The 57,671-nt window shown below is 47.0% G+C and carries 55 protein-coding genes and 1 pseudogene (1 of these 56 only partly in view); 39 read left to right on the top strand and 17 right to left on the bottom strand.

Features of this window, described 5'->3' with window-relative positions:
* From GPL15_RS18955 to GPL15_RS18880, 16 genes are all read left to right on the top strand, one after another.
* On the top strand, positions 1–290 hold the final stretch of the coding sequence (locus tag GPL15_RS18955) for a dynamin family protein (protein WP_215700258.1). Its footprint begins 1,867 nt before the window's first position; only the last 290 of its 2,157 coding nucleotides appear in the window; the start codon falls outside the window, past its left edge; the stop codon is at positions 288–290.
* On the top strand, positions 283–1,023 hold the full coding sequence (locus GPL15_RS18950) for a hypothetical protein (protein WP_215700257.1): 741 nt from the start codon (positions 283–285) through the stop codon (positions 1,021–1,023). The genes GPL15_RS18955 and GPL15_RS18950 overlap by 8 nt, the downstream gene beginning before the upstream one ends.
* A 36-nt stretch (positions 1,024–1,059) precedes the next feature.
* Entirely contained in the window at positions 1,060–1,902 is an 843-nt protein-coding gene (locus GPL15_RS18945) for a hypothetical protein (protein WP_215700256.1), read from the top strand.
* A gap of 47 nt (positions 1,903–1,949) precedes the next feature.
* Positions 1,950–2,726, top strand: a complete 777-nt coding sequence (locus GPL15_RS18940) for a hypothetical protein (protein WP_215700255.1) — start codon at positions 1,950–1,952, stop codon at positions 2,724–2,726.
* An 8-nt stretch (positions 2,727–2,734) separates the two neighbouring features.
* The gene (locus GPL15_RS18935) at positions 2,735–3,934 is read left to right on the top strand and encodes a metallophosphoesterase (RefSeq protein WP_215700254.1); all 1,200 of its coding nucleotides are present in this window, start codon (positions 2,735–2,737) and stop codon (positions 3,932–3,934) included.
* A gap of 288 nt (positions 3,935–4,222) precedes the next feature.
* Positions 4,223–4,726 carry a PD-(D/E)XK nuclease domain-containing protein gene (locus GPL15_RS18930; protein WP_346345004.1) on the top strand — a complete coding sequence of 168 codons (504 nt, stop codon included), beginning with the start codon at positions 4,223–4,225 and terminating at the stop codon, positions 4,724–4,726.
* A 156-nt stretch (positions 4,727–4,882) separates the two neighbouring features.
* Positions 4,883–5,518: an RNA polymerase sigma factor gene (locus GPL15_RS18925; RefSeq protein WP_215700252.1), complete on the top strand. Its 636-nt coding sequence runs from the start codon at positions 4,883–4,885 to the stop codon at positions 5,516–5,518.
* Positions 5,515–6,345: a hypothetical protein gene (locus GPL15_RS18920; RefSeq protein WP_215700251.1), complete on the top strand. Its 831-nt coding sequence runs from the start codon at positions 5,515–5,517 to the stop codon at positions 6,343–6,345. The genes GPL15_RS18925 and GPL15_RS18920 overlap by 4 nt, the downstream gene beginning before the upstream one ends.
* A 241-nt stretch (positions 6,346–6,586) precedes the next feature.
* Positions 6,587–7,768, top strand: coding sequence for a serine hydrolase domain-containing protein (locus GPL15_RS18915; RefSeq protein ID WP_215700250.1), 1,182 nt, complete (start codon positions 6,587–6,589; stop codon positions 7,766–7,768).
* A 6-nt stretch (positions 7,769–7,774) separates the two neighbouring features.
* Positions 7,775–9,655 (top strand): sensor histidine kinase, encoded by a 1,881-nt coding sequence (locus GPL15_RS18910; RefSeq protein WP_215700249.1) that lies wholly within the window; start codon positions 7,775–7,777, stop codon positions 9,653–9,655.
* Positions 9,643–10,398 (top strand): response regulator, encoded by a 756-nt coding sequence (locus GPL15_RS18905; RefSeq protein ID WP_215700248.1) that lies wholly within the window; start codon positions 9,643–9,645, stop codon positions 10,396–10,398. The genes GPL15_RS18910 and GPL15_RS18905 overlap by 13 nt, the downstream gene beginning before the upstream one ends.
* Before the next feature lie 195 nt (positions 10,399–10,593).
* Positions 10,594–11,952, top strand: coding sequence for an extracellular solute-binding protein (locus GPL15_RS18900; RefSeq protein ID WP_215700247.1), 1,359 nt, complete (start codon positions 10,594–10,596; stop codon positions 11,950–11,952).
* A 92-nt stretch (positions 11,953–12,044) separates the two neighbouring features.
* Positions 12,045–13,022: a sugar ABC transporter permease gene (locus GPL15_RS18895; RefSeq protein WP_215700246.1), complete on the top strand. Its 978-nt coding sequence runs from the start codon at positions 12,045–12,047 to the stop codon at positions 13,020–13,022.
* Positions 13,019–13,882: a carbohydrate ABC transporter permease gene (locus GPL15_RS18890; RefSeq protein WP_252198502.1), complete on the top strand. Its 864-nt coding sequence runs from the start codon at positions 13,019–13,021 to the stop codon at positions 13,880–13,882. The genes GPL15_RS18895 and GPL15_RS18890 overlap by 4 nt, the downstream gene beginning before the upstream one ends.
* A 21-nt stretch (positions 13,883–13,903) precedes the next feature.
* Entirely contained in the window at positions 13,904–15,946 is a 2,043-nt protein-coding gene (locus tag GPL15_RS18885) for a hypothetical protein (protein ID WP_215700245.1), read from the top strand.
* On the top strand, positions 15,946–17,343 hold the full coding sequence (locus GPL15_RS18880) for an alpha-glucosidase/alpha-galactosidase (protein WP_215700244.1): 1,398 nt from the start codon (positions 15,946–15,948) through the stop codon (positions 17,341–17,343). Before GPL15_RS18885 ends, GPL15_RS18880 begins: the two co-directional genes overlap by 1 nt.
* A gap of 57 nt (positions 17,344–17,400) precedes the next feature.
* Here the strand turns inward: GPL15_RS18880 and GPL15_RS18875 are convergent, their stop codons facing one another.
* From GPL15_RS18875 to GPL15_RS18850, 6 genes are all read right to left on the bottom strand, one after another.
* Positions 17,401–17,835 (bottom strand): Uma2 family endonuclease, encoded by a 435-nt coding sequence (locus tag GPL15_RS18875; protein ID WP_252198501.1) that lies wholly within the window; start codon positions 17,833–17,835, stop codon positions 17,401–17,403.
* Between the two features lie 106 nt (positions 17,836–17,941).
* Positions 17,942–19,453 (bottom strand): recombinase family protein, encoded by a 1,512-nt coding sequence (locus tag GPL15_RS18870; RefSeq protein ID WP_002575864.1) that lies wholly within the window; start codon positions 19,451–19,453, stop codon positions 17,942–17,944.
* Positions 19,454–19,547: 94 nt separating this feature from the next.
* A complete protein-coding gene (locus GPL15_RS18865; protein WP_002584948.1) occupies positions 19,548–19,760 on the bottom strand; it encodes a hypothetical protein in 213 nt (70 codons plus the stop codon).
* Positions 19,744–20,688 carry a MobV family relaxase gene (gene mobV, locus GPL15_RS18860; RefSeq protein WP_002575862.1) on the bottom strand — a complete coding sequence of 315 codons (945 nt, stop codon included), beginning with the start codon at positions 20,686–20,688 and terminating at the stop codon, positions 19,744–19,746. Before mobV ends, GPL15_RS18865 begins: the two co-directional genes overlap by 17 nt.
* Positions 20,689–20,861: 173 nt before the next feature.
* On the bottom strand, positions 20,862–21,257 hold the full coding sequence (locus GPL15_RS18855; protein ID WP_002575861.1) for a replication initiator protein A: 396 nt from the start codon (positions 21,255–21,257) through the stop codon (positions 20,862–20,864).
* 111 nt (positions 21,258–21,368) lie between these two features.
* Positions 21,369–21,782: a cysteine-rich VLP domain-containing protein gene (locus tag GPL15_RS18850; protein WP_002575860.1), complete on the bottom strand. Its 414-nt coding sequence runs from the start codon at positions 21,780–21,782 to the stop codon at positions 21,369–21,371.
* Between the two features lie 228 nt (positions 21,783–22,010).
* Here GPL15_RS18850 and GPL15_RS18845 point away from each other — a divergent pair, with 228 nt between their 5' ends.
* Both GPL15_RS18845 and GPL15_RS18840 read left to right on the top strand, forming a co-directional pair.
* Positions 22,011–22,274, top strand: coding sequence for a hypothetical protein (locus tag GPL15_RS18845; protein WP_002575859.1), 264 nt, complete (start codon positions 22,011–22,013; stop codon positions 22,272–22,274).
* Positions 22,275–22,352: 78 nt separating this feature from the next.
* Positions 22,353–23,153, top strand: a complete 801-nt coding sequence (locus GPL15_RS18840) for a helix-turn-helix transcriptional regulator (RefSeq protein ID WP_002575858.1) — start codon at positions 22,353–22,355, stop codon at positions 23,151–23,153.
* An 80-nt stretch (positions 23,154–23,233) separates the two neighbouring features.
* Here GPL15_RS18840 and GPL15_RS18835 read toward each other — a convergent pair whose 3' ends face one another.
* Positions 23,234–24,454, bottom strand: a complete 1,221-nt coding sequence (locus GPL15_RS18835) for an MFS transporter (protein ID WP_002584949.1) — start codon at positions 24,452–24,454, stop codon at positions 23,234–23,236.
* 1,207 nt (positions 24,455–25,661) lie between these two features.
* Between GPL15_RS18835 and GPL15_RS18830 the strand changes: the two genes are divergently transcribed.
* The 5 genes from GPL15_RS18830 (at position 25,662) to GPL15_RS18810 (ending at position 31,467) form a co-directional block, all read left to right on the top strand.
* Positions 25,662–26,861, top strand: coding sequence for a hypothetical protein (locus tag GPL15_RS18830; protein ID WP_215700243.1), 1,200 nt, complete (start codon positions 25,662–25,664; stop codon positions 26,859–26,861).
* Positions 26,862–26,973: 112 nt separating this feature from the next.
* On the top strand, positions 26,974–27,885 hold the full coding sequence (locus GPL15_RS18825; protein WP_215700242.1) for a LysR family transcriptional regulator: 912 nt from the start codon (positions 26,974–26,976) through the stop codon (positions 27,883–27,885).
* 123 nt (positions 27,886–28,008) lie between these two features.
* On the top strand, positions 28,009–29,280 hold the full coding sequence (locus GPL15_RS18820; RefSeq protein WP_215700241.1) for an SLC13 family permease: 1,272 nt from the start codon (positions 28,009–28,011) through the stop codon (positions 29,278–29,280).
* Between the two features lie 111 nt (positions 29,281–29,391).
* A complete protein-coding gene (locus GPL15_RS18815; protein ID WP_215700240.1) occupies positions 29,392–30,570 on the top strand; it encodes an enolase C-terminal domain-like protein in 1,179 nt (392 codons plus the stop codon).
* A gap of 57 nt (positions 30,571–30,627) precedes the next feature.
* Positions 30,628–31,467: an MBL fold metallo-hydrolase gene (locus GPL15_RS18810; RefSeq protein WP_215700239.1), complete on the top strand. Its 840-nt coding sequence runs from the start codon at positions 30,628–30,630 to the stop codon at positions 31,465–31,467.
* Between the two features lie 61 nt (positions 31,468–31,528).
* On the opposite strand, the gene GPL15_RS18805 is transcribed toward GPL15_RS18810, so the two are convergent.
* The 3 genes and pseudogenes from GPL15_RS18805 to GPL15_RS28110 form a co-directional block, all read right to left on the bottom strand.
* A complete protein-coding gene (locus tag GPL15_RS18805; protein WP_215700238.1) occupies positions 31,529–32,989 on the bottom strand; it encodes a glycoside hydrolase family 32 protein in 1,461 nt (486 codons plus the stop codon).
* Between the two features lie 31 nt (positions 32,990–33,020).
* Positions 33,021–35,075, bottom strand: coding sequence for a sucrose-specific PTS transporter subunit IIBC (locus tag GPL15_RS18800; protein ID WP_215700237.1), 2,055 nt, complete (start codon positions 35,073–35,075; stop codon positions 33,021–33,023).
* A gap of 194 nt (positions 35,076–35,269) precedes the next feature.
* A pseudogene (locus GPL15_RS28110) lies at positions 35,270–35,458 on the bottom strand (DUF6783 domain-containing protein).
* On the opposite strand from GPL15_RS28110, the gene GPL15_RS28105 reads away from it, so the two are divergent.
* Positions 35,434–35,490, top strand: a complete 57-nt coding sequence (locus GPL15_RS28105; protein WP_346345003.1) for a hypothetical protein — start codon at positions 35,434–35,436, stop codon at positions 35,488–35,490. The pseudogene GPL15_RS28110 and the gene GPL15_RS28105 sit on opposite strands and share 25 nt — an antisense overlap.
* Before the next feature lie 118 nt (positions 35,491–35,608).
* On the opposite strand, the gene GPL15_RS18795 is transcribed toward GPL15_RS28105, so the two are convergent.
* Positions 35,609–36,595, bottom strand: a complete 987-nt coding sequence (locus tag GPL15_RS18795; RefSeq protein WP_215700236.1) for a LacI family DNA-binding transcriptional regulator — start codon at positions 36,593–36,595, stop codon at positions 35,609–35,611.
* Positions 36,596–36,964: 369 nt separating this feature from the next.
* Between GPL15_RS18795 and GPL15_RS18790 the strand changes: the two genes are divergently transcribed.
* The 10 genes from GPL15_RS18790 (at position 36,965) to GPL15_RS18745 (ending at position 47,000) form a co-directional block, all read left to right on the top strand.
* On the top strand, positions 36,965–37,981 hold the full coding sequence (locus tag GPL15_RS18790) for a LacI family DNA-binding transcriptional regulator (protein WP_215700235.1): 1,017 nt from the start codon (positions 36,965–36,967) through the stop codon (positions 37,979–37,981).
* 370 nt (positions 37,982–38,351) lie between these two features.
* A complete protein-coding gene (locus GPL15_RS18785) occupies positions 38,352–39,515 on the top strand; it encodes an ABC transporter substrate-binding protein (RefSeq protein WP_215700234.1) in 1,164 nt (387 codons plus the stop codon).
* Between the two features lie 263 nt (positions 39,516–39,778).
* Positions 39,779–40,567: an ABC transporter permease gene (locus GPL15_RS18780; protein ID WP_215700233.1), complete on the top strand. Its 789-nt coding sequence runs from the start codon at positions 39,779–39,781 to the stop codon at positions 40,565–40,567.
* A complete protein-coding gene (locus GPL15_RS18775; RefSeq protein ID WP_252198500.1) occupies positions 40,564–41,355 on the top strand; it encodes an ABC transporter permease in 792 nt (263 codons plus the stop codon). Before GPL15_RS18780 ends, GPL15_RS18775 begins: the two co-directional genes overlap by 4 nt.
* Positions 41,328–42,104, top strand: a complete 777-nt coding sequence (locus tag GPL15_RS18770) for an ABC transporter ATP-binding protein (RefSeq protein WP_215700232.1) — start codon at positions 41,328–41,330, stop codon at positions 42,102–42,104. The genes GPL15_RS18775 and GPL15_RS18770 overlap by 28 nt, the downstream gene beginning before the upstream one ends.
* A 12-nt stretch (positions 42,105–42,116) precedes the next feature.
* Complete coding sequence (locus GPL15_RS18765) at positions 42,117–42,860, top strand: ABC transporter ATP-binding protein (RefSeq protein ID WP_215700231.1); 744 nt, start codon at positions 42,117–42,119, stop codon at positions 42,858–42,860.
* A 69-nt stretch (positions 42,861–42,929) separates the two neighbouring features.
* Positions 42,930–44,396, top strand: coding sequence for a sulfatase (locus GPL15_RS18760; RefSeq protein WP_215700230.1), 1,467 nt, complete (start codon positions 42,930–42,932; stop codon positions 44,394–44,396).
* A 1-nt stretch (position 44,397) separates the two neighbouring features.
* Positions 44,398–45,894: a sulfatase-like hydrolase/transferase gene (locus GPL15_RS18755; protein ID WP_215700229.1), complete on the top strand. Its 1,497-nt coding sequence runs from the start codon at positions 44,398–44,400 to the stop codon at positions 45,892–45,894.
* A 533-nt stretch (positions 45,895–46,427) separates the two neighbouring features.
* On the top strand, positions 46,428–46,784 hold the full coding sequence (locus tag GPL15_RS18750; RefSeq protein ID WP_215700228.1) for a DUF3796 domain-containing protein: 357 nt from the start codon (positions 46,428–46,430) through the stop codon (positions 46,782–46,784).
* Between the two features lie 12 nt (positions 46,785–46,796).
* Positions 46,797–47,000, top strand: a complete 204-nt coding sequence (locus tag GPL15_RS18745) for a helix-turn-helix transcriptional regulator (RefSeq protein ID WP_215700227.1) — start codon at positions 46,797–46,799, stop codon at positions 46,998–47,000.
* 15 nt (positions 47,001–47,015) lie between these two features.
* Here the strand turns inward: GPL15_RS18745 and GPL15_RS18740 are convergent, their stop codons facing one another.
* Complete coding sequence (locus GPL15_RS18740) at positions 47,016–47,606, bottom strand: nitroreductase family protein (protein WP_215700226.1); 591 nt, start codon at positions 47,604–47,606, stop codon at positions 47,016–47,018.
* Between the two features lie 69 nt (positions 47,607–47,675).
* Complete coding sequence (locus GPL15_RS18735; RefSeq protein ID WP_215700225.1) at positions 47,676–48,581, bottom strand: LysR family transcriptional regulator; 906 nt, start codon at positions 48,579–48,581, stop codon at positions 47,676–47,678.
* A 148-nt stretch (positions 48,582–48,729) separates the two neighbouring features.
* Between GPL15_RS18735 and GPL15_RS18730 the strand changes: the two genes are divergently transcribed.
* The 4 genes from GPL15_RS18730 to GPL15_RS18715 all read left to right on the top strand — a co-directional run bounded on the left by GPL15_RS18730 (position 48,730) and on the right by GPL15_RS18715 (position 51,826).
* Complete coding sequence (locus tag GPL15_RS18730) at positions 48,730–49,875, top strand: amidohydrolase family protein (RefSeq protein ID WP_215700224.1); 1,146 nt, start codon at positions 48,730–48,732, stop codon at positions 49,873–49,875.
* Between the two features lie 39 nt (positions 49,876–49,914).
* The gene (locus GPL15_RS18725; RefSeq protein WP_215700223.1) at positions 49,915–51,081 is read left to right on the top strand and encodes a tripartite tricarboxylate transporter substrate binding protein; all 1,167 of its coding nucleotides are present in this window, start codon (positions 49,915–49,917) and stop codon (positions 51,079–51,081) included.
* A 204-nt stretch (positions 51,082–51,285) separates the two neighbouring features.
* Complete coding sequence (locus tag GPL15_RS18720; protein WP_215700222.1) at positions 51,286–51,555, top strand: hypothetical protein; 270 nt, start codon at positions 51,286–51,288, stop codon at positions 51,553–51,555.
* The gene (locus GPL15_RS18715) at positions 51,548–51,826 is read left to right on the top strand and encodes a DUF4160 domain-containing protein (protein ID WP_215700221.1); all 279 of its coding nucleotides are present in this window, start codon (positions 51,548–51,550) and stop codon (positions 51,824–51,826) included. The genes GPL15_RS18720 and GPL15_RS18715 overlap by 8 nt, the downstream gene beginning before the upstream one ends.
* A gap of 172 nt (positions 51,827–51,998) precedes the next feature.
* On the opposite strand, the gene GPL15_RS18710 is transcribed toward GPL15_RS18715, so the two are convergent.
* The 3 genes from GPL15_RS18710 to GPL15_RS18700 are packed head-to-tail and all read right to left on the bottom strand — an operon-like array spanning position 51,999 to position 55,412.
* Positions 51,999–53,147 carry a mandelate racemase/muconate lactonizing enzyme family protein gene (locus GPL15_RS18710; protein WP_215700220.1) on the bottom strand — a complete coding sequence of 383 codons (1,149 nt, stop codon included), beginning with the start codon at positions 53,145–53,147 and terminating at the stop codon, positions 51,999–52,001.
* A gap of 50 nt (positions 53,148–53,197) precedes the next feature.
* Positions 53,198–54,094 carry an alpha/beta hydrolase gene (locus GPL15_RS18705; RefSeq protein WP_215700219.1) on the bottom strand — a complete coding sequence of 299 codons (897 nt, stop codon included), beginning with the start codon at positions 54,092–54,094 and terminating at the stop codon, positions 53,198–53,200.
* Between the two features lie 22 nt (positions 54,095–54,116).
* Complete coding sequence (locus GPL15_RS18700) at positions 54,117–55,412, bottom strand: SLC13 family permease (protein ID WP_215700218.1); 1,296 nt, start codon at positions 55,410–55,412, stop codon at positions 54,117–54,119.
* A gap of 350 nt (positions 55,413–55,762) precedes the next feature.
* Here GPL15_RS18700 and GPL15_RS18695 point away from each other — a divergent pair, with 350 nt between their 5' ends.
* Entirely contained in the window at positions 55,763–56,707 is a 945-nt protein-coding gene (locus GPL15_RS18695) for an AraC family transcriptional regulator (RefSeq protein WP_215700217.1), read from the top strand.
* Here GPL15_RS18695 and GPL15_RS18690 read toward each other — a convergent pair.
* Positions 56,704–57,552 carry a YitT family protein gene (locus GPL15_RS18690; protein WP_215700216.1) on the bottom strand — a complete coding sequence of 283 codons (849 nt, stop codon included), beginning with the start codon at positions 57,550–57,552 and terminating at the stop codon, positions 56,704–56,706. The genes GPL15_RS18695 and GPL15_RS18690 overlap by 4 nt on opposite strands.
* Positions 57,553–57,671: the final 119 nt, after the last annotated feature.

Here is a 57,671-nt window from a genome sequence, read left to right as displayed (position 1 = left end):
TCAGAGAGAAAACCATGAGAGAACTGTATGTTTTAAAAGACGAGCTAGAAACAGGATATTTGAACAGCTTGAATGAGCAGGCAGACCAGATTTTAACCGGAGCAGGTTCGCTGTTGGAGTGCTATCAGAAAGAATATAAATCCTTTTTCGATGGGAAATGGAAGGAATTTAAGAAACGGAAAGAAGCTGTAGGAGAGAAAATTAAAAGAAATGAGCAGAATCTCCATGATATGGAATTAATAGAAAATATGATAGCCGGTAAGAGAGAAGGGAAGATGGCGGATGGATGAATTAGGGATGCAGGAACTTATGGAATCGGAAGGGCTGGAACCTGAAGACGTAAGGGAAAACGGAGAGATTGAGACAATTGAACAGATTCTGCCCATGGAGATAACCGATCAGGTGCCCGGTTTTGACCGGGCAGTGGTCTGCGGAGATCCAATTGCGCTGGGAGATAAACTGGATTTTCAGCAGGGATTTGACAATCCTTATGGAGCTTTTGGAACATGCGGCCTGACTTCTATCGCAAACTTGTGCTATATGGGAGGAAAAGAAATTACGGAACCGGAAGTAGTGGAGTATGCCATGGAAAACGGCCTGTGTGAACAGGTGGAACCTGGCGTCTGGGGAGGCGGAACCACCATTTCCGACCAGATTAAGATTCTGGAACACTATGGATTTTCCTCCCACTGCGAATTTCCCGATGTGGCGGACGGGGAGCGGCTGGCGGAAGCCATCGAAGGGGGACATGGGGTTCTTCTGGGAGTTAATTCCGGTATTTTGCAGGACCGGGACTGGAAGGTCTATGATAAAGATGGGAATATCGGATGTACTCATACGGTCTGCCTCACCGGAACTGTGAGAAGTGCGGAAACCGGCGGTCTGGTTGGATTTTACCTGTGCGACAGTTCAGACCAGACGCCGGATGGCGGCAGGGTGTTTGTTCCGTTGGATAAGTTTGAGAAATGCTATGGAGAAGTCCATGGGGCGTATGCGGTGATAACGGATGAAGCGATCCGTTAATTACAAATAATTTTAAATGTGCCGGAGGAACATAGGATGTTCAATGTATACATAAAAATAAATGAAATTAACTATGAAAAGACCGCAGAGGCCATGCTGGAAAAAGCCCTGAAAAAATGGCAGATCCAGCGGCCGGAAGGCCGGATCACCGGTTTTTTGTACATACTAGGGGATGCCGCGCTGCCTGCGTTGCTCGGCATGCTGAGCGGGGTGACGGATGGACAGAAAAATGAGCTGCTTTATATCCTTTCCTATCGATATGAGGAGGAGCTTCAGGCTGCGATTTCAAAGTTTATTGAGGGCAGTACCTTTGGAAATGATATAACAATTGGCAGTGTGAGCACGGAAACCGGGGATGACGGCACAATGCTGCTGGCGGCAAGAGGAATAAGCGTAAACTATAACGGCCTTGTGCACAGTGACCCGGTCAGGAATAAGCTGCGCAGAGCGGCGGATCTTCTGCCTCAGGTATCCTTTGGAAATATTGGGCTCAGAGGTTTGGCGGCCGGGGGAGCGGCCATGTTCGCAGACGGCCTGACCCGTGTGGCTCCGGGACAAATTGAAAAGAAGATCATTTCGTTAGTTTCACAGATAGATAATAAGAAAAAAATGCTGGATTATGCGGCGCAGATTCTGGAGGAAAAGGGGATTTATGTGTCCATTCAAGATGTAATATTCGAACTGGTGACGGAAGAAGAGGCAGAAATGCAGGCCAGGGAAGTCCGTCAAATGGATGGAATTATACCGGAGGAACTGGAAAAGGCCCTGTGGGAATCCATAGGCACCTATTTGAGAGAAACAATATTGACCTCTGAGAGGGAAAAGGCGCAGAAAAAAGAGCGGAAAAAAATTACAGAAACCGGCCTGAGTGAATGTTAATATTCAAATATCTTTCAGTTAAAAAGTTAAGGCGAAGGTGATATAGGATGAAGAATAAGGGCAGATGGTTTTGGTATTTGGCCGTAATCTGTATGGCGGAAGCGGCGGCGGCACTTTTGATCAGTGGTTATGTGTTCCATGATGGGTATTATTTTTTTGAACCATCGTTTGAGAAGAGCCGCTATGTGGAGCGGAATCTGGGCAACAGCGTGTTCGACCTGATCGGAGTTGGGGAAGGATGGCGGGAAGAACAGTGGCTGGGAAAGCTGGATAAAAGGGATGTGGAATATGCGGCGGAATTTGGAGAACGAAAATATTCCAATGTGGAGGAAGACCATCTGTTTTCTGAGTATGATTTGTCCATCACATGGGATGGGAACGGCGGGACGGAGATTGGCGGAAGGCTGTCGCCCATGTTTGAAAAAGAAGATTTAAAACCGTTTAAGTTTGAAAAGGGCGCTCTGAGGGCTGGAATTCCGGAAGAAAAAGCCCGGGCTGCCGAAAGCAGATGGCAGGCCGGACGGGTAAGGATGGCGTTTTTTGGAATTGGGATGGTATTTTTCCTGTTCTTTATCTGGTATGCGGGAAGCCGGACGGCTGGATTAGGGAATCGGAAAGAAAACAAATTGCCGGGATTGATAAAAGTGTGTATACTGTCAGCATGGATTCTGATTTGTATGAAATATTTCCGGTTATTTGGTATTCGGATTCACCGCGGAACCAGGCCGGAATCCTATGTAATTCTTTTGGGTTTATTGGCGGCGCTGGGAGCGGTGGCGGCTATTTGGCTGGCGGAGCAGATTCATTACATAAAAAAGCGTTGAGAAAGCAGGTGGAACGATTGAGTGTTTCGGTTAAATTGCAGACCCCGGGTCTGGCGGACGGCATTTATAAAGTGAAGAAGAAGGGGGCGCTGGCAGCTTCCCTTTACTGGGCGGATCAGGATGGGGCGCTGAAGGACTGGTCGTCAATCGCCTGCATTCCCATTTCGCCTTATGGGCAGGGGGAATTCCGTTTTACTGGGGGAAGGGCGGTTCCGCCGGAGGCAACCCATGTGCTGGCCCGGGTGATCATGCCTGATTTTGGGCAGTGTGAGGAGTATATGACCCCTGTTCCGGCGGACTTTTGCACCAGAGCCATTTCCGGCGGCGTTAAAATGTGCGCCATGAGTGATCTGCATCTGTCGGACAGAGACGGGCGGATACGGCGGGCTCTGCACTGGGCAGAGGGGGCGGACGCTCTTCTTTTGGCCGGTGATCTGGTAAATGACGGCCTTCCAGGCCAGTTTAAGAGAATGTACCGGTGTCTGGAAGAGGAACTGCCCGGGACGCCTGTTTTTGCGGTGGGAGGAAATCATGACCAGCCATTTCTCCCTCTTCCCCATGGGGGCGGGGAGCTTAGTAGTTTTCCTCTGTTCAGAGAGGCGCTGAGAAAGAGGTCGGAGGCCATGGGAATCTGCTGGGAGGTGGATGACAGCGGAGCCTATTCGGTGAAGTTTAAGGGGCTGGAAGTGATCGGTCTGGAGGCGGTTACCCATGGGCGCAGGTTTACGTTCCCTGAGGATCGCCAGCTGCATTTTCTGGAACGGCGGCTGGAAGAGAGGCGGTTGGTGGAGCGGCGGCTGGAGGAAAGCGGCGGGGATTGGCGGATTGTCATCTGTCATGCGCCGCTTTTGGCTCATAATCCGCAGAGGAAACCGGGGGAAAGGTCAACGCCTTATATGGGCGGAGACGGGCGGCTTCAGAAAATATTGGACGGCCATAGGAATATTATTTTTCTCAGCGGCCATACTCATTTTTCACCTAATGTTTTAGAAGGGTGTGTTGAGTATGATAAAGAGGGGAAGAGGATTTACATCAATGACGGCAGCGTTTGTCCGACACAATTCAGGCAGGAGGAACCGATGGTTCCTGCGGAATGGGTGAGTGGGATGTTTGTGGAGATAAGGGTTGACGGGCAGGAGGTGGAACTGCTCAGCCGTGGGGCGGGCAGCGGGATGAAGTATCCGCGGGGGTATTACCGGATGGGGTAATTGCTAAAGACTGGATGAGGGGAGGAGACTGGAATGATTTTTAAGAGTAAACAGGTGGTTGAAGAGGAAGGAAGTTTATAGGCCCTTTCGAGACGTGCAACTCAAATGCACATGGGGGCTTGCAGTGCCATTGGAAACGATTTATCTGTAAAATGAAATTAATTGATCTGGCTGACGAGAATGTGTTAAGATGGAAATAATAACAACAAGATATGGGCAGAATGGATATTTAATGGAGAAGGCAGGGCGGATAAAAATTTCTGGGCGATATTTGATAAATTGGCAGCAGTGAAAATACCAAACGATGAGGTCATGGCGGAATTCCAAGTATTGATATCTGAGATCGCCGGTATTGATGGGCTGGATCTTGAACAGATGTTTGATGCTTTATTAAAAAAGGATATGGACCGTTTTTTGAGCATTTATCAGTCTATTGTAATTTCCTGTACCAGCTATATGGACGCGAAAGAAAATGCTTACCATATGCTGTTTCTCGGAATGTGCATTATGCTTAGAGGTTCTTATAAGGTGAGCAGTAATATAGAAGCAGGATATGGAAGAAGTGATATTACGCTGGAGGCGCTGCTTCCGGGAAAAAGTAATGTGATAATAGAATTTAAGCAGGGGGAAAATATTGCGGAACTGAAGGAAACAGCATTGGAGCAGATTATTAAGAACAAGTATTATGCGGGATTAAGAGGCGAGGTATTATGCGTGGGGGTGGCGCATGATAAAAAACGGTGCGGGATAGCCAGCAAAGTGATGGATTTGCAATCAGAAGGGAATATATAACGAAAGAGAAAATGGTATAACAGGTGAGTAACACAATGATAATCCATGCGGAAAAATAAATTTTTATTTTTCCGCATATTTATTGAACCATTTCCCTCCCCACCTCCTCTATATAGTAGGTGCACCTAAAAAGAACGCGGCAAAAGGAAAGAAGAGATGATATTGGAACACAGCGGAACAGACAGAAAGGACCGGGATTGCGGTGAATCGGAAAATTCCATAAAAAGAAGGCAGGAATCCGCCGGTCTGGTCAGGAAGATGATGAGCGGGGATCAGGCGGCGTTTGATTCTCTCATGACCATGTATTATTCCAAAGCGCTCCATATCGCATATCTGATTTCCGGGAACCGGCCAGACAGCGAAGACATTGTGCAGGAAACATTTGTGCTCTGCTGGATCAACAGGAAGAAAATACGGGAGCCGGAGTATTTTGAAACATGGCTTTTTAAGACCCTGACCCGGGAGGCATGGAGATTCTGCAAAAGGGCCAGGAAGGAACCGCCGGTGGAAGAAGTGTTTGGAGAGGATAAAACCAGCCCTGTGGATGTGATGGAAGAAGCCATGAAAAATTGGGAAGCCGGGGAGATTTACAGGGCGGTGAAGGAACTTCCGGTTAAACAGAGAACCGTGATTGTACTCTATTATTATAACCAGATGTCCACCAAGGAGATTGCCCATGTTATGAACTGTCTGGAAGGAACCGTAAAATCCAGGTTATTTACGGCGAGAGCCAGTTTGAAAAAGGTTCTGGAAGAGGAAACATACACATTTAGAAAGGAGATACCGCAATGAAGCATTTTGATAAAAACCAGTGGGAAAGCAATGGCGGCGGGGGAGACGATAGAACATCCACCCTTGATTTAAAAATCGCCGGAGCTTTGAACCGTGAAGCGGAAAAACTGCCGGTATCTTCCTGGTATATGGAAAATATGAAGCGGTCTGTCCATAACAGAATTCAGGAGGGAAACAGGATGAAACGTTACAGCATAAAGAAAATTATTGTTACAGCAGCAGTTGTATGTGCGCTTGGAAGTATAACGGCGGTGGCGGCAGGAAGGATTGTGGGTATTGGCTCACACAGTTCCTGGAAGGAAGCCTTCTACGACTATGAGCAGGTAGATAAACTGGAGCAGAAATTGGGATATACCATGAAGGCACCCGAGAGCTTTTCTAACGGTTTTGCATTTTCCAGCGGCATGCCCAAGCACCAGGAAGCGCAGGATGAAAGCGGCAATGTTGTTAAGAAAGCGGAAGGCGCCGGCATTAACTACAGTAAGAAGGGGATGGCTGATATTTCACTGGAGATTGAACAGGCCGGTTTTGTGAATTATACGAAACAGCCGGATCAGAAGTTTAGTTATAATGGGATCACATTCAATTATTCCCAGGATAATTACCGTTTTGTACCGCCGGATTATCAGGTTTCCGAAGAGGAACAGGCGGCAATGGACGCAGGGAAGCTGTATATCTCTTATGGTACGGATAAAGTGGAGAATAATGTGGTTCAGAATATGTACTGGGAAGATGGAGGGACGGTTTATACACTGCTGGCGTTTGACAGCACTCTGGGGCCGGAGGATTTTTATGAGATGGCCTGTGAAGTTGTTGATGCTGAGTAGTGGGCGGCTGGGTTTTTCATGAAGGGGGTTAAAGTAAAGGGTGAAGGCATTTTCGAAAATGCCTTCACCCTTTACTTTAAAATTAATCTTTCAGGCACCAGACACAAAGGACTGGTGATTGTAATCCAACACGTCTTTTTAGAAATTTAAGCGGCTATATTAGATTGAAAGTCCTTTTTATTAATGTTAAAATTGGTTATAATTCGACAAAATACCGTAAAAGTAATTCTGGGGGTGGCTTATGGATTTTACGGAGCTTACGGCGTATTTGACCAATTTGACAAAAAAGGCTGTACCTTCATGTGCCTGTCTCATTTATCTGAAAAATAAGGAAATATACCGTCATTATGCCGGCTATTCCAGAATCGACACCATGTCTCCGGTTAAGGATGATACCTTATACCGTCTGTATTCCATAACAAAACTTTATACTGCTGCGGCAGTTTTAACCCTTTATGAAAGAGGCCTGTTGTCTCTTAATGCGGATGTTTCTCAATTCATTCCCCAGTTTGCACACATGCATGTGATGCGGACACGGCGAAACGGGATGGCGGAGACGGTTCTTGCTGAACGTCCTGTAACAATCTGGAATCTTTTGACAATGCAGTCAGGGCTGCCCTACTGTTATAATAATCCTGGAGCCGCTATCTGGAAGTCGGGGAAAATAATGGAAGAATTTCGTTCCCGCAGGGGATTTTATACAACCCGGGAATATGCCGAAATGCTGGCTGGTCTGCCCCTGCCGTTTGAGCCGGGAACCCAATTTTTATATGGAGCGTGTTATGATGTTTTAGCGGCAGTGGTGGAGATTGTTACAGGTATGGCATTTGGAGAATATCTTGAAAGCAGGATACTGTCTCCTATGAAAATCAGAAATACTGCATTTAAAATTCATTCTCAGGCGGACTGGCACAGGCTGGCTGGGATATATAAGATCGGTAAAGACGGCTGCTTTATAGAAGCCGCAGAAAGAAACCGGCAGTACTGTCCTGAAAATCCATTTGAGGAAGGCGGGGGCGGGCTGTTAGCGACCATTGACGACTGCATGAAATTCATGTTGATGCTGCAAAACAAGGGTTTATCTGCCGATGGGGTCAGAATTCTCAGGGAAGACAGCGTCAGGATGATGTCGGAAAATCAGCTGGATACGGCAGAAAAGCTGGAGGATTTCGGCTTTCAGTTCGGAGAATGGGGAAAGGACAGCCCTTATGGGTATGGAATGGGTGTCCGTGTCAGACTCCGTGAAGACGGTTGTAAGGATTCTCCGGCCGGGGAATTTGGCTGGTACGGAATGTGTGGTAATTATGTGTTAATTGACCCTCAGAATCAATTAACCGTGGTTTATATGCAGCAGACGGTTCCGGGCAGGGAAAAGGAGATTCATCCGGAACTCAGAAAAATCATATACAGATCCATATGGTAAATGCCAATGAAAAGAGTGAAAGAATTATTTAAGAATAAATCCATCATGTATAAGCTGATCAGCCTGATTCTCTGTTCAGGGCTGATCATGTTCATTCTCAGCATTGCTGTAATCAAGATGGTAGAACTGTCCTATGTTAAATACGTATATAATACGAAAATGGAGAGTTTAAACAACTCCATAGGCTTGGTTGAGACTAACTTGAGCCAGATAGAAGATTTAACCTACCAGTTCATCACCAGCAACCGGGTTCAAAGCAGTGTTTCGGACTGGCTGGAAGCAGAAACAGAGCTGGAAGCGTTAAAAATGGATTCCGGCCGGGACAGGGAAATATCTGAGAAGGAATATCAAAGGATTAAAACAGTGAGCGTGCTGGATATTATAAAAGAATTGGACAGTTCCCTGGCGAAGAATTCCAATATTGTGGCAGGACTTTATCTGGCTCCCGATGGAAAGAGATATGAGGGGTACGGGGCGGATAAAGTCGTGATTTCAGTAGAGAAAGAGCAGGAGATACTGGATACGGCCAGGGCTTATCTTGGAGATCCGGTATATATCATTTCTTCAGATAACCAGGGAAAACAGGCCATGAGCGGGGAGGAAGGGGGCGGTCCAAAGAGCCAGATCATAATAGCAAGGGGAATTAAGGAGAAGAAGAATCTGTCCATGCGCTATGGGGGCACATTGGTTTATGCAGTGGACTTAGAGCGGCTGACATCCTCCTATACAACGGATTATCATAAATTGGTGATTCAGGATGATATGGATTCAGTTATATTTTCAACTCTGTCGGAAGAAGAGCAGAAGGATTTCTTAAACCATGAGTTTGGTTCCGGCAGTGATGGTTATGAGATCATGCCGCTGGGAAATACAAAATACTTTATTACGGAAATCAGGTCGGGAAAACATAATTGGCGGTACTACAGCATTTCTTCCTACCGCCGGTTATTCGGAATATTGTCTGATGTAGACCGGCTGTTTATCATATTGTTTGTGATGTTGTTTATTCCGGTTCTGGCGGTCACGGTTCATTTGTCAATGAGCCTGGTAAGGCCTATCAGCTCGCTTTCACAGACGATCAAGACGATCCGGGGGAATAATAAATTGGCAGATAACCTTAGGGGAGCAGGAGAAGATAATCTGCCTGAAACCCGTTCAGATGAGATCGGAGAGCTTCATGACCAGTTTTACAGCATGCTTCAGGAGCTGGATGAACTGATCCACGAAAATTACGAGCAGAAAATTTACCTGCAGGAAGCCCAGCTTTCGGCACTGAGAACTCAGCTCAACCCTCACTTTTTATATAATACACTGGATACAATCCGGTGGATGGCAACAGCCAAGGATTACCAGCAGATACCGGGCGTTGTGAAGGCGCTGGGGGATATTCTGCGGCTGTGTATGAACAGCAAAAGAAATATCATTTCACTAGGAGAAGAAATAGATTATTTAAGGGGATATGTGGCAATACAGAAGATCAGATTTGGAGATCGGCTTCACTTTATGATGGATGTGGAAGAGGAGTTTATGGAATTGAGCATTCCGGCGTTCAGTATCCAGCCGCTGGTGGAGAATTCCATAAATTACGCGCTGGAACGGATGATTGACCAGTGCCAGATCCTGGTGGCAGTCACGGCGTGTGACGGCGACTTATATGTATCGGTGGAAGACAACGGGCCGGGGATGGAACCGGATATTCTGGAAAAACTGCGCCTGGGTACGGTGAAGGCCACTGGGAATGGAATTGGTCTGGGGAATCTGGATAAACGCCTTAAAAATCTATATGGGCCGGAATATGGAATACGGGTGGAGCGGCCGGAAGAAGGAGGAGCCAGAATCTTATTCCATGTGAGAAAGGAGAAATACATACAGGCATGCGAAAATTAAAGGTAATGATTGTTGACGATGAGGTGATTGTCAGGAACGGCGTCCGGGACTGCGTGGACTGGGATCTGTATGGATTTGAAATAAGCGGGTCTTATGATAATGCCCTGACAGCAATTAAGGCTTTGGAGGCATCTACTGTGGACATTGTCATAACCGATATTAAGATGCCTATGATGGACGGACTCCAATTGGCAAAGAGCTGCCGGGAAAAAGGGATCTGTTCAAAATTTGTGATCCTTTCCGGGTATGATGACTTTAAATATGCCCAGCAGGCAATCCGTTATGGGGTGGAGGGATATCTCTTAAAGCCGATTAAGGAAGAGGAACTTTTAGATGTTCTGGGAACCATTAAACACAGGTATTTTAAGGATGAGTGTGAAGAGGCCAGTATGCTGAAGCTGGACAGGGCCAGATATTCTAAAACCACCAGGGATATTGTTGATTACGTTAAAAGGAATCTGGATAATGAGGAACTTTCACTGAAGTGGATCGCGGATAACCTGCTGTTTATGAACAGCGGATATCTGTCAAAACTGTTTTTAAGAGAGACAGGCTACAAATTTTCCACCTTTCTGCTGATTCTGCGCATGGAAAAGGCGGTGCAGCTTCTGAAAAAGGAGGAAGAATTGAGCGTTTATCAAATAGCGCTGATGACGGGATTTGGGAATAACCCGCAGTATTTCAGTACGGTGTTCAAAAAATATTACGGGAAAACACCTAAAGAATATCTTCAGTCAGAGTGAATTTTATATTGAAGATGTTTGGACGTCTGCCAGGCAAAATGCTGCCGGGCAGACGTTTTTTTAAACTTTTTCAGCCGCATTTTGCATTTTCAAGAAAAGGAGTATTTTTTATAATGGATTTATAAATGAGAAAGCTTTCGGACATGCAGGCGCGCGCATGGGTAACTTTATTAAGAGCTGAAACGGAGGAATTATATGAAAAAACAATTGAGTGTATGGTTGGCGGTGGTTTTAACAGCTTCAGCGTTGGCGGGATGCGGTTCATCAAAGGAAGCGCAGACTCAGCCGGCTGGGGAGACGGTATCTGCCCAGGGAGAAACAGGGAAAACAGGAACTACGGAACAGGCTCCGGCTCAAGACGGCGAACTGCGCGTGGCCTGGTGGGGAAACCAGAAGCGGACAGACGATACCATATCGGTGTTTGAACAGTTTGCAGAACAGAACAATGTGAAATTTACATATGAGTACAACAGTTTTAACAGCTATTGGGAAACGCTCGCAACCCAGTCGGTAGGAAATAATATGCCGGATATCATAACGCAGGTGACGGATCAGTTTGCCGGATACATTAACAATGGGCTTCTGGTTGATCTGACGCCCTATGTGGATAATAAGACACTGGATTTGTCCGATTGTGAGGACGCGTATATTTCAGGCGGATACTATAACGGCGGGATTTACGGTGTGCCGCTGGGAACCAATGTAATGACCATAATCTATAATCCGGATCTGTTTCAAGCGGCCGGAGTTGCGGAACCGGAAGGGAACTGGACCTGGTCCGACTTTGTGGATACAGCCCGGGCAATCTATGAAAAAACAGGGGTGCAGACAGAAAATGTCGCCGTAGGCATGCCCAGGTATCTGCTGGAACCGATGATCCGCTCTAAAGGCCAGTCGGTTTACTCTGACGACGGTAAGCAGTTTGGTTTTGATGATTCCACCAAGGCTGAAATGGTAAAAGTCATTCAGGATTGTTATGATCTGGTTCAGGAAGGCGTTTTCGTAGATCCTGAGGAACAGCTTTTGTGGAAGGATAATTCTGAACGCGCCCTCTGTAAGGGGGAAGCCGCCATGGGAATGAACTGGAGCAGCGTATTCACCACATTTTCCAGTTATTATGACCTGGATCTGGCTATGGCTACACAGCCAGTATTTGACGATGGAACCACACAGGGCATGTATCTGCGTCCGGCCCAGTTTTTCTCCATTACCAAGGACTGTGATAACCCGGAACTGGCGGCGAAAGCCATCAGCTATTTTATCAATGATTCCAGCGCCAATGAAGTGCTAAACGGTGAAAGGGGAATCCCGGCCGTGACCGAAATCCGCGCCAAGCTGAAGGAGACAGCAGGAGAAACGGATAAGAAAGTCTATGAATTTATGGATTATGTGCTTGAATATTGCAGAGACGCTGACCCGACGGATCCGTCCAATTCCAAACAGTGTGTGGAAATACTTAACAACAATGTGAATGAAGTGATGTATGGGCAGATGACTGCCCAGGAGTGTATTGACAGCTGGATGGAACAGTCTCTTGACATTTTGGCGAAATAATCCGGAAAAATAAACTGGCAGAATACAGCGGGGCTAAGGCTTTTAGTCCCGCCTTTTTAAAAGACTTGTCAGTGCGAAAGAGGTGAAGTAGGATGAATGAACCTTCGGCAGGAAATAAAAAACAATTCAGTTTCTATAAATTTTTATACAGCAGCAACACCGTGGGATATTTCTTTATCATGCCATGGCTGATCGGGTTTTTAGCGTTTACCCTGGTTCCATTTGTGATGTCCTTTGTGCTGTCCTTTACGGATTTTAATATTTTGTCCTCTGATACCAGATTTGTGGGAATGGAAAACTACATCAAACTGTTTACCCAGGACAAGCTGTTCCTGAAGTCGCTGCAGGTAACCTTTAAGTTTGCGTTTATATCGGTCCCCCTCCGGTTGATTTTTGCTCTTTTTGTGGCAATGATACTGAACCGGAAATCCAGAATGGTGGGCGTTTACCGGGTGGTATATTACCTGCCTTCCATCATCGGCGGCAGTGTGGCGGTTTCCGTCATGTGGAGAAATTTATTTACAAAAGCCGGCGTGGTAAACAGTATTCTGCAGGCGGTTGGATTTAACTGCAGTGTCAACTGGCTGTCTAACAGGAGCACCGCCCTGTATACCCTGGTATTGCTGTATGTATGGCAGTTCGGTTCTTCCATGCTGATCTTTTTGTCTGGGCTGAAACAGATTCCGGTTACTTATTATGAAGCGGCGGATATGGATGGAGCGGGGCGGGTGAAGCAGTTTTTCTTCATTACCCTGCCCATGCTGAGCCCTGTGATCCTGTTTAATCTTGTTATGCAGATTATCAACGGATTTATGGTATTTACCCAGGCGCAGATTATCACAGACGGAGGGCCGGTCAATGAAACCTTGGTTTATGTGCTCTACTTATACAAACAGAGCTTCAAATACTATGAGATGGGATATGGGTCCGCTATGGCGTGGATTCTGCTGTTGATTGTGGCATTTTTTACTGCAATTGTATTCAAGTCCTCCAATCAATGGGTATTTTATGAGAACAATGCGGACAAAGCGCCTAAGAAGAAAAAAAGGAAAGGGGGCCGTTCATTATGACAGCTATAGCCATGGGAATGAAAAAAAAGAAGAACCTGGAAAATGTAATATTCCATGTGGTGGTGGGTGGAGTGGCGGTTCTCATGTTTTATCCGATTATCTGGATGTTTTTCAGCTCATTTAAGGAAACGCGTCTTGTTATGACGACAGTGACGCAGCTCTTTCCAAAGGAATGGACTTTGGACAATTATTTTACGGGCTGGAAAGGATTTGGAGGAATTACTTTTGCTACATTTTTTAAAAATTCTCTGGTGATTACACTTCTGTCTACAACAGGGGCGGTGTTGTCATCCTCTATGGTGGCATACGGATTCGCCAGAATCCAGTTTAAAGGTAAAAATGCCCTGTTTTTTTGTATGATCATCACTATGATGCTTCCCCATCAGGTTATTATGATACCACAGTACATTATTTTTAACATGCTGGGATGGGTGAATACGGCCCTGCCAATTGTGGTTCCATCCTGGTTTGCGAAGGCATTTTTTATCTTCATGATCATGCAGTTTATAGAAGGGGTCCCCAGGGAGCTGGATGAGGCGGCCCGTATTGACGGGTGCAGTGATTACAGCATTTTTACCCATATTATCGTGCCTCTGGTTCGTCCGGCCATGGTGACGTGTGCGATTTTTGAGTTTTACTGGAAGTGGGACGACTATATGGGATCTTTGCTTTACTTAAATTCTCCCCAAAAGTATACGGTTGCGATTGCGCTGAAAAATTTTACCGACCCCATGAGCTCTTCCGATTATGGAGCTATGTTCGCAATGTGCGTGCTTTCGCTGCTTCCGGTGATTATCATATTTCTGCTGCTACAGAAATATATCGTGGAGGGAGTGGCTTCCAGCGGAATTAAAGGTTAAATCAGGAGGTTTTAAAAGAATATGAGAGATCAAATTTTATTTCAGGACGATTTTAAGACATTTCCAATCGGTGAATTCCCTTATGACAGGGATCATTCTGCGGCAGGAGAGTATCACTATGTGGTGGAAAGCGGCTGCCATGGGGATTGGAAAGACCAGGTATCCAATTTTACCTATAATGGGCACGGGCCTTCCTGGATTATAACAGAGAGTGGGGGAACCCACTATATGGAATCCTGCCGGATTGAGAAGGGGAAACCTCATAGGATTTTCCCCACCCTGCAGACTGGGGACGTGCTTTGGAAAGACTATGATGTCTCCGCAACTGTGAGGCGGCTTTCCACAAAGGGAATGGCGGGGTTGGCATTTAACATGAATGACAGCATTGATACCCTGGTATTTTCCCTGGAATACAAAAAAACGGCCAATTTGTCTTACCGGCATAAAGAAGAGGTGATCGTCCTAAAAAGTGTTCCTTTTGAATCGGACTGTGACCAGTATTATAAACTTCTGGTATGCTGTGATGGAAGCAAAGTTACCTGCTGTGTAAACGGGCAGGCGCTGATCGAATATGAAGGAGAACTGGCGTCAAGAGGCGGTAAGATTGCCGTGACGGCGGACTGTCCCACCCAGTTTACGGATGTATTGGTGAAGGTTACGGATAGGACGGCTGATGAAATCAGGAAGCGGATACAGTCCAGGGAAGAGAAAGAAAAACAGCTTCAAGACCAGTATCCTAAAATGAAGCTGTGGAAAAAGATTGATCTGAAGAATTTCGGAACCAGCAGGCAATTGCGCTTTGGACACCTGACAGGGACGGAAGAATGGCATATTGTGGTGCCTCAGACCCAGAAACGGGTGGAACGGGATTCCTATGCACATATAAGCTGCATAACAGCCATTGATCTGGATGGCAATATCTTATGGCAGAAAGGGGAGCCTTCAGAACATTCTCATATTCTGGGCAAGATCAGTGCAGACCTTCCGATCCAGGTATACGATATCGATGGGGACGGAATCGATGAGGTGATTACTGCCCATAACTTTGAACTTCAGATTCTGGACGGAAGAACCGGTGAGGTAAAAAAATCGGTGAAAACACCATATTCGGATGACCCGGATGATACGCTGATCGGCGTGCCTTATGGACAATATGCATTTGACCGGATTAACCCGGATGGAATCAGAATTGCCAATTTCAGAGGGCTTTCCCGGCCGTCGGACCTATTGATTAAGGACCGGTACTGCCGCATATATGCATTGGACAGTGACTTAAACCTGATGTGGAGATACAGAAGCCCTAAGAATACGGGGCATTTCCCCATGGCAATTGATGTCAATGGAGACGGGCATGATGAGCTGTTATGCGGCTATACGCTGCTGGACTGCAATGGTAAGGAGATCTGGACTTATCCAGTACAGACAGATCATACGGACGAGATTGTTGCAGGAAAATTCATGGCGGGAAGCGATAAAGGCTATTTTGCCTGTGTGTCGGGAACCCAGGGATTTTTTATCGGCGACTTTCAGGGAAATATTGTGAAAAGGGATTTTATCGGACATGCCCAGCGGGTCAGTGTGGCCAATTACTGCCCGGAGAGGGAAGGATTTGAAATCGCGGTGACCAATTTCTGGGGACATCATGGTGTTTTATATCTATATGACTGTTTTGGAAACCAGATTTGGGAACAGGAAAATGAGATGAACGGCAACGTTCTGGCTCCGGTGAACTGGGTTGGAAATGGCCGTGATTTTATCTTAACCAATGGGGATCCCAGCCGCGGCGGACTTTTGGATGGGGATGGAAACCGGGCGGTGAGTTTTCCAGATGACGGCCATCCGGTCATGTGCTGTGAGGCCATTAATTTATGCGGGGATGACCGGGATGAACTGGTTGTCTGGGACTATCACTCCATCTATATTTACACCCAGGACGACGGGAGGAAGCCGACGGAGTATCATCCAGTGAAGTATCCGTTTTATAATGCTTCGAATTACAGGGGAGAGTATTCGTTTCCGGACGAGAGCTATATCACATTTAAGGAAGAACCGGAGGGAAAATAATGAAATATCAGGATCATAAATGTACGGATTTGAAAATTGCCTATATTGGAGGAGGAAGCCACGCCTGGGCCTGGGTCTTTATGACCGATCTGGCACAGGAGGAGCAGATTAGCGGTGCCGTGAGGCTGTACGACATTGATGAAGAGGCAGCAAAAAACAATGAAATAATAGGAAACCGGCTGTTTGCCAGGGGCGATGTTAAGGGAAAATGGAAGTTTGAGACGAAACGATCCTTGAAAAGCGCATTGGAGGACGTTGACTTTGTAATTATTTCCATTCTTCCGGGAACATTTGATGAGATGGAAGTGGATGTGCATCTGCCTGAAACTTATGGGATTTTCCAGTCGGTAGGGGATACGGCCGGGCCGGGAGGGCTTATGCGGGCGCTCAGGACTATCCCTATATACCGGGTGATCGCGGAGGCGGTTAAAGAAAACTGCCCCGATGCCTGGGTAATTAACTATACAAATCCCATGTCCTTGTGCGTGAAGACTTTATATGAGATATTTCCTGAAATCAAGGCATTTGGCTGCTGCCATGAAGTGTTTGGAACCCAGAAGGTGCTGCGGGATATCTGTCGGATTGAGGAAGGGATTGAGGGGATCAGGAGAGATGAAATTATTGTCAATGTACAGGGAATCAATCATTTTACCTGGTTTACAAAGGCCTCTTACCAGGGAATTGATCTGTTTCCGATATACCGGAAATTTATCTCGGAACATTTTGAGGAAGGGTATCATGATCCTGACAGGAACTGGATGAACGGTACATTTAACTGCGCCCATCGGGTGAAATTTGATTTATTTAATAAATATGGGGCCATTGCCGCGGCGGGAGACCGGCATCTGGCAGAGTTCATGCCGGGAGATATGTATCTGAGGGATCCGGAAACTGTGGAAAAATGGAAATTCGCGCTGACTACGGTGGAGTGGAGAAAAAAACGTCAGGCGGAAAAGAATGCCCAGGCACTGCGCCTGGCGGCAGGAGAAGAGGAAATTGAATTAAAGGAAACAGGGGAAGAAGGAATCCGGCTGATTAAAGCCCTCTGCGGGCTGGAACGGATAGTCAGCAATGTGAATATTCCAAATACGGCGGGGCAGTTAAACAATATTCCAAGGACAGCAGTGGTTGAAACAAATGCGGTATTTTCCCGGGATTCGGTGGCCCCGGTGGCAGCAGGTGATATGCCCGATGGGATTTTACAGTTGACTATGCCTCATGTGGAAAATCATGAAAGGATTTTGGCGGCGGCGTTGAATTGTGATTTTGGTAAGGCGATGGAAGCATTTATGGAGGATCCTTTGGTGAAAGGGAGAATTTCTGAGGTGGAAGGGAGGGAATTGTTAAAAGAGATGATGCGTGGGACAGCGGATTATCTTCCAGGGGAATGGTTTTGATATGGGGATTTAAAGTAAAGGGTGAAGGCATTTTCGAAAATGCCTTCACCCTTTACTTTAATAATTAAGGATTAAGAAGGCATCCAATTTCCTTAATATTAATATAAAAGTCATCATATATATTCCCTTTGATGGTGGCATCAAAGGGATATTGTACCGTAAAACAGTCCCCTTCAAAATAATTAACCGTAACAGTGCGGCGGCCAGGATCAACAATCTCTTATCACAGACGATCATAATATCCGGCTGCACAATAGTAAGGGGCCTATCATTTAAATTCGCCTCAAAAGGGGCAGAGTATGGTTTGCAGGGGTTATTTTTCCGTTTGATGTAATCCGTTATAGTATATAAAAGTTCCCTTGATATCTCTTGATGTATCTGTGATGGGCTTGCCATATATTGAATCTGTCCGTCAAAAACCTCTGCTCTTGTATTCTCCGGAAGAGCTTCATATTCCTCTAAGGTAATCAGACGTTGCCGAGGTAATGGCATTATAGCACTTCCTTTCTCACATTGCTTTAAATTATTTAGTATTTAATAAAGTACAGTTTACAAGGGACTACACAGGGTAGGTATCTGACGGGAGGGGTGCCGCCAGTCAGATTTTCCATGTGATGTTCAAGCTGTCGCTTGTGGCGGCTATGGTGGTGATCATCAAATCCACCACACGCCGCTTGTCATCAAAAGATACATTCTCCCAGGTATCGAGGTAGCCGGAAATCTGGCTGACCTGTTCCGGGCTGATGGCCTCCACAGTCAACTCCGCTATCCTTGCCAGAAGTTCCTGCTTGCGCCCGTCCAGTTCCGCTATCTTCACATTCACATAGGAGAACAGGACATTGTTTGCCCCCGTCAGACTGTCCACCAGCTTTTCAATCTCGCTGTCTACATGGGCAAGTTCCACTTGCAGGGCGGTGATTTTCGGGTTTGCCTTTGCCGCTTTCTTTTTTCCTGTCAGCGTCTTGTAGCTTGCCAGCTTCTTTACCATCTGCTGATAAACAACCGCTTCCAGTTCCGAAGTGATGATTTTCCCACAGCCAGGACAGCTTTTATTGTCCAGCCGTTTCGTGCAGCGGAGATACTGTTTGCCGGAGGGATTGTAGATACTCATAAGAGCATACCCGCAATTCCCGCACTTGATTTTTCCTGCCAGCCATGTGTGGGTGGCTTTCCGGGCAGACTGGATTTTCATGTTGTTCATCAGCTTCTTGCGGCAGGTCAGCCAGGTGTCGGAGGGGACGATACCCTCATGGGGAGCCAGTACCAGCATTTGGTCTTTTAAGTCGTTTTTCTTGCTGGCCTTTACATCTCGCCCTTGATACAGATAGCAGCCGTTCATGCCCGTAAAATCGGCAACGTCATTGACAATGACTGTACCTTGACTTTTGAAAAATTCGTACACATCAAGGTCTGCCTGCACATAGACAGGATTGCGTAACATCTGCGCCAGCGTGGGGCGTATCAGCTCTTTGCCATGGAACAAAATCCCCTGTTCGGCAAAGTACCGGGTAATGTCCCCGTAGGAAGTTGTGGGCTGGGCGTACATCTCAAACATCAGCCGGATATTGGCCGCTTCCTCCGGGTTTACCACCAGCTTCTTTGTGTTGATACCGTCCATCTTGATAGGCTCCGTATGGAAGCCGTAAGGGGCTTTCCCGCCCATCTTAAAGCCCCGCTGACTGCGGGAGTAGTAAGCGTCCGTTACCCGCTTCTGTATCGTTTCCCGTTCAAGCTGGGCGAACACGATACAGATATTCAGCATGGCCCGTCCCATCGGCGTGGAGGTATCAAACTTTTCCGTAGAGGACACAAACTCCACATTGTACTGCTGGAACAGCTCCATCATGTTGGCAAAGTCCAGAATGGAACGGCTGATACGGTCGAGCTTGTAAACCACGACCTTTGCAATCAAGCCCCGCTTGATGTCCCGCACCAGTTCTTGAAACTTCGGACGGTCTGTGTTCTTGCCGCTGTACCCTTTGTCTGTGTATTCCTTGCAGTTACCGCCTTTCAACTCGTATTTGCAAAATTCAATCTGGCTTTCAATGGAAATGCTGTCCTTTTTGTCTACCGATTGTCTTGCATAGATTGCGTCTATCCGATTGTTCATATTGTCGCTCCTTTTCTTAAAAAAGAAACGGAGCTGCTGACAGTTCTATTATACCGCCAGCAGCCCCGCAAATCAATGATGGGTTTGGAAAACCTTATGTCCCGGCTTCCTCACTCTCCCGCTTGTCGGCGTACTTGCGGAACACCTCATAAAGCTGCTGTTCCAGTTCCCGGCGTTTGGCTGCTTCCTGTTCCGGCGTGAACACCGGGGAGAGATTTTCCAGTGTGATTTCCTTTCCCTGAAAAGTCACGATTTCGATTTCCTTTTTGTATCTGATATTACTTATAAGATCACCTTTCCTTTCCATGCTGCCGCTGTTGCCGTTTCAGTTCCGCTAAAATCTCCGGCGGGATACGGTCAACCAGCCGCCGCATATCGTCCAGTTCGCTTTTTAACTTCGCCCGTTCCATCGTGTCATTCATCTTGCCTTTTTCGCTGGCCTTTGCCCTGACTTCCAGCTTTTCATTTTCCGCTAACAAGTCATTGATTGTGACCTTGTATTTTTTCAGTTGCCCGGAGAAGTTCTCCATCTGCGGAAACCACTTTTTCAGCATGGAGAGGGCTTCCTCTTTCTTCTTTCCGGCGTTCAGCGGGGTAATGCCGGAGAGAACCGCTTCAATGGCCCTCGCCTGTTTGGAGAGGTTGACCGCCTGTTTGAACAGCCGGGTGGGGATATGCTTCCGGCCCGTCTTGCTGGCGCTTTCCCCACGCTCCAGGTCGGGGTACTGCTCCACCATACAGGCGTGAAAATCGTCCTGCCACTTCGTCAGATTGGCCCGGTTGCCGATAATTTCTTTGGCGCACAGGCGGTTGTCCTTTGTCAGCGGCACAAAGACCAAGTGCAGATGGGGCGTTTTTTCATCCATGTGTACCATAGCCGAAACGATGTTCTCCCGGCCCACCCGGTCAATGAGGAAGTCCGCCGCCCTCTGGAAGTAGGCCGCTATCTCCTTTGGGGACTTGCCCTTGAAAAACTCCGGGCTGGCGGTAATCAGCGTGTCCACAAACCGAGTGCTGTCCTTGCGGGTGCGGCATCTGGCCTGCTCGATGCGGCTCTGAATGAAATGGTAGTAGCGGCCATCCGGCTTGACGATGTGGAAATTGTACTTGCTCCGGCTGGTGTCAATGTCCGGGTTGCTGGCGTACTGCTCCTTTTTCCGTTCATGGTGGGCTTCCAGCGGCCCCGCCGGGTGGCCCTTGTGCTTCTCAAATCGCAAAATTGCGTGTTGTGCCATTGAACTCCTTTCCCCATTCCATTCCTTTCCGGCGGGTTTTCCCGCCGAAAATATCTCTGATAGGATTGGAATGGAATGAATGTAAATAGATGGTTTTAATCTCTGTATTTCTATATACCGTCAGATTTCCGTACTTCAAGAGGATTGATTTTCGTACTCGCCAAGTACGGTTTTCAGCCCTCCGGCGTACCATAACCGGATTTCTTGAAGTCGGTGTTTGGAACCGCTTCATAGGATTTCGGGTAAATGCGGTTGGGTTTTCCACAGCCCTGTTTCTGGATTTCCACCAGCCCCGCATACTGCAACTCCCGCAGGGTGTTGACCGCTTTCTGCCGCCCGCAGCGGAGCAAAGCGACCACCTCGCAGATGGGGTAGTACAGGTAGACCCGCCCGTACTCGTCCGCCCAGCCGTTCTTCCGGGACAACTCCGCCCGGCGCAGGACAAAGGCATACAGCACCTTCGCTTCGTTGCTCAAGGGCTGGAATGTGGGTGCTTCAAAAAGGAAATTGGGGAGCCGGGTGAAACTGAACGCCTTTTCCGGCTGGTGAATATAAATCGTGTTTGTCATAGCGTGTTTTGTGGACGGTTAGAGGCCCGTTTTCCGGGGCGAATGATAAATGATACCAGCCGCCCCGGTTGAGGGCTTGCGGAGCCTTGCAAATCAAGGCTTTTCCCGCTCTTAACTGTCCACAGCAGACCTCCTTTTCCGTTCACTTTCTGTTTTCTGCCGCCTGTGAACTCTGGCGGCGCAGTCCGGGCAGTATTTGCCCCGGTTGGACTTCGGGACGAACACACCGCCGCACTCCGCACAGCGTTTCAAGTCCCTGTCCCGGTAAATCTCCGCTTCCAGCGTCCTGTCCAGCGGCAAGACCGCCCAGCGGAACCACTTGCAGCAGACGGAGAACGAAATCATCTGCGGACAGGCGCAGGTGTCGCCATCGTCCAGCGCAAGGCAGTTTCCGTCCTCGCAGTTGCAGCACTCCCGGCGTATCAGGCCGCTGGCTCGTCTCTTCTGGGGCGGGGTTATGCGGTAGGGGGAGCCGTCCGGCCTGTGTTCCAGCGGCGGCAGGTGTTGATAGGGTCTTTTGCTCATGCGTCCCTCCGTTTTCTTTGGCGTGTTCTGTTTCCAAGGTGCTTGTCCATCGATGAACTATCCCAAGTCTACACCTTTTTGACCGCCTGTGCCGTATATCCAAGAGGTAGGAAATCAGCCTGAAAAACTCCCTATTTCCACGCTCTCGGATTTGTGATATAATCAAAAAAAGATAAAAGACAAATTCAGGTTTCTGGTCTTCTTGCACAAAATAAAGGAGGAGCTATTATGCAAATTGTTTATATTCCAAGCGAATCAATGTCTGTTCAAGGTAAAAAAGATGAAATCTATAAAAGATATGGGAAAGACTGGAATATTAGAGAACAGGGAGGAGGTAACGGAAATTGGTTGTTGACCAGAAAAAGTGATGTGCTTGTAGATGGAAAAAGTTATCGTACTTTTGTACTTGAACACTACGGTAAATCCAAGCTGACAGCGAAGCTTGTTGATAAATTTCGTGAAGATGTAGCAAATGGTAAAATAAAACTGTAAATGCCTATGCCGTTATGCTATGAGCATAGTACATAGCATAACGGCTTCTCTTTCGTTGAGCTAGCAAGGAGGGTGAATATGTCTTTATCCATACAAGAGCGATTAAAAGACCTACGTGTGGAGCGTGGCTTGACGCTGGGGCAGCTTGCGGAGCAGACCGGGCTTTCCAAGTCTGCGCTGGGCAGTTACGAAACGGAAGACTTCAAGGACATCAGCCACTATGCCCTTATCCGGCTGGCGAAGTTTTACGGTGTGACCGCTGATTATCTGCTGGGGCTGTCTGAAATGAAAAATCACCCAAACGCCGATCTTGCAGACCTGCGTTTGAGTGATGAAATGATTGACCTGCTGAAAAGCGGGAGGATAGACAATACCCTGCTGTGTGAGCTGGCGGCGCACCCGGATTTCCCCCGGCTGATGGCTGACCTTGAAATCTATGTGAACGGAACGGCACTGAAACAGGCGCAGGGTGCAAACGCCATAGTGGACACGATGAGCGCAACTGTTATAAAAAAGCATAATCCTGGCATGAGTGATACGCAGTTAAGACAGCTTATCACCGCCCATATTGATGAGGACGAGTTTTGCCGCTATGTGATACAACGGGACATAAACGGGATTGCCCTTGCTCTGCGGGAAACACACAAGGACGATTTTTTCAGCGTCCCAGAGGATAACCCGCTAAAAGAAATGCTGGAAACTGCTGGTGAAATCGTCAGCCAGGACAGCGACACGGAACAAGCGTACTTGGCGTTTATCTGCAAACGGCTCAAGCTGAATTTTAGGAAGCTGTCAGTAGAAGAACGGAAGTGGCTGAAAAAGATTGCGGAAAAATCCGACTTGCTGAAGAATCCAAAACCGCAGAGAGGACGAAGATAAAAAATGCCTGAACGGCGGTTCTGGTTTTTCAGAACCACCATCCAGGCATTTTGTTTAGTAATAGAAAAAGGTGCAGTTGATTATTGCGTATTGTCAATCTCTCTCAAACCGGGTAGTAAAAATACGGCAAGCGCAACGATGATAATGCCAATTCCGCAAATGACAAACCATTTCTCAACTCCCAGCCGCTCCGCCAGAGGCCCGGAAATGACAAGGCCAAACGGCATGGCGAGGGAAGCGGCGCTTGTCAGTAGAGAAAAAACTCTCCCCAGATATTCTGGTTTGACCGTTTCTTGAAAAATCGCATTTTGCACACCGTAAAATGGAGCGGAAATTCCCATAACAGTACAGCACACAACAAAGACAAGAAATGCGTCTGGCGGCAAAAGCCCGGAGAGCATATTGCTAACGCCCATCAGGAGAACGGAAAGACCGATGGTGTACCGCCGTTTCTTAAAACCGCCCCAAATGCTCAGAATGACTCCGCCAAGCAGCATACCAACCGCAAAAGCAATTTCAGCGGCAGAGGCATGGGCCGGTGTTCCTTTGAAGTATGACATACAGATGAGAGGAAAAAGCGTACTGATTGGCATATAAAAGAACATATAAATTACACCAATCCAGAGCAGAGCAAAGAGGCCCCTGTTTTGCTTTAATACCACATACCCCTCTTTCATATCCTGTAAAAACTGTTGTCTTTTCGTTTCTGGACATAGTTCAGGCGTTGGTATGGACGAAATCGCAACAGTCACACAGGCAAGGATTGCACCCACAATATCTAACAATATAATTGCATTAAGAGGCCAAACAGCATATAAAAACGCTGCGGCAGCTGGACTGATAATCGCACTTACTGCTTGCATGGTCTGCGTGTAACCAGCGCATTTTGTAAGTTCCTCTTTTGGCACAATCATAGGTGTTGCTGCGCTGAATGCTGGAGAATGAAAAGCAGTTCCCGCACTTCGGATTAACAGGACAACCATAATAGACCATACGGGCAATTCCATGTAAAACGCCACCAGCGCCAGAATACCGCCAGCGGCGGCAATTATCAAATCCGCACCAATCATTACGCTTTTACGGCTGTGCCGGTCAACAAAAGCACCTGCAAACGGGCCTAAACAGGCTTGCGGCAAAAATCCAATCAGTGTTGCCGCCGTCAATATGATTGCAGAATTAGTTTTCGCAACCAAATAAAAGATAATGGCCATTTGCAAAATACCGCTGCTAATAAAGGATATTGCTTGTCCGGCAAGAAGTGTAAAATAAGTTTTTCTCCATGAATTGTTGTTTTGGGTCATAATGCGAACCTCCTTTTTTATTGCATTGTTCCTTTGTTTCTGCAATAAAAAGCAGGCGTTGTCCCACAGAGAGGGCAGACGCCTGCATAACAACAAAGCACGAAAAAACACCACGATACAGTTCAAAGACTGCTCGTGTCAAACCTACGTGTTCCTTTGCATACGCACGCAAAAAAAGCCCACCATCATGTGGAAAGGTACTTCTACTTTTTATTGCTTATTAGCGTACACAAATTAACACACGTAAGCCTCCTTCCAATCTCAAACTGTCGCACAGTATAACACACATCCGATAGACTTGTCAACCATTTTTAACCTTGTTTTCCATCTTGTTTTTCCATCTCTTACGGGCAGTAGCAAAGCCAGGCGAGCCAGTCAACGGTCAAGATGAACGGCGCTTTCAGCGCCGCCGTTGACAGTCTCGCCCGTCTTTGCTAATGGGTAATCAAGGCGGGAAAGCCATTTTAGGGCTTTCCCGCCCATTTCAATTTTGGGAGAAGAAAGGCCCCAAAATGAACGAGTGCGGCCAAACACTTTTAGGGATTGGCCACCTTGTCCACCCATCCAGCGGGGCGGCGGGGAACGGTCAAGGCCGGGCGTCAGCCCATTCATTTCAGCCTTGACGGTTTCCTGCCGTCCTGCTACTTTTCCCGGAGTGTGGCCACACATCTGGTCACGGTGTCCAGAGCTTTGGGACTTTTTGTCCCATAGGCCGGGGGCGGAGGACGAGGGACGGGGGCTTTCATAATACGCCCTGTCTGCTGCTGAAATCAGCCCTTTGTTTCCGGCTTACCAGCCCCAAACAAAGCCCTGCTTTCCTGCCGCGTCAAATGCCCTTGCCCTCCCCGGCGGCAACGGTATTTTCAGGGCAACGCCGACAGAGCGTATAACACACTACACTTTGCTCCGCAAAGTCGTGTGCCAAATGGGGCGCTGCCCCCTTTGGAAACCCCCGCAACAAACAGGTGCTATGCACCCAGCCGGGAGCATAGCGCCGTTTGTTGTCAGCAGCCCGTTTCACGGTCTGCGTGTAGTTCCTTGTAAACTGACCTAAAGTTATTATTAACCATTTGCTTTAAAATACGATGTATATTGGAATTTTTTAGAGTGCCATTACTGTTTTTTAACACTCATTTTTGCTATAATAGATCTGCTAACCTAATATCTTATCTCCTCTTCATCCACCCCTTAGAAAGCGAGAAAACCAATGTCCGATATCCCATGGAAAGATGCCGACATCAAGCAAAAAGTTTCTGTTTCAAGCATAAAAGAAAGCAATCGATTCCTCCGCAAATTCTACAACGAGATATCTAAGGAAATCAAAGTCGCATGGCATTTCCAGCCGTTCAGAACCGGAAACACGATTTATGTTGGGATGAGCTCATTTGGGGAAATGTGGCTGGATTATGAGATCAAAGGCCTGATCCAAAATATCTATATTTCAACCAATAATGAAAAAACTCACCATATTGTGGCGGCGGCGCTTGAAGAAGCGGTTAAATGTCATGATGATTTGACTGATTATGATATCCGGGTCACATTTTTATGCCAGGATATCTCTTTTTCCGGGATGTGCAGGAAAAATATTATAGTCCGGCCTGCTTCGATGGACGGGAAAAACAATGTTACAGAGGTGATTTTCAGCGTACAAGCTTTTGGCCGGTTTGATTTAAACTATGTCGCCACGCAGAAAATTAACTATCTGAGATATCTGCTCTGCGTATATACGAATTTTCAGTTTGAACTGAAGAATCAATACAGTATCGTAAAAGATATGGAATATATAGAAAATGAATGGGCCAATTATGACCCTGACTGGGTGGATTATTTTTTTGATGAAACTAAAAACCCGGTCACTGGGGAGCTGATCCCGGATTTTTTTGATCTGTTCCGCATCGTACTGGATCATGATAGTTACGGAAAAACAATCAGGCTGATTTTAAACGCCGCCCAGGAGGCCTATTGCGGCAAATTAATGCTGGATGATATTCTGCGTGAAGCTAAATATAATATACCCGGATATGTGGATATGGCAAATACGATGCTTATTTCGGTACTGGAGCCGCTGTCAAATATCGGGACAGAAAAGGCGGAAACCTGTCCGGTATGCGGGAATCTGAAATACAAAATCAGAAAAAAAGTGGAGGACCTGTGCTCCGATTATTTAAATGAGTTTTTGACAAAGGAGATATCCAACATCGGATACGGCCAGCGTTCTTCTTTTCTGCATGAAGGATACGCTAAGACCAATGAATTTTACAGCGGAAGATGCATTCCATTGTTAAATCCGGATGCGCCCAATGAAATACTGGGCGCGGCCCCTGTGGTTAATATCAATCTGTTTGATTATGTTACATACATTTTCAGGCATAAAGTACATGATCTGCTTGTTGAGAACCGGTTCTGAACTGTTGCAAATAAGTTTATTAAACATAAACAGCTTTGCGGAGAAAACCGCGGGCCTGGCAAAGTTTCCATGCCGCCGGGTGTCTGGTACATCGCTCAAAAAGGAGAAGACTATGGATTTACGGCAGATTGAAAATATTTTGAACATTGCCCAAGAAGAGAACATAACCAGAGCGGCTGAAAAATTATATATTTCTCAGCCTGCGTTAAACCAGCAGCTTTTAAACCTGGAAAAAGAGCTGGGGACACGGCTGTTTTACCGGAACAGGAATAACTGGAAGCTGACGGAAGCCGGAGAGATTTACGTGGAGGCCGGGAAACGATTACTGGATATAAAAAAGGAGGCCTATGCCAGGATTTCAGATTTAGCCCAGACTAAACGGGAACAGCTCACAATCGGAGTGACGCCAGGAACCGGCGGGCGTATGATGGCATGGGTTTATAAGAAGTTTCACCGGGCTTATCCGGAGATAAGGATACAGGTTTCCCAAGCATTTGGGCGGCAGATACAAAAGGATGTTGGTTCCGGTATCCTGGACTTCGGAATTATGACCATCGGCGAATCCTGGACCGGTAAGGAAGTGACTGAGGAACTGAGACGGGCTGAAATGATTTTAGTTATGTCAAAGGATAATCCCATGAGATCGGAAGTCATTACAGAAGCTGATGGGACGCGGACGGTTGACTTGAGTAAATTCCGTGATGAGTATTTTATTCTGGGCAGCCAGGCAGGTATTAACCATACAATACTGACCAATTTATTCGAACAGGCAGGATTTGCGCCCAAGCTCTACTCTCAAAGCGGGGGATTTCTGCTGAATATGTCCATGGTGGAAGAGAATCTTTGCTGCAGCGTGATAGAAGAATATCACGAAAAAGAACTTCCGGAAGGGGTTATCAGCTTTAAATTAACCTCTCATCCTATTTTGAAGGTCGTGGCCGTGCATAAACCAGGGAAATATCTGAGCCGTGCATCCAGGGATTTTATCAATATGGCCAAGGAATATTGGAAGGAATGCGAATGATTTAAATTTTGAATAATACAATTGAAATTGCCAAGTGTACAAATATCTGAGGTTTCATTATACTCAAATTATCTACAATGTACTGCGCAGTGCATATTACTTGAAAAGGAAGGTATCTATTAAATGGCTTGGCAAATGTATTTTACATTTTTTACGTTCTTTCTGGTAATTATTCTGCTTTCCAGTGGAAAATTTCGTATTGCGACGGTTGCGATGATGGCGGCAATTATTCTGGAAGCGTCCGGAATACTGACATTTAAAGAAACCTGGTCGGGGCTTACCAACTCATCCGTTATTCTTATGGCCTCCATGTTCCTGGTGGCCCACGGCCTTTCAAAAACCAGCCTGATTTCCAAACTGAGCCGCAGCATGATTAAACCCGGGGCCAGCGATACGAAAATTATGTTCGGTTTTTTTATCATGATTTTTCTGTTAACCTGTTTTACAAATGGTACTACAACTCTAACCATTTTGATCCCATTAATCATCACCGTATGTAAGGAAAATGACCGTCCGGTCAGCAAATTCATGCAGAGCTGCGCGATTATTGCCCAGGTATGGGCAGGCCTGATTCCCTTGGGCGGAAATGCAGGCGGCTACAATATGATTAACCAAGTGATCACTGAATTGGGTGGAACGGGTGAATTCACATTTTTTACTCAAATGATTGCAAAACTTCCCATTGGAATTGCCGTGGCCGCAGGAGCTGTGTTGGTTAACCACCGGTTTGCACCTGTTATTGAAGCCGACTACGTGGCGGAAGCCAAAGAAGAGAAGAAATCCAGCCTGTCGGCAAAACAGGAAAAGACAGCGATCATCATTTTTGTTCTCACCATTGCAGGTCTGGTATTCATGTCCCTGACCGGCGGTGATAATGTGGTCCCTCCGCTGATCGGCGCGCTGGCAATGGTGCTGTTCGGAATTATAGGGCCGAGAGAAGTGCCGAATCACATGGGGCTGACCGTTATCATGATTCAGGTCGGCATGCTCCCTCTGGCGACCGCTCTGGCGAAAACCGGAGGCGACAAGGTGATCGGAAATATAGTTAACGCCCTTCTCGGTGGGTCTGACAACAAATACTTTGTTCTGTTTGTATTTTTTGCCGTCACCTCTGTGCTGACCCAGTTTATGTCCAACAGCGCAGTGAATAATATTTTCCGCCCCATTGCTGTCATTACGGCGATAACCAATGGATGGAGCGCTACCGCACTTGTGCTGGCTGTCCTCATTGGCTCCAATTGTGCCATGTGCACTCCAATGGCATCTACAGTAACCGTGCTGGGTTATGAACATGGAAAATACAATACGAAACAGTATTGGCTGGGCGGCCTCTTTTGCTGGCTCATTTATCTGATTGTGTTCATGATCTGGATTCCATTTATGTTCCCACTGTAAGGGAGGCGCTGCGAAAGGAGCGGGACAGGCTGCCTTAAACATGGATACGGATTACAGGAGAATATGCGGCCCGGCATTTAGATGGGGGTACATTTGGAAAGGAAAAATCAAATGATATATAAAATTGATGGTATAATAGAACAAAATATTGGAATGAAGATCAATGAGGGCTTGGCATTTCCTGATAAAATCAGGATTAAAAAGGCGGTTTTATATAGCTTTAACAGGAAACCAAGGGAAAAGGTGTGGAAAGACGGAACTGGTAAAGTGAGCCGGGACTGGGCATTTCCCAATTGGATGAAAATATATGATGATGAGGGCTGCTGCGGGGAAGGGCTTGTTTCCCCAGCGGTCTGGCAGATCTTTATCCCTATGATGCTTGAGGACGGGCAGGCCAGGACCAATCTGGAATGGAGAAAACTGTTTTACTGGAAAGAAAGGGCCGGGGCGCAGTTTTTCGGGGCTATGTACCAGACGGAAATGCTGATCTATGATCTGATTGCCAGGAAACACGGGGTTCCTCTTCACTGGATGCTGGGAGCGGACAGGGACTGGTGCGATGTTTACAAGGGCGGCGGTTCCGTGCTCCGGACGGATACAGAATTGGTAGAGGAACTGCTGGAAATCAAGGAGGCGGGATTTAAGGGCACGAAGTTTAAAATCGGAATTAGTGATGTTGAGCGGGATGTGCGCAGAATGGAACTGGTCCGCAAAGCCCTGGGGGATGACTTTAAGATTGCTGTCGACGGCAACCAGTCATGGGATGCCGAAACCTGTATGGAATTTGTCCGGGCTGCCCACTTTTATAACATCGAATGGTACGAAGAGCCGATTCAGGCCCAGGAGATGGACGAGATTGGCAAGTTTGCAATGATGATGAAAGAGGAAAATATTGACGTTCCCATTGCTATGGGGGAGTCCGCAAAGTCTTTTGATACCTTTAAATCCTACATACGTTCTGGGGTGAAAGTTCTCCAGCCGGTGCCATTTTTCTATACCTTGGCGGAGGCTTTGAGGGTGATGGAATATGGCCGGAGTCAGGGCTGCCGGATTACCAGCGGGCAGGGTTATCTTCCGGGCGTATTGGCCGGAACTCTGATGAAAGAAGGGGAATTGATTGAGTTTCATAAACCGAACCAGGATTATGTGGAAGATTATTACTGTGTTCACAGTGAACTGAGAGACGGGAAGATGTATCTCCCGGATATTCCCGGCATCCCTGTCAGGGTGGATTTTGAAAAGCTTGAAAAAGACGGCTGTCTGGCCGGAATTCAGTATTTTTATGGGTAATTCATAGCAGCAGTTCAGACCGGTTCTGAACTGCTGCGATTAAAAGGAGATGGAAAAATGGAAGAAAAAAGATTTTTTTACGCGCCGGTAAAGGCAAAAAGGGCTCTGCAGGAGCTGGATAAGATATGGGAACACACTGTGAAACCTTTCAGAGTGGCCCCCCATGTGTGGAGCATTGGATGCAATGACGATGTCAGCGTTCATCTGCTGGATTCCGGCGACGGCCTGATCCTTTTGGATACGGGCATGGAACAGTATCTGCATTTGGTGGTAAATTCCATCTGGAGCCTGGGTTTTAATCCTAAGGATATTAAGCTGATCCTGCTTGGACATTACCACGGCGACCACACCAATGGGGTAAGGCTGTTAAAAGAAATGTGCGGAGCAAAAGTTTACCTTTCAAAAGAGGATGAAGTGCAGCACCAGCTTCACAAAGATGATGTTAAACCTATGAGAACACTGCCATATGAAGTGGATGCATTTTTTAATGATGATGAACCGATCAGCTTGGGGCGTTTCACCATAGAGACAAAACTGGTTCCCGGGCATACGCCGGGGTGTACGGCATTTTTCTTTGATGATACGGATGAAGAGACCGGTGAAACATTTCATGTCGCTATGCACGGAGGCCTGGGTGCGGCGACCATGAAACCGGAGGCGCTGGAGAGGAACGGGTATCCTGAGGAATTGGCTCATATTTTTATAAAGGATTGTTATGAGCTGGCTGAACGGAAGGTGGATATTGCGTTGGCAAGCCATTTGAACCATGGGAATATTGAGCCGAATATACCGGAGGATGGGAATGATTACCGGGTGTTCGTGGCGGATTATGCGTGGCATGATATCCTGATTGACCGGGCGGATTGCGTTAAGAGTTATTATCCCGGGAAATATTAGGTTTTTCAGATAAAGGATTTACACTAAAGGGTGAAGGCATTTCGCGAAATGCCTTCACCCTTTAGTGTAAATCCTTTATCTGAAACTCCCCTATCTCATAAAAGTCAATGGTTCCTTTAAACTCCCCTTTCAGTTCCAAGTCCGGGCAATCCCCGTAAACTCTGCTGGTAAACACCTCTGTCCCGCCGTTAACGAATATCTCCAGCGAAGTGGTGTCTGAAAAAATCCTCAAATCCCGCAGTCCATTGAGTTCCACTTTCCGGCAGGTGCGCCCCGCGCCGCAGGTTCCAAGATCCAGGGTCATCAATCCGTCTTTCCAGATCAGTCTGACCCCGTCCCTGAGGGTCATTTCCATATGGGAACAGGAGGTAAATGCGAGTTCCGCTTCATAGACAAGCGGAGAATCCGGCTTGGAGAAGCTGTTTTCCACCTCACAGGTATGTCTGCTGCGGCGGAGCTCCTTCAGTTCTTCCAACGGAACCTGGATCAGCCGTCCGTTTTTAAAATGAAGCTCCCGGGGAAGGGTGAGGGCGTGCTGCCAGCCGGATGAAACGGTGGGGTTTGTATAGTCCGCATCCGGAATGCCCATCCATCCGATTAAAATCCTGCGCCCTTTTTCGTCCTCAAATGTCTGGGGGGCATAAAAGTCGAAGCCTCTGTCCAGCAGACGGATGTCTTTTACGTCATCGATTTCGTAGGTATTGTGCTCAAAATCGAAATCCATCTTCATGACAGTGCATTGGTGGATATTTTCAAAATCCACGCCCCGGGGTTCTACTCCCTGGGGGCAGGAGATCAGGCAGAGCTGCCCGTCCAGATAGAACAGGTCCGGGCATTCCCACATATAGCCGAAGGGTTCTTTTGTCTGAATCTTCTGGTAAAATGTCCAGTGCTCTAAGTCGTCGGAGCGGTACATCAGCATCATCCCCCGGCTCTCTGCGTCCCGGGCGCCTAAAACCATGTAATAGGCGCCGCCGGTTTTCAGAATTTTAGGATCACGGATGTGGCAGCTCATGTCGGAGGGGTAATCGCTGTTATTCAGTATCACTTCTTTGGGGGAGATGTGATAACCGTCAGCGCTGGTGAAATGTATGGTATTGCTGACACGTCCGCTCATGATGTAATCATAATCTTCCCGGTCAAACTGTTTTACATTGCCGGTATAAAAATAGTGGATGTTACCGTCTTCCACGAAAGCGGAACCGGAGTAGGCCCCATGGGCGTCCGCGTCCGTATCGGGATAGAGGAAGGGCTCTTCCTGGTTATAGTGGACGAAATCCCGGGTGGTGAAATGGCCCCAGAGCTTCAGCTCTCCTGTGGGCTCAAAAGGGGAATACTGATAATAAATGTGATAGACGCCCTTAAACTGGCAGAGGCCGTTAGGATCGTTCAGCCATCCGGTTTCCGGCATCAGGTGGAAATGAAGCCGGCGGGAATCATCTGCCACCTCTTTCCGGTACGTATCCTGTTCCTGATACCACTGCTCATAGTCATGTCTAAAAACCTTTTCGTATTTCTTCAAAGGGGGTGCTCCTTTCAAGGCGGGGATGGAATTATCTGTGCAGGGTCATGACCTTGGTTTCCGGTCCGGCCTGTGCAGCAGGGAAGACATTGACGGTTATGCCGTCTGCCTGGGGGAGAATCATCATGGTCTGGGCGCTGTAGCCCTTTTCTTTGACGAGATCCAGATCCACGGCCAGGAGTTTCTGGCCTTTTCTGATGCGGTCGCCCTGGGCCGCAAATGTCTCAAATCCTTCTCCCTTCATCTGTACGGTATCGATTCCAACATGGATTAATAAGTCGATACCGCTGTCCGTGGTGATGCCGAGGGCATGTTTTGTCTCATATAACAGGGTCAAAGTTCCGTCGCAGGGAGCGTAAACGGTTCCGTCCGATGGGTTGACAGCGATGCCGTCGCCCAGCATCTTGGATGCGAACATGGGGTCTTCGGACTGCTCTACCGGGAGAACTTCTCCGTTCATGGGGGAGTATAAGTCGTCGTCGGAGTTATGGTTAGCAGATTCGGAATCACTATGTTGTGCATCACAGGCAGCAGTTTCAGCGCCATCTTCCTCAATAGCTGGCCCAATAGCCCCCTTAACAGCCTTCTTAACATACTCCTCAATATTTCCCGCAGCATTTCCCGTAACAGCCGGATTCAAAGTTCCGCTTCCTGCTCCAGCCTGTGCCTTAGCATTCATTGCATTTGCCTCATCTTTATCAAGCCCGAATTTTTTCCAGAATATCCAGGTCAGCGCAAATGACAATCCGATGGAGATCAACAGTCCGACTGCGAAGTTCAGGTAATGTTCCGGTTTCATGGAGATGAATCCGGGAAGTCCGGCAGCGCCCAGGGCCTGAGCCAGGGTCTTTGTCCATGCGAGATAAGCGCTTCCTGCGGCAGATCCGATCATGGCCGCGTAAAATGGATATTTTAACTTGAGGGTAACACCGAACATGGCCGGTTCCGTAATGCCCAGAAGTGCGGAAATACCGGATGCGGAGCAGATGGATTTCATCTTGTCATTCTTGGTGAGCAGCAGGACTGCGATAACAGCAGCGCCCTGTGCCACGTTGTTCATGCTGGCAGTTGTGAAGATAAAGCTTCCTCCCGTAACCGCGCTTTCCGCGATCAATTGGGTTTCAATGGCGATAAAGCTGTGATGCATACCTGTCATGGTGATGGGCGCATAGGCGAATCCGAACAGAGCGCCGCCCACAGGTCCTAATACGTTGTATACCCAAGTGATTCCCGCCGCCAGCAGGTTGCCCGCTTCACGCAGAACCGGACCTACACAGATAAAGGTCAGGAAGGAGGTGATCAGGATGGACAGCAATGGAGTTGATAAGTTATCCAGCCAGCTTGGGGTCACTTTATGAAGTCTCTTTTCAATGTTGGCCAGAATCCAGGATACGGCCAGAACGGGAAGTACGGTGCCCTGATATCCAATGGCCGCGATCTCGAAGCCGAAGATATTCCATACCGGCGGTTCCGCAAGGCCGATCTGATAAGCGTTCAAAAGGTCGGGATGGACCATGATCATACCCATGGCCGCGCCGAGAAATGCATTGCCCCCGAACTTCCTGGCCGCGCTGAACCCGATCAGCACCGGCAGAAATGTAAATGGAGCGTTGGCAAAGGTATTGATCGCAGCAGCCAGCCCCTGCCACTGGGGATATAATTCGATCACTGACCGGCCGTCGATGAGGGCGGAGGTCAGCAGGTTGTTGAGACCCATAAGAAGACCGCCTGCCACAATGGCCGGAATAATCGGCACAAAAATGTCGCTGAGCATCTTCACAAAGCGCTGGATGGGGTTCCCCTTTTTCTCCTCCGGCTCATCCTTCGTATCCGCCAGAGTGCCCAGCTGCTTCTGGACTTCATCACAGATCAGATTAACCAGGCCGGAGCCGAAAATGATCTGAAACTGTGACTGGGTTAAAAATACCCCTTTCACCCCTTCGATATCGCTGATTACGTCCTCATTGCGAAGATCATTATTCTTCAGTTGAAAACGGAGACGGGTGGCGCAGTGGGTAACTGATTTGATGTTGCTCTTTCCGCCGACATTCTCAATGACTTCGCGGGCGATTCTCCCATAATCCATAAATATTCCCTCCAATTAAGATTTTATATAGTTTCAATGTGGTATCGGTTCCATAATTAGATAATATACCATTTTAAAGGATTTGTCAAACAAAAATGTGGTATCGATACCACAAAAAGATGCACGAAATTCCATGTAAGAAATTGTGCATCATGTATAAGACTGAGACTTTGTATAAAAGAATGATCCAGCAGTTACAGTTCAGCCGGCGGAAAGTTGACAAAAAGGCGGCTTTTTCGGTCAAGAAAATTGGAGCATGTCTGAAAATTCATTCCCGTCATCTGTACGCCCCATTTTGCGGTATATTTGGACCAAATTCAGGTTAAACAGCCCGCTATGTGCCCTTCATTTGGCCCAAATTTCCTACAAACTGGGACGCACATCTGACGGAAAGCAATTTTCAGACACGCTTTAGCCGCCTGAACTGTTGCTGTTTGCAATAGTACAGACCTGTCTGAGCTGCTATAAAGCAACAGTTCAGACAGGTCTGTAGATTCCCCGCGCAGACCATACAAAAATATAGCGGCTGCACATTATAATTGTCTAACACTCTGCCCCTCAATGAGAGTGAATCCAACGGTCTGTTTCTGGGGTACGGGTTCCCCGCGGATGATTTTTAACAGGGTTTCCGCTCCTAAATATCCCACGGCATAGGAATCGAATTTGATTGTGGAAAGCTGGGGTTTTAAAAGAGTGCTCTCGTCATAACCGCCGAATCCCATTACAGAAACGTCCTCAGGAATCCGAAGCCCGTGCTGTTCTAAAACCCGGTAGGCGCCGAAAGCCAGACGGTCTGTGGCGCATATGACCGCATCCGGTTTTCCCAGTTCCAGCAGTTTCTCAGTGAGAGCCTGTCCACTTTCAAAGCTGTAATCCCCGGCCAGCACCGTGGGGGTGTTGATCCCGTATTCCTTTAAACCGTCCAAAACGCCCTGTTTGCGGTTAATCCCTACGGCAATATCGCTCTCATCCACCCCGATGTACCCCACGAAGCCAGGATTTGTTTTTCCGATATACTCCCCGGCAAACCGTCCGGCGCGGTAGTCGTCGTCCACAACGGAGATCCCCTCGTCGTAATCCTGGGCCAGCACCACAACTGGTATGCTGCTGTTTTGGATTAAATGCTTATGGGCTTCTGTGATATTGATGGCGCTGTAGAGGATTCCGTCCACATTCAGGCTGATTAAACGTTTTAAATTGTCCAGTTCCAGGTTGGTGTCATGGTCGGAATTTTTAATAATGGTTTCATAACCCTGCCCCCGGAGATACCGGTCGATGCTGGTGATGACCCGGCTGGTAATCTTGGAATTCAGGGTGGGGACGACGACGCCGATCACATTGCTGTTTTTGGCATTTAAACGGGCAAATGTATTGGGCTCGTAGTTCTGGGCCCTGATCACTTCCTGGATCTTCTTCTTTGTTGATTCCTTTACGTATCCGCCGTTAAAATAGCGGGATACGGTGCTTTTTCCGACGCCGGACATCTCGGCAATATCGGCCATGGTAATTTTTTTCGACATAATTCTCACTTCCGGTAATAGTTTAAAAAGGATTCCTATGATTTTCAATGGTATTTTTATTATACGTCATAAAATTCTTTATGGGTAGACGGAAAATGAGCCGTCTGAACTATTACATCTATTTTTCTCAGGGAATGATATTTATTTTAAGATGACTTTTAAATCGAGTGGTGATAGAATTTATTGTAACAGCTGTATTTTGACCGGCTTATCCGGTCAGGAAGATATACCGCCTGCAGGCATCCAGCCCCTCGCTGCAGGCAGATTTAATGGGCTGGATGCGTAACAGTTCAGACCTGTCTGAACCGTTACGAAAGAGGGTAAAAATAGGGTTAAACGGGAATAAGAGACAGGGGGATTAGTAAGAACATGACATCCAGAGATTTTGCCAAATTGATCGGGGTTTCTCAGTCAACGGTATCAAGGGCAATGAACAACAGCAGTTTGGTTCCCAAAGAAAAACGGGACTATATTCATAAAAAAGCCGAGGAATATGGATTTGTATTAAACAGTCAGGCTAAAAGCCTGAGAACCAACAAGACGGATACCATTGGAATTTTGTTTCCGAAACATTTTATCAGCATGAATTCCAATCTCATGCTGGCTCATCTCTATGATTATATCCAGAAAGAGATGAACCAGTACGATTATGATATTATGGTAATTTATTATGACCATGAATCCGACGATTTTTCCAGCTTTGAGCGGATTATCAAGAAGCGGAAAGTGGACGGTTTCATCGTCCTGAGAATGGAGCTTTCCGATTCGGAAATGAAGCTGATCGAAGAGTATCAGGTGCCCTGCGTATTCATGATGAATGCCGGAATGAACATCCGGGAGAATCTGAATTACCTGTTTTCAGACAGTTATTACGGAGGTTATCTGGCTGGAAAATATCTGGGGAAATTCGCGGACTACCATAAGATGTTCATTACGGTCAGAGAAGAGACGGAGGATGCGGACCGCCGTTTTAACGGGTACTATGACGGGCTGAAGGAATACGGCTGTGAAATGAAACAGGAAGACATCATTTACTGCAATCTGAGCATGCAGTCGGCCTATGAATGCGTAGGCGAAAATATCGAAAAATTCCAGGGCAGGAGAACCGCTGTTTTTACATACAGCGATATATTGGGTATCGGCGTATTGAATGCGCTGAAGGACTATAAAATAAGGGTTCCGGAAGATGTACAAATTATAGGGATGGATGATATTCCACTGGCTACATGGACAAAGCCGTCTTTGAGCACCATCCATGTTCCGGTAGAAGAAATGGTTTCACGAGGATGCAGGCTGTTAATGGACTTGATTGAAAAGAAGGATATTTTTATACAGGAGTGGGTGAAACCACATTTGGTGATCCGGGAAACGACAATTAATGAGTGAAATTAAAGGGATGTAAAATAAGTCCTCGTTTTAGAGGAGTTTTTTACATCCCTTTTGGTTTTATGGAGATATCTCCAGCGTTCGTTATTTATGAACCGTCATCTCTGTTTTTCTTATCTTCCCAAAGGCATCCGCACTGCTTTCAACGCACTAATTGTGCAATAAAACTAAAATTAAACAAAAATAGCTTGAAAAAACACACAAAACAACACTAAAAACCGCCGACACTGTTAAAAAATATACAAACAGCACAGAAAAACAAGAAAATTTTTAAAAATTATTGACAAACATATTCGGCGGTGTTATAAAAGAATTATGTAATGAATACGTATTCAAAATGGATAAAGCACATAAAATCAAGGAGGAGAACATGAAAAAGAAAATTTTAGCTTTGACATTAGCAGTGAGTATGGCGGCCGTAGGCGTGGGCTGCGGCGGAACAAAACCAGCGGCAAATGACAGCACGACGGCAAAAGCGGCGGAGACAACCGCAGCAGCAGCGAAAGAATCCAAGGCAGAGACAAAAGCTGAGGGCGGAGCGGAATCAAAAGCAGAAGAGAATGCAGGCGCGCCTGTGGCATCTGGTAAGACGCTGATCGTAGGAACCATGGCAAACTCTCTGGGACTTCCGGTTCATCAGGCCGATATCGCGGGTTATTTTAAAGATGCAGGTTTGGACGTGAAGATCGAGATATTTGCAACCGGCGCTCCGATCAATGAAGCTATGGCGGCTGGAAACCTGGATGTGGCGGTCAGCGGTATGGCATCGGTTTATGCTTTGGCAACGGGCATGTATACATATATCGGCGACGGCGTAATCACCACCGGAGGAGAATCTATTTATGCGAGAGCGGACAGTGACTTCGCAAAAGCGGCTCCCAATGAGAGAGGGGTTATCGGTGACCCGGCAGTATTAAAAGGCGCTTCTATTTTAGGGCCTCTGGCTACGACGGCACACTATCAGGCGATCAAATATATGGAGACATTTGGCCTGACAACCGATGATTTCAGCATGGTTTCCATGGATTATCCTCAGGCATATCAGGCATTTGTTACCGGCGAAGGCGATCTGGTTGCCAACAAGATGCCATATACCAACCAGTTGGAAGAAGCGGGATATGTAAAAGTATGTGATATGAACATGGTATCCGACAGCCCGATCATCGATACCATTTTCACCCAGAACAAGGTTATGGAAGAGAGAAGCGGCGATCTGGAATTATTCCTGGACTGCTATTACAGAGCTTGTGAAGACCTTATGAAGGACGAAGCCAACAGAAGAAAAGTGGCTATGGAATGGTACGCGGAAGAAGGCATCAATTACAGCGAATCCGACATGGACACAGAGATTTCCGTAAAAGATTATTATACACGGGAAACGGTTGCGTCAGAAAACAAACTGGGTCAGTTCATGATGGATATCGGAAGCTTCTATGTGGATCAGGATGTTATATCAAAAGACGATTTCCCGAAGGTAGAAGCCAGCATCAATTCAACACTGATTGAGAATGTAAAGGCCCGCGCTGCAAAATAAACGTAACAGTTCAGACGGCGGGAAAATTGATAAAGAAAGCAGCGTCAAGCTCGCTTGTAAGCAGCTTTCTCTATCAATTTTCACATCGGATGATTATCCGATGCTTCTTGACCGGCTTTTTCGGTCAAGAAGATTAGCCGTCTGAATTGTTACAAATAAACAGCCGGGGCATAGAGAAGATGTATCCGGGATAGAAAAACGGGATTTGGCAGTCTGCTGAATCCCGTTTGCAGCAAAAAGGCAGTTTTGTATGAGGAGAGCATATGAAAGAAAATGGTAAAAAGTTAAAGTATCTGGCTGTTTCCTGTGCATCCATTTGCGTGGTTATCTTTATCTGGTATCTGTGCATTAATGTGCTGCATATGAAATCTGAAACAGTATTTCCCGGGCCTATGAAGGTTTTCCGGACATTTGTACAAAAGTTTTATACAAAAGCTCCTGACGGGGCCACATTAACCCAGCATCTTTGGGCCAGCATCAAGGTGGCATTGTTCGGATATATGCTGGGAGCCGTTGTAGGGGTTCCTTTGGGAATCGCTATGGCATGGAATAAATGGGTGGACCGTTTTGTGAGGCCGTTATTCGATTTAATCCGGCCGATTCCGGGACTGGCCTGGATTCCCATGTTCATTCTTTTATTCGGAATCGGGATTACTTCCAAAGCGCTGGTTATCTTTCTGGGAGCGCTGATCGCCTGCGTTGTTAACAGTTATACGGGAATCCGGCAGACGAAAGAGCTTCATCTCTGGGTTGGCGACGTATTTGGGGCATCCGACCACCAGAAGCTGTTTAAAATCGCCATTCCAACCGCACTTCCCATGATATTTACCGGACTGAGAGTTGCCCTTGGAACATCCTGGACCGCGCTGGTTGCGGCAGAGCTTCTGGCATCCACCAAGGGGCTGGGTTATATGATCCAGCAGGCCAGGGCCATTTCCAGACCGGATATTATCATTGTCGGAATGCTGGCCATCGGAGCGGTGGGCGCTGCATTTGACGCCCTGCTGCACGTCGTTGAGGTTAAAGTTGCGAAAGGAATGAATGTGAAATGAGTAAAAAAGCGATGAATTCAGATAAAGTCATATCCACAGCGGCTGCCTGTATTTCCATCGGGTTATTCCTCGCGCTCTGGCTGTGGGGGACTAAGGCGACTACTTTAGGGCTTTTAATACCAGGGCCGGTGGAAGTTTTAAAGGCGTGTGGCGCAGGGATTGTGGGTAAAGTAGGAAAACATGGCATTATGGTCCATGTAGGTTACAGTCTGATGAGAGTTATGATCGGTTTTACCATCGGTTCTATTGTGGGCGTGGCCTTAGGTCTATTGATGGGGTGGTATCCCATGGCCGATGCCATTTTCAATCCGCTGTTTAGGATTATCAGGCCGATTCCGCCTATTGCCTGGATACCGATTTCCATAATCTGGTTTGGTCTGGGTGAAAATGCGAAGATCTTTTTGATCTTTCTGGCGTCATTTTCCAACACCACGCTCAATTCCCTGGCGGGGGCCAAGAGCATTGACCCGGAGGTGGTCAATGCGGCCAGGATGCTGGGGGCCAAAGAGAGCCAGATATTTATGACAATTGTACTGCCTGCATCGGTTCCGGCCATATTCGCAGGTCTTCAGGTGGCTATTTCCAGCAGCTGGGCGACGGTTCTGGCGGCTGAGATGGTGCGTTCGTCCGAAGGTCTTGGCTGGATGATCGTAGCAGGAATGAATAATAATGACATGATTCAGATTTTGTCGGGTATTGTGATGATTGGCGTAGTCGGCTACATCCTGGCAATTATTATGAGAAAAGCGGAGGAGATCTTATGCCGGTGGAACAAGAGCGGACAGTAAATGCAGTAATTGAGTGTGTTGACGTATGTAAATCATTTCCTACGCCCAATGGTGAATACGAAGTCGTCAAGAATTTCAATGTAAAAGCGAAAGAAAATGAATTTTTAGTTCTGTTCGGACCGGGCCAGTGTGGCAAAACCACGATCATCAACCTGATTGCGGGCTTTGAAAAGGTCAGTTCGGGACAGATCAAGATGAGGGATAAGCTGGTGGAAAAACCTGACCCCTCAAGAGGGGTTGTATTCCAGTCAACCGCCCTCTTCCCCTGGATGACCACCATGGGGAATGTAGAATACGGCCTGAAAGTGGCCGGCGTCGGCAAAGAGGAACGGCAGAAAAAGGCCCAGAAGTACATTGACCTGGTAGGGCTTCAGGGATTTGAGAAGTCATTTCCCGTACAGCTTTCCGGCGGCATGAAACAGAGGGTGGGCATCGCCCGGGCTTACTGCAATGAACCGGAAGTGATGCTGATGGACGAACCCTTCGGCGCCCTTGACGCCCAGACCCGCTACCTGATGCAGGAAGAACTGCAGAGAATCTGGGAAGCGGAGAAGAGGACCGTAATATTTGTCACTAATAATATAGAAGAAGCCCTCTATCTGGCAGACCGGATACTGGTGCTCACAAACTGTCCGGCAACGGTTAAGAAGGAATATATCATTGACCTGCCGAGACCCAGAAACCTGGTATCGCCGGAGTTCTTGGAACTGAGAAAGACCATTACCGGCATCATGGACAGCACATTATAGGAGAGGTGGAAAATGAGCGAAAAAGTAAAAGTGAAAGTTAACCATCTTACAAAGAAATTTGGGGATTTGCTGGTTCTTGATGATATGTCTTTCGATGTGGCGGACGGGGATCTGCTGTGTGTTGTAGGGCCTACGGGCTGTGGAAAGACTACATTTTTAAACAGTCTGACGAAGATATATGATATCACATCGGGCGAGATCCTGTTGAACGGACAAAAAGTAGACCCTAAGACCCAGAACATCGCCTATATTTTCCAGGGTGACTCCACCATGCCGTGGCTCACTGTAGAGGAAAATGTAAGCTTTGGCCTGGATATCAAAAAGATACCGGAACAGAAGAAAAAAGAGCAGGTGGAAAAATACCTGGAGATCGTAGGGCTGACAAAATTCAGAAAATACTATCCCAAACAGCTTTCCGCCAGCATGCTGCAGAGGGTGAGCATTGCCCGTGCATTTGCCACGGAACCGGAACTGCTTCTGATGGATGAACCATATGGACAGTTGGATATTGAACTGCGTTTTAAGCTGGAAGATGAATTGGTAAAACTTTGGCAGCTGACCAAAACAACCGTACTTTTTATCACCCATAACATAGAAGAAGCGGTCTATCTGGGCAATAAGATCATGATTCTGACCAACAAGCCGACCACGGTAAAAACCACGATTATCAATGAGCTGCCACGTCCAAGGGACATTGCAGACCCGGAGTTCGTAAAACTGAGAAATGAAGTTACGGAACTGATTAAATGGTGGTAAGCGACCGGAACACAAACTGTGCCGGACTGCATTAGTAAGGCGCAGAAATAAAAAATGACGGAGGATCAGATGAAGGCAATAACGATTATGTACGATTCCCTTAACCGGAACTATCTGCCCTGCTATGGTGATACGGAATCGATAACACCTAATTTTAAACGGCTGGCTGAAAAAACAGTGACATTTGATAAGTTTTACGTGGGCAGCCTGCCCTGCATTCCGGCCAGAAGGGAGCTGCACACCGGGCGGTATAATTTCATGCACCGCTGCTGGGGGCCGCTGGAACCGTTTGACGACTCCATGCCCGCTATCCTGGGGGAGCACGGAATTTATTCCCACTGCGTGACAGACCATGCTCATTACTGGCAGGAAGGGGGCAGCACCTACCACACCAAATTCTCTTCCTGCGAAATGATACGGGGACAGGAAGGGGATTTCTGGGCCGGAAAGGTGGACGGTTTTGAGAAAAACCTGGACCTCCACCGTCAGGACGGGATCAACAGACAGGAAATGCAGGGGGAAGAAAACCATCCCCATTATAAGACCTATCAGGCGGGCATGAAGTTTTTAGAGGACAATTGCGGTAAAGACAACTGGTATCTTCATATCGAATATTTCGATCCCCATGAACCCTATTTCGTGCCGGATAAGTATAAAAAAATGTATACGGACCAGGAGGCGGATTTCGACTGGCCGTTTTACGGCGAAGTGGAAGAGGAGTCAAAAGAGGTAAAGGAAGCCAGGCTGAATTACCGGGCGGTGCTTTCCATGATGGATCATTACCTGGGGAAATTTCTGGATTTCATGGACGAACATGATATGTGGAAAGATACCATGCTGATTGTAAATACCGACCATGGTTATCTGCTGGGTGAGCATGGGTATTTCGGGAAGAATTACATGCCCAATTATGAGCAGATCACCCATACGCCGTTCTTTTTGCATCACCCGGGTCTGGGATGTGACGGGGAGAGAAGGGATGAGCTGGCCCAGACCATCGATATCGCGCCCACAATATTAGACTGTTTCCACATTGAAAAGCCGAAGGATATGCTGGGCATGTCCCTGCTGCCGGTGGTTGGGGAGCACAAGAAAATCCACGATTACATTTTGTTCGGATATTTCGGAAAACATGTGAATATTACGGACGGAAGATATGTGTATATGAGAAGCGGCCGCAGCGCTGAAAAAGGGCTTTTGAACAATTATACCCTGGTGCCGCTTCATATGTTCGAACCATTTTCAGTTGCGGAACTGAAGGAGGCGGACCGGACGCTGACCAATGAATTTTCATTCACAAAAGGGGCGCCGGTTATGAAGATACCTGCCAGCGGGGACACTTCGCCCAATAATTCCTGTTACTGGTTTGAACGCCATATGAAGTACGGCGATCTGCTGTTTGATCTGGAAAAGGACCCGCAGCAGTTAAGTCCGGTCGATGATCCGGAAACCGAGGAGCGCTTAAAGGGCGCCATGAAACGGCTGATGCAGGAAAATGAAGCGCCGGCCGAACTTTATGAAAGGATCGATTTATAACATGGGAAGGAATGAAACGGCTGAAAAACCATTGAATATTATCTGGTTCTGTACGGACCAGCAGAGATGGGACACGATTCACAGTCTGGGAAACCCATACATAAAGACGCCGAACATCGATAAACTGGTGGAAGAAGGGGTGGCATTCACCAGGGCCTATACGCAGGCGCCGATCTGCACGCCCAGCCGCTCCTGTTTTCTGACCGGGCGGTATCCCAGGACTACAAAGGCATTTTTCAATGGAAATGACACCTATTCCAAGGACGAGAAATTGGTGACAAAACTGCTGGCCGACAGGGGCTATACCTGCGGCCTGTCGGGAAAGCTGCACCTGACATCCGCCCAGGGCAGGATGGAAAACAGGACAGACGACGGCTACACCTATATGCAGTGGAGCGAGCACCCCAACAATGACTGGCCAAACGGGGAAAATGACTACCAGAACTGGCTGAAAGAAAAGGGCCAGAAATGGGAGGAAATCTACGGCGGAAAATACACCAGCATGGCCACCTGGCCGCCCACTCCCAACCCGAATTTTACGGGCAAGACCGTGGGTGTCCCGGCTGAATACCATCAGACCACCTGGTGTGTGGAAAAGGCCATCGAATTCATTGAACAGAACAGAGGGAAGGGAAAACCGTGGCTGATCAGCCTGAATCCTTACGATCCCCATCCGCCTTTAGACCCGCCTCAGGAGTACAAGGACCGGCTGAGAATCGAGGATATGCCCCTGCCTCTCTGGAAGGAAGGGGAACTGGACAACAAGCCGCCCCACCAGCAGAAGGATTTCTATCAGGGCGGCCAGGACGGGCAGGCGGAGCCATTTCCTGAGTTGAGCGACGAGGACAAACGGGAACGTTTCCGGGATTATTATGCGGAAATCGAGCTGGTGGACGACCAGTTCGGACGGCTGATGGACTATCTGGAATCCACCGGGGAAAAGGACAATACCCTTGTGATCTTCATGAGCGACCACGGGGAGATGAACGGGGATCACGGTTTATACTGGAAAGGGGCTTATTTTTACGAGGCGCTGACCCATATCCCGTTAATCATGTCCTGCCCGTCCAGATTCCCCAAGGGATTGAAATGCAATGCTCTTGTGGAACTGGTTGACCTGGCCCCGACTTTGATGGAACTGGCCGGATATGAAGTTCCGTTCTACATGCAGGGAAAGAGCCTGGCGCCCATTCTCACCGGAAAGGCGTCGCCGGATTACCATAAGGATGCGGTGTATTCGGAATTCTATTACTGCCTGAAGGGGACACACGAGGACATCTTCGCGACCATGAGGTTTGACGGAAGATATAAGATTGTGAATTATCATAATAAGGAATTCGGGGAGCTGTATGATCTGGAGAAAGACCCGCATGAGTTTGAAAATCTCTGGGATGCGCCGGAGTATGCGGGGCTGAAGGCGGAGCTGATTAAGAAGAATTTTGATGATGCGGTTATGAAGAATATGGATTATTCGATGAATCGGATTAATGATTATTAAACTGCCGCTTTTTAGAATGAAGTTTTTGCAGAAAGAGAAAAAGTGTGCCAAATATGTTAAAACCAGCGACAAACAATAGACCTGTTGCTGGTTTTAATTATTTACGAAAAAATTATTGATAATCCTATTATGTATCCAGCAGCAAAAAAGCAGAGATCGATTGCTACAAACCTTTACAAAAAAGAGAATCCCGACAGATATTCTGATTGAAATTCACAAGCCCCCGCAGTTGTAAATAATACAAATTATCGATATCTTCAGCTTCTTGATGCAATAAGCAGCATGGATGAAGCGCCTGTGGACGCAGCAAGGCCAGAGGAAGTCATAAAAAATACGGCAAAAGAATTTTGCTTAAATACGGAGATGCTGTTTTATATAGCACGAAAACACTATAGCCAGAAAACTTTGCTTAGAACAATTGATATTATGCTGGAGGGATATGATATTCGTGAGGTTTAATGCCTTGACGTTTGATCTGTATAGTGATATATTTATAACATAAAGTGACAATTATATCACTATAGGAGGTATATATGAAAAAGAAAAACTTAAAGTATTGCGGCGCATTTGGTTTCTTTGGCTTTCTGGGTTTTCTGTACTTTATTAACCGGGATGTAAGCTGCTTGTTCTTTTTCAGTTTCTTCTCATTTTTCAGTTATTTTGTCCTCGGAAAACTGCTGGAAGATACGCCCGATGAAAGATATATTGATAATTCCAACAAAGCCAAGTTGAAAACGGCCATGATTCCTATGACCGCTCTGTTTATAATTGGCTGGGGATCATCGATGTCTTTCTTTACAAAGGAGTTTGTTGTTGCGGTTTCCGCATTGGGATGGTCCCTGACCCTTATTGTTTATGCCGTATTATTTGCATATTATGAAAAGCATTAGGAGGGATTGAAAATGCCGTCTTTTCAATGTAATCTGAAAAAATACCGCCAGCTTGCCGGGCTTTCCCAGGAGAAACTGGCGGAAACCGTCCATGTGCGGAGGGAGACGATCATACGTTTAGAGGCCGGAAGGTATAATCCGTCCCTGAAACTGGCCATTGATATCTCTAAAGCGGTTAGAGCGTCGATAGAGGAACTTTTTATATTTGAGGATTAGCTCATGTTAGAAAGTTCAATCTCTCCACTCCACAACATCAACCATATCTTTCCTGGGCCTGGGGGAAGGCGCTTCATCGGCATATCCTATAGCCAGGGCGGCAAACAATTCCCCTCCTGTGCCCAGCCAGTCACATAATTCTTTATAAGCAAAATAAGTGTCGCAGATCCACAAGCTTCCCAACCCTGCCTCAGCTGCTGTTAAAGTCATATTTTCAATGGCAGCCCCCACTGACTGGGCATTGCATATTTCATAAATCCGGTCTTCGGCGGACAGGGTGAGGTTCATGTCCAGTCCCAGCGGATTTGTAATGAAAATGATCACAGGAGCCTGATTCATAATTGCTAACGTGTGCTCCGCGCCCATCAGATGCTTGGAACTGCCGGGCAGCAGCGGCTCTCTTTCTTCTCTTTCCAGCCCTATTTCCATGACAGAAATCATCTCATCCTTGGAATCGCCTGTTACCACTGTAAATTTCCAGGGCTGTCTGTTTTTGGACGACGGGGCTAAAATTCCTGCTTTTAAAATCTCCTCGATGATGGCTTGAGGAACTTTATCAGTTTTATATTTACGGATGCTTCGTCTGTCTTCGATTGCTTTGATCATGTGAAATCCTCCTCTGTAATGATTTATTAAATTTAAAAAATTCGTTCTGGTATATTCTGCTGTCAACCCCTAAATTAAAGCTTCAAAATACTCCTTAGCCAGCTCAATAAAATAACTCTCCGCCTTGGTAAAAATCATACCTTTTCTGAACGCAATGCTCTGGCTCCAGTACTCCTTAGGTTCCAGCGAAAAGCAGGCGGCGCTCCGCTTATCCTTAATAGATGTTTCCATCAAAATGGACGGCCCCACGCCCTGTTGCACCATCTCATAAGCCGTGGAGCTGAGGCTGGTTTCCAGCATAATTTTAGGCAGGAAACCGGCCTTAATGAAATGGGATTCAGCGATGGAACGCAGTTTAGTATCCTTGGACATGAGGATAAAGGCGTCATTTTTCAGTGATTTTAAGTCCAGTGACGCATAGGGCTGGTTCGCAGGAGCTGCCAGATGGGCCAAAGGATGGTTGAGGGGCAGGGCGATGACAACTTCGCAGGGCGCAAAGGAAATATGCTCCAACTGGGAGTGTATGGAGCACTGCCCGACGACGGCGAAGTCGATTTTTCCTTCCAACACGTACTCTTCCAGTTTATTTACATTCCCTTCCACCAGATTCACCGTGAAATGTGGATATTTTTCATGAAATACAGGAAATATCCGGTTAAACATGGCTGCGCCGATCACCCGGGTGATGCCCAGATTTAAACAGCCTGTCTCACAGTTGGACAACTCGTCCAGAACCTTATAAGTCTGCTTTTTAATCTCAAGAATCTCCCTGGCAGACCGGATATAAACAGCTCCAGCCTCTGTGGGAATCAGTTTTTTTCTGATCCTTTTAAACAGCAAAAACCCCAGTTCCCGTTCCAGGCTTGTCAGATAATGGTTCAGAGCCGGCCTGGATATAAAGAGCAGATCGGCAGCCTTTGAAATGTTCTGTGTCTCCGCGATTGTGGTGATATAGGTTAGCTGTTTTAAGTTCATTAACCCTCCTTAGTGTAATGTTTTTTGCACTATTTTTGATTATTTATAAAACTTTACAAACACTATTGCTTTCATTATAATTTGTTTTAACAGAAATGCAAGCGGATAAACCGAAAATGTCGCTTAAAAAGGAGTGGTGGAAATAAATATGATAGATTTAATGATTAAAAACGGCCGCATTTACGATCCAGGGCAGAAGACGGATTTTATCGGCGATATCGCCGTTCACAGGGGGAAGATCATCGCCATGGGCCCCGATTTGAACATGGAGCCGGAAAAAGAAGTGAACGCCAAAGGATTTTATGTGGTTCCGGGGTTGATCGACGTCCACACCCATATCAACTGGCTCGGCAACTATATCGGAATGCCGGCGGATCTGGCCTGTATCCCCATGGGCGTGACGGCCACAATCGATGCGGGCAGTTCCGGCGTCTCCAATTACCGCTCACTGCTCCGCTACACGGACACCTGTGAAATGAAAACGAAAATCATGCTTCATGCCAGCGCGGGAGGCCAGATCATGACCAAACAGTACAGCGAAAATGTGGACCCCGGCGTATGGAACCTGGATTTATTTGAACGGGCATTTGAAGAGTTCGGGGACCGGATTGTGGGCATTAAGCTGAGGATCAGCAAAAACGTGGTGCATGAGCTGGGAATGCGCCCCTTAGAAGAGGTGGTCCGTCTGGCTGAACATCTGCACACCCGGATATTTATCCACCCCACAGACCCGCCTGTCCCCATGGGAACCGTTGCTTCTTATCTCAGAAAAGGCGATGTAATGTGCCATATGTACCATAAGGAGGGATTTACAATCTTTAACGGCGATGAGGTGGAGGAAGAAGTTAAAAATGCCAGAAAACGGGGGGTTATCTTCGATGTTTCCCAGGGAAAAGGGAATTTTTCCATCCGGCTTGCCGAAAAGGCGGTCAAAATGGGATTTTTACCCGATACAGTCAGCACGGATCTGAACATCGAAAACTGGAACAGCCCGTTGGATTTCAGCCTGTTAATGACCATGTCCAAATTAATGGCTCTGGGCATGGAATTTGACGACGTGCTGAAAGGCGTGACTGTAAATGCAGCAGAATTATACGGAACTTCAGGAGATATGGGCGCTTTAAAAGTTGGAACCTGCGCGGATATAACGGTTCTCAGCCTGGAAAACCAGAAGATAGAGTTCACGGACAAATATAACGATAAAGTGATGGGGGAACGGATCTTAAAGCCTATAGCCACCGTGATTGATGGAAAGTTATTGTATTGTTCCAGTGATACGCTGGCTGTGCGGTGATGGATGATATGGATCACAAATGTAAAAGGAGAGAGTAAAATGAGAAAAACAGTATTATCGGTACTTGTAATGGGGTTAGCGGTCAGCATGGCGGCATGCGGGGGATCTGCTTCCGGCGCAAAAACGGAAGGTGCGAAAGCAGAAACGGTTAAGTCAAAGACATTGGAAACTACCGCCCCGTCATCTGATTCAGCAGGTCAGGGAAAAACAGCGGATCAAGGCAATCCAGCAGGGCAGGACAGAACAGTGCAGTCGAAATCCACAGCCGGAGGGGCAGAGGCCGCAGCAGATTCAGGCAGTAAATCTTCTTCTGACACCCCGGTATCCGACTGGAAACCCAGGACTGTAATTTCCCTGGTTCTCCCGGCATCCGCAGGCGGCACGGTAGACCTGTCGGCAAGAATCTGGGCCCAGTATGCAAAAGAAGTCTGCGGCTGGGACGTTGTGGTGGTAAACAGCGCCGGGGCCACAGGTTCTGTAGCCGCAAACCAGGTCTTGCAGTCCGATCCGGACGGCTGCACCGTATTATATGGCCATAATCTGGTCAATGTGGCAAATGTGGCAGGCGTAACGGACTATAATTATGAAGCTTTTAAACTTGGCCCCAATTTTTCCGAAGAACCGGCTCAGCAGCTTTACACGAATACCAACACCTACCCGGATTTAGAATCATTTATAGCCGATGCAAAAGCTAACCCGGGAAAATTACAGGCATGTACTGAAGTAGGCGCTTATACGTATTATGAACTGCTGGCATTTGAACAGGCGGCGGGAATTGACCTGGATTTTGTGGATGTGGGATCTACAACAGAGAAAATGGCGGCGTTGTTGAGTGAGCAGATCGTGTTAAGTCCGTCTTCTTATGGAGTAGCCAAAGATTACCTGGAATCCGGCCTTTTCACCTGCTTAGGCTTTCCGGGACCGGAGCCCAGCGAAGTGCTTCCGGATATAAAGACATTTAAAGAACAGGGGATTGATGTGGAATTTGCACCCCAGGATTTCTCCTTCTATTTCCCCAAGGAGACACCGGATGAAGTGATTGCGGCGTATGAAGCGGCGACCCAGAAGATTCTGGAAAATGAAGACTGTCTCAAGGCACTGAACAACCTGGGACAGGTGCCTAAGTATATGCCGGCCAAAGAGGCGGCGGAGAATGAGGCGAAACTTTATAAACAGTTTAAGGAATTGGGGGATTCTTTGAATTAAGGGGATAAGAATCGTTTTTAACTTTATATAAAGTGTGAAGGGAATAACATTAATAGTAATAACTCTCTCCGATAGGAACGATACGAGGAACCGTACCACAAGTGACGGGGAAAAGGATGATTGGCAGTTTTTTTAGAAGCTTCCTTGATTTGAGGGGCGGAATATCTTATAATTAATAAAAGAGTAATCAGGAGGTGGACAGCTATGATGTATCCTTATATGACCCTGTCGGATGAAACTGAGATTGTGCATTCTCAGGTGATTGAAGAAGATGGAAAGCAGAAAGTAATTGTGCATTTTGAAAGGCCTACAGAAGATGGATTTGATTCAGCCAGATGTGAATTGCCGGATTATAAATGGATATTGAGAGAGGGATATTCAGACGAGGAAATAGCAATGTTTGAACAGCTTTTAAGAAGTAATGCACATTTGCTGTATAAATATGCTATAAACGGAGGAATACAGATTGCCTAATTTATTTACAGTAAGCGGCTATAAGGTTTATTTCTGGTCGAATGAAAATGGCGAACCAATCCATGTACACATAGCAAAAGGCAAGCCAAGCCCTAATGGGACAAAACTATGGTTGACTAAATCGGGAGGCTGTATTGTTGCTAATAATGGAAGTCATATTCCTCAGAAAGAGCTGAATGAGTTAATGGAGTTTGTTTCTGCTCAGTTCTTTTTAATTTGTGCTGAATGGAAAAAATTCTTTGTTGCGGATGAGATAAAGTTTTATTGCTGATAAAGGTTATTAGGAAACATCCTATGAACTGGTTCAACAGACACTACAGAGGTTTGGTGAGAAGAGGGCCAATGTGGGGACCAGGAGAACATAGCAAGGAAATCCCAGGCTGACGGCTATCGTTGACCTGGGATTTTTTGTGGAAAGGAGATGAGAAGGGTTAATTTTATAATTACCAGTCTTTAACCGCCCCATCAAACGCCCTCTTCGCCGCATTGCTCCCCCGCTCATTGGCCGGATACAGAATTTCGGCATCTTCCGCCAGTTCAATTCCGATTCCCGGCGCGTCGGGGATCATCATGCAGCCGTCTTTATAGGTAAACGGCTGTTTTACCATCTTGTCTTCCTTGCCATTTAAGCAGAAATCAGGCAGTTCCTGGATGCCCAGGTTCGGAATGCTGGCGCAGAGCTGGAGACATGCTGCGGTTGAAACAGGTCCCAGCGGATTGTGGGGAATCACCAGGACATCATGGGCCTCTGCGACCGCGCAGATTTTCTTGCTGACGGAGATTCCGCCCACTGCGCATACATCGGGGCGGATATACTGGGCCCCACGGCGGCAGAGCAGCATTTCAAATTCTTTTAAGTTTATGTAGCGTTCTCCTGTGGCGATGGGAACGGAGATTTTAGACGCCACTTCCGCCATGGAATCGATATTATCCGGCCCGATAGGATCTTCTAAAACCATGGGGCGGTACTGCTCCACTGCACGGCCAAAGGTTACTGCTTCCGGTACGGTCATTCCCCTGTGAGCTTCTAATATGAAGTCGAAGTCATTTCCAACCGCTTCCCGGCAGACCCGCACTTTTTCCAGTTCGTCACTTATGCGGCTGCTGAAAAACTCGTCCCGTCCCTCATTTTTAGATTGAATTGGTCCGTTGACAAATATTTTAGCGGCAGTGAAGCCTTGGTTTTTCAGGTTTACATATCCCTGAGCCAGTTCTTCGAGAGATTCGGTTTTAGACATAACGGATGCATAAACCCGCACTTTGTCCCTGGTTTTTCCGCCCAGGAGTTCATAAACCGGAACTCCTAATTTTTTGCCTTTGATATCCCATAATGCGATATCGATTGCGGAAATGGCGCTCATGATAACGGAGCCCCGGAAATAAACGGAGCGCAGGAAATTTTGGTTGATATCCTCGATTTTAAACGGGTCTTTTCCTATTAAATAGCTGCTGAACTTTTCAATGGCGGCCGCTGTGGCGTTTAAATAGCCCCAGTTTCCGGCTTCCCCAAGTCCGACAATTCCCTCATCTGTGTACACATGTACAAACAGATAGTGTTTTGCATAAATTAGTTTGATATCTGTGATTTTCATTGTTACCTCCAAATATAAGATGTTAATCGGGCAAAATCTTTCCTGTTCTTTTACTCAATATGGCTGTGAATAAATCTTTCGTGCAGCTTTAACGCCTCTTCCCACTCTCCATTTCGATTAATCGTAAACCCATGCATGGAATTTCTGAACCGGCGGGCGGTGACATTTACTCCCGATGCGGCCAGTTTGGCGGCAAAGGCCTCTCCCTCTTCTCTCAGGGAATCTTCCCCGGCAGTTATGACCAGGCAGTCGGGAAATGTGCCCAAAACTTCTTCAGAAGCCAGAATCGGCGATGCCAGCGGGGAAACGGCTTCTTCCGGCTTCATATAAAAGTCCAGGTATAATTTTTCCATTCCGGCCCGGGCCATTTTCCTCTCATCGCCGTAGTCGTCCGGCGTCAGTTTGCAGAATGGGCTGATCATTTGATTGGCAGGTATATAATCGAGAATCATAGCGGCCGGTTGAAATGCACGGCTTTCCGCATTTTTGATGCAGGCGGCAGCGATCAGATTGCTGCCTGCGCTGTGGCCTGCTAAGACGATCCTGCCGGCATCCACGTTTAACCGTTCTGCCTGGGAAAAAGCATATGCAATAATATCATAACACTCATTCACTGCCGCTGGAAATGGATTTTCAGGGGCTAACACGTAATCCACGTCCCATACCAGAGCGCCTGTGCGGTCCGCCATGTGGCTGCAGTAGACTTGGTCCCGGTCGGCCCGGCCTTTGATGAAGCCGCCGCCGTGAAAATTGAGGATCATCGGCAGTTTTTCTTCCGGATGTATTTCCGGTTTGAATTCGAATATATGGACTTCATTTTCAGAAACCGGTATGTATTTTTCTGCCTGCTTTATGGGCAGCGCGTCCAATTTTTCTTGTGGGACAGCCCGGAATGCGCCTCGTTGTCTGGCGGCCTGGGCCATTTCAATTAATTCTTCCCTTGTCATAACTCCCTCCATTTTCATTTTGCTAAAATGCTGGGAAAACGGTCATAACATAAAAGACATAAACTACAGTCAATATAATTGTGACCAGCCATCCGCCCTTGATCAGATCCTTCAAATCATAGCCGCCTTCCGCCATAGCCATGGGGATTGCAGGCGTTGCCATAGGAGTAAGAAATGCTGTGAGGCATCCCACGCTCACGAGAATCATAGGCCCAACCGGGTTCGCGCCCAGGGCTTTGCATGCCAGAATGCAGATCGGCGTAAATACCTGGATCACAGCTCTGTTCAGCATAAACTGAGTGACAATAAATGGAACGATAAAGAACAATGCGCCGATCACATAACCATTTTTGGTTCCGCCCACAATGATACTCAGCCACTGGCCGATCACATCGCCTGCTCCGGTTTCGCTGAGCGCGCTTCCCAGCCCCAGCGCTCCTACAAATAATAATATCATATCCAATGGCATGGAGCCTATGGCTTCTTTCGATGATAACACGCCGCAGAGTACCATCAGAATTCCGCCTATACAGGCTACCGTCCAACTGGCAACTCCCAGATCAGCGGAGAAGAACAATGCAATGATTGTGGCAAAGAAGATGAAGATTCCGGCTTTATCAGAGAAACTTGACAGCTCGGTTTTCTTGCCGCCATTCATTTTTTTGCCTGAACGGTTAATCGGAAGGGTTGGCGTTTTGGGCATGAACTTAGGGGCCATAAAGATTGCCCAGGCCGGAATCAGAATCAGCATAGGCCATTTTGCGAAGAAAAAGTCAGTGGGGTTGATCACGTACTGGCTCATTTCATAAGTGGCCAGAAAGGCGTTGTTCTGGCTGGCCTGTGTGATGGCCGCGTCCGTCGGAAATGTCATGCAGCATCCGATTGCCACAACCGCAAGGGGGAACATTACCTGGGACGGGCTCACATCGCTCTCATCGCAAAGCGCGGATACCAGCGGAGCTACAATTGCGAACACCACCATCGGGCTGGATATAAAGTTGGTTAAAATAACAGTTATGATAATGTATCCAAAATAAGCTTTTAAAAATGACCCCCTGGTGATTTTCATTATGAAATCACATAAATTATGTACAAATGAAGTATTGCGGAGCCCGGCCGCCACCATAAACATGCCAGCCATTAAGATGGTATTGGCATTGGAAAAGCCGCTGAGCGCGGTAGCAGGCTGCAGACAGCCGGTTAAAACCAGCAGAACCATAGATGTCATTGCTGTAACCCACATAGGAACCTTATTTACAATATAAGCGATCAGTGTTAACGCAAAAATGACAATACATACAGTAAGTTGTAAATTCATCGAATCCTCCTCGTATATGTTCGCATTATTTGGCCGGCCATGCGAATTAGTAAGGTAAGAATACAGGATTTTTATAGGTCTGTCGTTGGTAATTTTAACAATTTCTGCCCGTAATCCCAGAGAAAATTATTAAAATAGTATATATTTTTAAAAAATCTGCCGCCTCAATTCCAAATATAATGAATGCCCGCTCATAAAAAGAATATCGGCATACCTAAAAAGATCAGAACATACAAAGAAAAGTTATGAAATGCCATTAAAATAATACCTGAATATTTTACACGTGGAGAATCTTTGGATATGTTATACTGAATAAAACATTGTATTTTCGTTATGCAGGGAGGATTTTTATGAAGGCTGATTATGAACTTAGCTGGCCCGGAGAGGAACTTGAATTGACAGTCTATGCCCATGAGCTGGCCCGGTACAGTTTTCACTGGCATGAGGCGGAATATGAGATTGATATTATTTTAAGGGGAAAGGCGGAATTCTGCTGCGAGGGGAATATTTATACATTGGAGGCGGATGATGTTATTGTGATCAATTGCGGGGACGGGCACGGTTCCTTTACGTTGGAACCCAACACCATTTCCGTTGTCCTGCGTTTTTCGGCTGCGGTACTGCAGAAACATGTGACGCCGGGAAGCCGCTATCAATTTCATTGTATTTCCAATGAAGAAACCAGATATCAGCCCGGTTTTTGCAGGATCAGGTATTTCATTGCCCAGATACTAGAAGCTTCTATGCATAAACATGCATATTCCAGGCTGACGGCTAAGGCGTCCATGGAATTGATCCTGTCTACGCTTTACTGTTTCTTTTCCCCGTCGGAAGTGCCCATCATTCAGCCGAAAGACAAATTCCGGCAGAAGAGCATACGAAATATCATAAAATATATAGACAGGCATTATTCCCAGAAGATTACCCTGGAAGACCTGGCCCGTATTTCAAAATACAACAAAACGTATGTTTCCACATTTTTTAAACTGAATGTAGGAATGAATTTTTATGAATATTTGACCCGGGTCCGTTTCATGAAGGCGCTGGGTGATCTGGATGATACCAATAAAAACCTGACCGAAATCGCGATTGATAACGGGTTCCCGGATTTGAAGTCGTTTAACTACCGCTTCCGGGATGTATTTCACATGTTCCCTTCTGAATACCGCCTGCTGGCTGCCGATGTGCCGCTGAGGGTGGGAGTGATGCAGAGGCGGTATTGCGATACGGAAAACCAGATCCTTCAGACGAAACTGGCAAAATATTTATGGCTGGACGACCGGCCGTCAACTTAGTTGATCCGCTTTGGCCTGTAGATAATCTCATTAACCGTATAAACCGTTATAAATGCATTTTTATCCGTTTTTAATACATAGGTCATCAGCGTTGCATATTCATGTTTATCAACGATAGTAATGATCTCTTTTCTCGGTTTCCCATCGTATGCGCCGATCGCTTCATAGATGGTTGCGCCGCTATGGAGGCTGTGCAGGATGAAATTCCTGATCTCTTCCTCGTGTTCCGAGATAATGCAGACACGTTTCTTGATGTTGAAACCGAAGATAAAATGATCCAGCACAATACCATTTAGATAAGTTCCCAGCACACTGAGCACAACTGTTTTTTTATCATAAACCAGGGCCGAAGACAGGGCCACACACATACCGGACAGGGACATGGCTTTACCCAAATCCATCCGCAGGAATTTGTTCAGGAACTTTGCCACAATATCCAGGCCGCCGGAAGAAGCATTCCGGTTAAACAACAGCGCCAGCCCAATGCTGACCACAAAAATATAGCAGAGCACATCCAAAAATGCGTCATTTGTAATGGACTGGTTGTCCGGAAAAATCATTTCAAAAGCCGCCAATACCACCGGGAGCAGAAATGAAGTATAGACAGTTTTTGCGCCGAACTCCCTGCCAATAAATAGAAAACCTAAAATCAGCAGAAACGCGTTCAGCACAAAGGTGATTGCTGATATTTTCAAAGGAATGAAGTTGCCCAAAACGATGGCCAGACCGGAAATACTCCCGACCGATACGTGGCTTGGGATTAAGAAGAAAAATACCGCTGCGGCCACGATAATTGTTGCAAATGTAATGATAATAAACTCTTTAACGGTTTCCCATTTCTTCATGATGCGCCTCCGCGTGATTATTTTAAAGTTAATAGGATTCAGCCTTCTGGGAAGGCCCGTCTGGTATTGTACCATAGGATGGGGGGAACTGCAATTTGGGATTTGGTTGAGGAAGTTAC

Source organism: Clostridium sp. MCC353 (assembly GCF_018785315.1).
Classification (GTDB): Bacteria; Bacillota; Clostridia; order Lachnospirales; family Lachnospiraceae; genus CHH4-2.
Note: the sequence above shows the minus strand (reverse complement) of the source record. Positions and strands in the feature narration are given on the sequence as shown.

Excerpts from the sequence above, each read along its gene's own strand:
- GPL15_RS18950 (WP_215700257.1), top strand. The coding sequence starts at position 283 with ATGGATGAATTAGGGATGCAGGAACTTATGGAATCGGAAGGGCTGGAA.
- GPL15_RS18945 (WP_215700256.1), top strand. The coding sequence starts at position 1,060 with ATGTTCAATGTATACATAAAAATAAATGAAATTAACTATGAAAAGACC.
- GPL15_RS18940 (WP_215700255.1), top strand. The coding sequence starts at position 1,950 with ATGAAGAATAAGGGCAGATGGTTTTGGTATTTGGCCGTAATCTGTATG.
- GPL15_RS18925 (WP_215700252.1), top strand. The coding sequence starts at position 4,883 with ATGATATTGGAACACAGCGGAACAGACAGAAAGGACCGGGATTGCGGT.
- GPL15_RS18920 (WP_215700251.1), top strand. The coding sequence starts at position 5,515 with ATGAAGCATTTTGATAAAAACCAGTGGGAAAGCAATGGCGGCGGGGGA.
- GPL15_RS18915 (WP_215700250.1), top strand. The coding sequence starts at position 6,587 with ATGGATTTTACGGAGCTTACGGCGTATTTGACCAATTTGACAAAAAAG.
- GPL15_RS18910 (WP_215700249.1), top strand. The coding sequence starts at position 7,775 with ATGAAAAGAGTGAAAGAATTATTTAAGAATAAATCCATCATGTATAAG.
- GPL15_RS18905 (WP_215700248.1), top strand. The coding sequence starts at position 9,643 with ATGCGAAAATTAAAGGTAATGATTGTTGACGATGAGGTGATTGTCAGG.
- GPL15_RS18900 (WP_215700247.1), top strand. The coding sequence starts at position 10,594 with ATGAAAAAACAATTGAGTGTATGGTTGGCGGTGGTTTTAACAGCTTCA.
- GPL15_RS18895 (WP_215700246.1), top strand. The coding sequence starts at position 12,045 with ATGAATGAACCTTCGGCAGGAAATAAAAAACAATTCAGTTTCTATAAA.
- GPL15_RS18890 (WP_252198502.1), top strand. The coding sequence starts at position 13,019 with ATGACAGCTATAGCCATGGGAATGAAAAAAAAGAAGAACCTGGAAAAT.
- GPL15_RS18885 (WP_215700245.1), top strand. The coding sequence starts at position 13,904 with ATGAGAGATCAAATTTTATTTCAGGACGATTTTAAGACATTTCCAATC.
- GPL15_RS18880 (WP_215700244.1), top strand. The coding sequence starts at position 15,946 with ATGAAATATCAGGATCATAAATGTACGGATTTGAAAATTGCCTATATT.
- GPL15_RS18875 (WP_252198501.1), bottom strand. The coding sequence starts at position 17,835 with ATGCCATTACCTCGGCAACGTCTGATTACCTTAGAGGAATATGAAGCT.
- GPL15_RS18870 (WP_002575864.1), bottom strand. The coding sequence starts at position 19,453 with ATGAACAATCGGATAGACGCAATCTATGCAAGACAATCGGTAGACAAA.
- GPL15_RS18865 (WP_002584948.1), bottom strand. The coding sequence starts at position 19,760 with ATGGAAAGGAAAGGTGATCTTATAAGTAATATCAGATACAAAAAGGAA.
- mobV (WP_002575862.1), bottom strand. The coding sequence starts at position 20,688 with ATGGCACAACACGCAATTTTGCGATTTGAGAAGCACAAGGGCCACCCG.
- GPL15_RS18855 (WP_002575861.1), bottom strand. The coding sequence starts at position 21,257 with ATGACAAACACGATTTATATTCACCAGCCGGAAAAGGCGTTCAGTTTC.
- GPL15_RS18850 (WP_002575860.1), bottom strand. The coding sequence starts at position 21,782 with ATGAGCAAAAGACCCTATCAACACCTGCCGCCGCTGGAACACAGGCCG.
- GPL15_RS18845 (WP_002575859.1), top strand. The coding sequence starts at position 22,011 with ATGCAAATTGTTTATATTCCAAGCGAATCAATGTCTGTTCAAGGTAAA.
- GPL15_RS18840 (WP_002575858.1), top strand. The coding sequence starts at position 22,353 with ATGTCTTTATCCATACAAGAGCGATTAAAAGACCTACGTGTGGAGCGT.
- GPL15_RS18835 (WP_002584949.1), bottom strand. The coding sequence starts at position 24,454 with ATGACCCAAAACAACAATTCATGGAGAAAAACTTATTTTACACTTCTT.
- GPL15_RS18830 (WP_215700243.1), top strand. The coding sequence starts at position 25,662 with ATGTCCGATATCCCATGGAAAGATGCCGACATCAAGCAAAAAGTTTCT.
- GPL15_RS18825 (WP_215700242.1), top strand. The coding sequence starts at position 26,974 with ATGGATTTACGGCAGATTGAAAATATTTTGAACATTGCCCAAGAAGAG.
- GPL15_RS18820 (WP_215700241.1), top strand. The coding sequence starts at position 28,009 with ATGGCTTGGCAAATGTATTTTACATTTTTTACGTTCTTTCTGGTAATT.
- GPL15_RS18815 (WP_215700240.1), top strand. The coding sequence starts at position 29,392 with ATGATATATAAAATTGATGGTATAATAGAACAAAATATTGGAATGAAG.
- GPL15_RS18810 (WP_215700239.1), top strand. The coding sequence starts at position 30,628 with ATGGAAGAAAAAAGATTTTTTTACGCGCCGGTAAAGGCAAAAAGGGCT.
- GPL15_RS18800 (WP_215700237.1), bottom strand. The coding sequence starts at position 35,075 with ATGGATTATGGGAGAATCGCCCGCGAAGTCATTGAGAATGTCGGCGGA.
- GPL15_RS18795 (WP_215700236.1), bottom strand. The coding sequence starts at position 36,595 with ATGTCGAAAAAAATTACCATGGCCGATATTGCCGAGATGTCCGGCGTC.
- GPL15_RS18790 (WP_215700235.1), top strand. The coding sequence starts at position 36,965 with ATGACATCCAGAGATTTTGCCAAATTGATCGGGGTTTCTCAGTCAACG.
- GPL15_RS18785 (WP_215700234.1), top strand. The coding sequence starts at position 38,352 with ATGAAAAAGAAAATTTTAGCTTTGACATTAGCAGTGAGTATGGCGGCC.
- GPL15_RS18780 (WP_215700233.1), top strand. The coding sequence starts at position 39,779 with ATGAAAGAAAATGGTAAAAAGTTAAAGTATCTGGCTGTTTCCTGTGCA.
- GPL15_RS18775 (WP_252198500.1), top strand. The coding sequence starts at position 40,564 with ATGAGTAAAAAAGCGATGAATTCAGATAAAGTCATATCCACAGCGGCT.
- GPL15_RS18770 (WP_215700232.1), top strand. The coding sequence starts at position 41,328 with ATGCCGGTGGAACAAGAGCGGACAGTAAATGCAGTAATTGAGTGTGTT.
- GPL15_RS18765 (WP_215700231.1), top strand. The coding sequence starts at position 42,117 with ATGAGCGAAAAAGTAAAAGTGAAAGTTAACCATCTTACAAAGAAATTT.
- GPL15_RS18760 (WP_215700230.1), top strand. The coding sequence starts at position 42,930 with ATGAAGGCAATAACGATTATGTACGATTCCCTTAACCGGAACTATCTG.
- GPL15_RS18755 (WP_215700229.1), top strand. The coding sequence starts at position 44,398 with ATGGGAAGGAATGAAACGGCTGAAAAACCATTGAATATTATCTGGTTC.
- GPL15_RS18750 (WP_215700228.1), top strand. The coding sequence starts at position 46,428 with ATGAAAAAGAAAAACTTAAAGTATTGCGGCGCATTTGGTTTCTTTGGC.
- GPL15_RS18745 (WP_215700227.1), top strand. The coding sequence starts at position 46,797 with ATGCCGTCTTTTCAATGTAATCTGAAAAAATACCGCCAGCTTGCCGGG.
- GPL15_RS18740 (WP_215700226.1), bottom strand. The coding sequence starts at position 47,606 with ATGATCAAAGCAATCGAAGACAGACGAAGCATCCGTAAATATAAAACT.
- GPL15_RS18735 (WP_215700225.1), bottom strand. The coding sequence starts at position 48,581 with ATGAACTTAAAACAGCTAACCTATATCACCACAATCGCGGAGACACAG.
- GPL15_RS18730 (WP_215700224.1), top strand. The coding sequence starts at position 48,730 with ATGATAGATTTAATGATTAAAAACGGCCGCATTTACGATCCAGGGCAG.
- GPL15_RS18725 (WP_215700223.1), top strand. The coding sequence starts at position 49,915 with ATGAGAAAAACAGTATTATCGGTACTTGTAATGGGGTTAGCGGTCAGC.
- GPL15_RS18720 (WP_215700222.1), top strand. The coding sequence starts at position 51,286 with ATGATGTATCCTTATATGACCCTGTCGGATGAAACTGAGATTGTGCAT.
- GPL15_RS18710 (WP_215700220.1), bottom strand. The coding sequence starts at position 53,147 with ATGAAAATCACAGATATCAAACTAATTTATGCAAAACACTATCTGTTT.
- GPL15_RS18705 (WP_215700219.1), bottom strand. The coding sequence starts at position 54,094 with ATGACAAGGGAAGAATTAATTGAAATGGCCCAGGCCGCCAGACAACGA.
- GPL15_RS18700 (WP_215700218.1), bottom strand. The coding sequence starts at position 55,412 with ATGAATTTACAACTTACTGTATGTATTGTCATTTTTGCGTTAACACTG.
- GPL15_RS18695 (WP_215700217.1), top strand. The coding sequence starts at position 55,763 with ATGAAGGCTGATTATGAACTTAGCTGGCCCGGAGAGGAACTTGAATTG.
- GPL15_RS18690 (WP_215700216.1), bottom strand. The coding sequence starts at position 57,552 with ATGAAGAAATGGGAAACCGTTAAAGAGTTTATTATCATTACATTTGCA.